General features: G+C 70.7%; 54 protein-coding genes and 1 tRNA gene (2 of these 55 only partly in view). 32 read left to right on the forward strand and 23 right to left on the reverse strand.

Going from position 1 to position 56500, the window contains the following annotated elements:
- Window positions 1–1001, forward strand: partial view of a peptidoglycan-binding protein gene (locus tag ACIGXX_RS12085; protein ID WP_399974996.1) — the 3' portion only. The gene continues 7 nt to the left of window position 1, outside the view; the window shows 1001 of its 1008 coding nt (coding positions 8–1008); its start codon lies beyond the left edge, outside the window; its stop codon occupies window positions 999–1001.
- 312 nt (window positions 1002–1313) lie between these two features.
- On the opposite strand, the gene ACIGXX_RS12090 is transcribed toward ACIGXX_RS12085, so the two are convergent.
- Together ACIGXX_RS12090 and ACIGXX_RS12095 are read right to left on the reverse strand one after the other, a co-directional pair.
- Window positions 1314–1979, reverse strand: a complete 666-nt coding sequence (locus tag ACIGXX_RS12090; protein ID WP_361462675.1) for an HAD-IA family hydrolase — start codon at window positions 1977–1979, stop codon at window positions 1314–1316.
- Between the two features lie 193 nt (window positions 1980–2172).
- Complete coding sequence (locus ACIGXX_RS12095; protein WP_399974998.1) at window positions 2173–2751, reverse strand: TMEM165/GDT1 family protein; 579 nt, start codon at window positions 2749–2751, stop codon at window positions 2173–2175.
- Window positions 2752–3240: 489 nt separating this feature from the next.
- On the opposite strand from ACIGXX_RS12095, the gene ACIGXX_RS12100 reads away from it, so the two are divergent.
- The 4 genes from ACIGXX_RS12100 (at window position 3241) to ACIGXX_RS12115 (ending at window position 8426) form a co-directional block, all read left to right on the forward strand.
- Complete coding sequence (locus tag ACIGXX_RS12100; protein WP_351159963.1) at window positions 3241–3888, forward strand: HNH endonuclease family protein; 648 nt, start codon at window positions 3241–3243, stop codon at window positions 3886–3888.
- Between the two features lie 136 nt (window positions 3889–4024).
- A complete protein-coding gene (locus ACIGXX_RS12105; RefSeq protein ID WP_351159966.1) occupies window positions 4025–5686 on the forward strand; it encodes an alkaline phosphatase D family protein in 1662 nt (553 codons plus the stop codon).
- Between the two features lie 247 nt (window positions 5687–5933).
- Complete coding sequence (locus ACIGXX_RS12110; protein ID WP_399975003.1) at window positions 5934–7904, forward strand: FAD/NAD(P)-binding protein; 1971 nt, start codon at window positions 5934–5936, stop codon at window positions 7902–7904.
- A gap of 60 nt (window positions 7905–7964) precedes the next feature.
- The gene (locus ACIGXX_RS12115; protein WP_361462667.1) at window positions 7965–8426 is read left to right on the forward strand and encodes a DoxX family protein; all 462 of its coding nucleotides are present in this window, start codon (window positions 7965–7967) and stop codon (window positions 8424–8426) included.
- A 113-nt stretch (window positions 8427–8539) separates the two neighbouring features.
- Here the strand turns inward: ACIGXX_RS12115 and ACIGXX_RS12120 are convergent, their stop codons facing one another.
- The gene (locus tag ACIGXX_RS12120) at window positions 8540–9094 is read right to left on the reverse strand and encodes a superoxide dismutase family protein (protein ID WP_361462664.1); all 555 of its coding nucleotides are present in this window, start codon (window positions 9092–9094) and stop codon (window positions 8540–8542) included.
- Window positions 9095–9365: 271 nt separating this feature from the next.
- Here ACIGXX_RS12120 and ACIGXX_RS12125 point away from each other — a divergent pair, with 271 nt between their 5' ends.
- Entirely contained in the window at window positions 9366–10022 is a 657-nt protein-coding gene (locus ACIGXX_RS12125; protein WP_351159977.1) for a VTT domain-containing protein, read from the forward strand.
- Here the strand turns inward: ACIGXX_RS12125 and ACIGXX_RS12130 are convergent.
- A complete protein-coding gene (locus ACIGXX_RS12130; protein WP_351159980.1) occupies window positions 10019–10276 on the reverse strand; it encodes a DUF2277 domain-containing protein in 258 nt (85 codons plus the stop codon). The two genes, ACIGXX_RS12125 and ACIGXX_RS12130, sit on opposite strands and share 4 nt — an antisense overlap.
- Before the next feature lie 225 nt (window positions 10277–10501).
- On the opposite strand from ACIGXX_RS12130, the gene ACIGXX_RS12135 reads away from it, so the two are divergent.
- Together ACIGXX_RS12135 and ACIGXX_RS12140 are read left to right on the forward strand one after the other, a co-directional pair.
- Window positions 10502–10849, forward strand: coding sequence for a hypothetical protein (locus ACIGXX_RS12135; RefSeq protein ID WP_351159983.1), 348 nt, complete (start codon window positions 10502–10504; stop codon window positions 10847–10849).
- 40 nt (window positions 10850–10889) lie between these two features.
- A complete protein-coding gene (locus ACIGXX_RS12140; RefSeq protein ID WP_351159986.1) occupies window positions 10890–11189 on the forward strand; it encodes a hypothetical protein in 300 nt (99 codons plus the stop codon).
- Between the two features lie 320 nt (window positions 11190–11509).
- Here ACIGXX_RS12140 and ACIGXX_RS12145 read toward each other — a convergent pair whose 3' ends face one another.
- A complete protein-coding gene (locus ACIGXX_RS12145) occupies window positions 11510–11803 on the reverse strand; it encodes a hypothetical protein (RefSeq protein WP_351159989.1) in 294 nt (97 codons plus the stop codon).
- A 227-nt stretch (window positions 11804–12030) separates the two neighbouring features.
- Window positions 12031–12102, reverse strand: a tRNA-Val gene (locus ACIGXX_RS12150).
- A gap of 291 nt (window positions 12103–12393) precedes the next feature.
- On the opposite strand from ACIGXX_RS12150, the gene ACIGXX_RS12155 reads away from it, so the two are divergent.
- From ACIGXX_RS12155 to ACIGXX_RS12170, 4 genes are all read left to right on the forward strand, one after another.
- A complete protein-coding gene (locus ACIGXX_RS12155; protein WP_399975011.1) occupies window positions 12394–13884 on the forward strand; it encodes a hypothetical protein in 1491 nt (496 codons plus the stop codon).
- Window positions 13885–14019: 135 nt separating this feature from the next.
- Window positions 14020–14652 (forward strand): DUF4383 domain-containing protein, encoded by a 633-nt coding sequence (locus ACIGXX_RS12160; RefSeq protein WP_361462656.1) that lies wholly within the window; start codon window positions 14020–14022, stop codon window positions 14650–14652.
- Between the two features lie 23 nt (window positions 14653–14675).
- Window positions 14676–15323 (forward strand): bifunctional 4-hydroxy-2-oxoglutarate aldolase/2-dehydro-3-deoxy-phosphogluconate aldolase, encoded by a 648-nt coding sequence (locus ACIGXX_RS12165; RefSeq protein ID WP_399975014.1) that lies wholly within the window; start codon window positions 14676–14678, stop codon window positions 15321–15323.
- On the forward strand, window positions 15320–16303 hold the full coding sequence (locus tag ACIGXX_RS12170) for a sugar kinase (RefSeq protein WP_351160001.1): 984 nt from the start codon (window positions 15320–15322) through the stop codon (window positions 16301–16303). The genes ACIGXX_RS12165 and ACIGXX_RS12170 overlap by 4 nt, the downstream gene beginning before the upstream one ends.
- A 58-nt stretch (window positions 16304–16361) precedes the next feature.
- Here the strand turns inward: ACIGXX_RS12170 and ACIGXX_RS12175 are convergent, their stop codons facing one another.
- The 4 genes from ACIGXX_RS12175 to ACIGXX_RS12190 form a co-directional block, all read right to left on the reverse strand.
- Window positions 16362–16586: a zinc ribbon domain-containing protein gene (locus tag ACIGXX_RS12175; protein WP_351160004.1), complete on the reverse strand. Its 225-nt coding sequence runs from the start codon at window positions 16584–16586 to the stop codon at window positions 16362–16364.
- Window positions 16587–16698: 112 nt separating this feature from the next.
- Entirely contained in the window at window positions 16699–17517 is an 819-nt protein-coding gene (locus ACIGXX_RS12180) for an HAD family hydrolase (protein ID WP_399975017.1), read from the reverse strand.
- A complete protein-coding gene (locus ACIGXX_RS12185; RefSeq protein WP_399975019.1) occupies window positions 17514–20042 on the reverse strand; it encodes a phosphoribosyltransferase in 2529 nt (842 codons plus the stop codon). Before ACIGXX_RS12185 ends, ACIGXX_RS12180 begins: the two co-directional genes overlap by 4 nt.
- An 89-nt stretch (window positions 20043–20131) precedes the next feature.
- Window positions 20132–21307 (reverse strand): HpcH/HpaI aldolase/citrate lyase family protein, encoded by a 1176-nt coding sequence (locus tag ACIGXX_RS12190; protein WP_361462645.1) that lies wholly within the window; start codon window positions 21305–21307, stop codon window positions 20132–20134.
- 181 nt (window positions 21308–21488) lie between these two features.
- Here ACIGXX_RS12190 and ACIGXX_RS12195 point away from each other — a divergent pair, with 181 nt between their 5' ends.
- A complete protein-coding gene (locus ACIGXX_RS12195) occupies window positions 21489–22358 on the forward strand; it encodes a TerD family protein (protein WP_361462643.1) in 870 nt (289 codons plus the stop codon).
- Between the two features lie 77 nt (window positions 22359–22435).
- Here the strand turns inward: ACIGXX_RS12195 and ACIGXX_RS12200 are convergent, their stop codons facing one another.
- The 6 genes from ACIGXX_RS12200 to ACIGXX_RS12225 form a co-directional block, all read right to left on the reverse strand.
- Window positions 22436–23179, reverse strand: a complete 744-nt coding sequence (locus ACIGXX_RS12200) for a Tellurium resistance (protein ID WP_351160016.1) — start codon at window positions 23177–23179, stop codon at window positions 22436–22438.
- A gap of 147 nt (window positions 23180–23326) precedes the next feature.
- Entirely contained in the window at window positions 23327–24475 is a 1149-nt protein-coding gene (locus ACIGXX_RS12205; RefSeq protein ID WP_361462640.1) for a DUF475 domain-containing protein, read from the reverse strand.
- A 63-nt stretch (window positions 24476–24538) separates the two neighbouring features.
- The gene (locus ACIGXX_RS12210; protein ID WP_351160684.1) at window positions 24539–25114 is read right to left on the reverse strand and encodes a TerD family protein; all 576 of its coding nucleotides are present in this window, start codon (window positions 25112–25114) and stop codon (window positions 24539–24541) included.
- Between the two features lie 156 nt (window positions 25115–25270).
- Window positions 25271–25846, reverse strand: coding sequence for a TerD family protein (locus ACIGXX_RS12215; RefSeq protein WP_249593057.1), 576 nt, complete (start codon window positions 25844–25846; stop codon window positions 25271–25273).
- 140 nt (window positions 25847–25986) lie between these two features.
- A complete protein-coding gene (locus ACIGXX_RS12220; RefSeq protein WP_351160022.1) occupies window positions 25987–26454 on the reverse strand; it encodes a peroxiredoxin in 468 nt (155 codons plus the stop codon).
- A gap of 209 nt (window positions 26455–26663) precedes the next feature.
- The gene (locus ACIGXX_RS12225; protein ID WP_249590132.1) at window positions 26664–27101 is read right to left on the reverse strand and encodes a DUF3052 domain-containing protein; all 438 of its coding nucleotides are present in this window, start codon (window positions 27099–27101) and stop codon (window positions 26664–26666) included.
- A gap of 413 nt (window positions 27102–27514) precedes the next feature.
- On the opposite strand from ACIGXX_RS12225, the gene aceE reads away from it, so the two are divergent.
- The gene (aceE, locus tag ACIGXX_RS12230; protein WP_351160027.1) at window positions 27515–30247 is read left to right on the forward strand and encodes a pyruvate dehydrogenase (acetyl-transferring), homodimeric type; all 2733 of its coding nucleotides are present in this window, start codon (window positions 27515–27517) and stop codon (window positions 30245–30247) included.
- Window positions 30248–30380: 133 nt separating this feature from the next.
- The gene (locus ACIGXX_RS12235; RefSeq protein ID WP_351160029.1) at window positions 30381–31181 is read left to right on the forward strand and encodes a potassium channel family protein; all 801 of its coding nucleotides are present in this window, start codon (window positions 30381–30383) and stop codon (window positions 31179–31181) included.
- Here ACIGXX_RS12235 and ACIGXX_RS12240 read toward each other — a convergent pair.
- The gene (locus ACIGXX_RS12240) at window positions 31162–31578 is read right to left on the reverse strand and encodes a peptidase inhibitor family I36 protein (RefSeq protein WP_361462943.1); all 417 of its coding nucleotides are present in this window, start codon (window positions 31576–31578) and stop codon (window positions 31162–31164) included. The two genes, ACIGXX_RS12235 and ACIGXX_RS12240, sit on opposite strands and share 20 nt — an antisense overlap.
- 233 nt (window positions 31579–31811) lie before the next feature.
- Window positions 31812–33422, reverse strand: coding sequence for an MFS transporter (locus ACIGXX_RS12245; protein WP_399975028.1), 1611 nt, complete (start codon window positions 33420–33422; stop codon window positions 31812–31814).
- A gap of 203 nt (window positions 33423–33625) precedes the next feature.
- Between ACIGXX_RS12245 and ACIGXX_RS12250 the strand changes: the two genes are divergently transcribed.
- The 7 genes from ACIGXX_RS12250 (at window position 33626) to ACIGXX_RS12280 (ending at window position 41526) form a co-directional block, all read left to right on the forward strand.
- On the forward strand, window positions 33626–34243 hold the full coding sequence (locus ACIGXX_RS12250) for a TetR family transcriptional regulator (RefSeq protein WP_351160688.1): 618 nt from the start codon (window positions 33626–33628) through the stop codon (window positions 34241–34243).
- Between the two features lie 243 nt (window positions 34244–34486).
- On the forward strand, window positions 34487–35698 hold the full coding sequence (locus ACIGXX_RS12255) for an alpha/beta hydrolase (protein ID WP_351160034.1): 1212 nt from the start codon (window positions 34487–34489) through the stop codon (window positions 35696–35698).
- Window positions 35699–35773: 75 nt separating this feature from the next.
- Entirely contained in the window at window positions 35774–36646 is an 873-nt protein-coding gene (locus tag ACIGXX_RS12260; RefSeq protein WP_399975031.1) for a DUF4429 domain-containing protein, read from the forward strand.
- A gap of 251 nt (window positions 36647–36897) precedes the next feature.
- Window positions 36898–38262: a sensor histidine kinase gene (locus ACIGXX_RS12265; RefSeq protein ID WP_361462629.1), complete on the forward strand. Its 1365-nt coding sequence runs from the start codon at window positions 36898–36900 to the stop codon at window positions 38260–38262.
- Window positions 38259–38930: a response regulator gene (locus ACIGXX_RS12270; protein ID WP_399975036.1), complete on the forward strand. Its 672-nt coding sequence runs from the start codon at window positions 38259–38261 to the stop codon at window positions 38928–38930. Before ACIGXX_RS12265 ends, ACIGXX_RS12270 begins: the two co-directional genes overlap by 4 nt.
- Before the next feature lie 152 nt (window positions 38931–39082).
- Window positions 39083–40300, forward strand: a complete 1218-nt coding sequence (locus ACIGXX_RS12275; RefSeq protein ID WP_399975038.1) for an alpha/beta hydrolase — start codon at window positions 39083–39085, stop codon at window positions 40298–40300.
- Window positions 40297–41526 (forward strand): acyltransferase, encoded by a 1230-nt coding sequence (locus ACIGXX_RS12280; protein ID WP_399975041.1) that lies wholly within the window; start codon window positions 40297–40299, stop codon window positions 41524–41526. The genes ACIGXX_RS12275 and ACIGXX_RS12280 overlap by 4 nt, the downstream gene beginning before the upstream one ends.
- A 170-nt stretch (window positions 41527–41696) precedes the next feature.
- Here the strand turns inward: ACIGXX_RS12280 and ACIGXX_RS12285 are convergent, their stop codons facing one another.
- Both ACIGXX_RS12285 and ACIGXX_RS12290 read right to left on the reverse strand, forming a co-directional pair.
- Window positions 41697–42638 carry an aldo/keto reductase gene (locus tag ACIGXX_RS12285; protein WP_351160694.1) on the reverse strand — a complete coding sequence of 314 codons (942 nt, stop codon included), beginning with the start codon at window positions 42636–42638 and terminating at the stop codon, window positions 41697–41699.
- A gap of 206 nt (window positions 42639–42844) precedes the next feature.
- On the reverse strand, window positions 42845–43402 hold the full coding sequence (locus tag ACIGXX_RS12290; protein ID WP_399975044.1) for a MerR family transcriptional regulator: 558 nt from the start codon (window positions 43400–43402) through the stop codon (window positions 42845–42847).
- A gap of 123 nt (window positions 43403–43525) precedes the next feature.
- Here ACIGXX_RS12290 and ACIGXX_RS12295 point away from each other — a divergent pair, with 123 nt between their 5' ends.
- The gene (locus tag ACIGXX_RS12295; RefSeq protein ID WP_383818689.1) at window positions 43526–44086 is read left to right on the forward strand and encodes a GNAT family N-acetyltransferase; all 561 of its coding nucleotides are present in this window, start codon (window positions 43526–43528) and stop codon (window positions 44084–44086) included.
- Between the two features lie 19 nt (window positions 44087–44105).
- On the forward strand, window positions 44106–44921 hold the full coding sequence (locus tag ACIGXX_RS12300; RefSeq protein WP_351160056.1) for a serine hydrolase domain-containing protein: 816 nt from the start codon (window positions 44106–44108) through the stop codon (window positions 44919–44921).
- Window positions 44922–45103: 182 nt separating this feature from the next.
- Here the strand turns inward: ACIGXX_RS12300 and ACIGXX_RS12305 are convergent, their stop codons facing one another.
- Window positions 45104–45766, reverse strand: coding sequence for a pirin family protein (locus tag ACIGXX_RS12305; RefSeq protein ID WP_399975048.1), 663 nt, complete (start codon window positions 45764–45766; stop codon window positions 45104–45106).
- Between the two features lie 185 nt (window positions 45767–45951).
- On the opposite strand from ACIGXX_RS12305, the gene fasR reads away from it, so the two are divergent.
- The 5 genes from fasR (at window position 45952) to fabF (ending at window position 50830) form a co-directional block, all read left to right on the forward strand.
- Window positions 45952–47091 (forward strand): fatty acid biosynthesis transcriptional regulator FasR, encoded by a 1140-nt coding sequence (fasR, locus tag ACIGXX_RS12310; protein ID WP_351160696.1) that lies wholly within the window; start codon window positions 45952–45954, stop codon window positions 47089–47091.
- An 89-nt stretch (window positions 47092–47180) separates the two neighbouring features.
- Window positions 47181–48128, forward strand: a complete 948-nt coding sequence (locus ACIGXX_RS12315; RefSeq protein WP_383818694.1) for an ACP S-malonyltransferase — start codon at window positions 47181–47183, stop codon at window positions 48126–48128.
- Between the two features lie 17 nt (window positions 48129–48145).
- On the forward strand, window positions 48146–49177 hold the full coding sequence (locus ACIGXX_RS12320; protein ID WP_351160063.1) for a ketoacyl-ACP synthase III: 1032 nt from the start codon (window positions 48146–48148) through the stop codon (window positions 49175–49177).
- A 71-nt stretch (window positions 49178–49248) separates the two neighbouring features.
- Complete coding sequence (locus tag ACIGXX_RS12325; RefSeq protein ID WP_351160066.1) at window positions 49249–49497, forward strand: acyl carrier protein; 249 nt, start codon at window positions 49249–49251, stop codon at window positions 49495–49497.
- A gap of 70 nt (window positions 49498–49567) precedes the next feature.
- Window positions 49568–50830, forward strand: a complete 1263-nt coding sequence (gene fabF, locus ACIGXX_RS12330; protein ID WP_399975052.1) for a beta-ketoacyl-ACP synthase II — start codon at window positions 49568–49570, stop codon at window positions 50828–50830.
- A 105-nt stretch (window positions 50831–50935) separates the two neighbouring features.
- On the opposite strand, the gene ACIGXX_RS12335 is transcribed toward fabF, so the two are convergent.
- Window positions 50936–51430: a DUF3145 domain-containing protein gene (locus tag ACIGXX_RS12335; RefSeq protein WP_344521149.1), complete on the reverse strand. Its 495-nt coding sequence runs from the start codon at window positions 51428–51430 to the stop codon at window positions 50936–50938.
- Between the two features lie 290 nt (window positions 51431–51720).
- Here ACIGXX_RS12335 and ACIGXX_RS12340 point away from each other — a divergent pair, with 290 nt between their 5' ends.
- Both ACIGXX_RS12340 and ACIGXX_RS12345 read left to right on the forward strand, forming a co-directional pair.
- The gene (locus ACIGXX_RS12340; protein WP_351160071.1) at window positions 51721–52653 is read left to right on the forward strand and encodes an SGNH/GDSL hydrolase family protein; all 933 of its coding nucleotides are present in this window, start codon (window positions 51721–51723) and stop codon (window positions 52651–52653) included.
- Window positions 52654–52692: 39 nt separating this feature from the next.
- Window positions 52693–53679, forward strand: a complete 987-nt coding sequence (locus ACIGXX_RS12345; protein ID WP_399975055.1) for an aldose epimerase family protein — start codon at window positions 52693–52695, stop codon at window positions 53677–53679.
- Window positions 53680–53731: 52 nt separating this feature from the next.
- Here the strand turns inward: ACIGXX_RS12345 and ACIGXX_RS12350 are convergent, their stop codons facing one another.
- Entirely contained in the window at window positions 53732–56185 is a 2454-nt protein-coding gene (locus tag ACIGXX_RS12350; protein ID WP_399975058.1) for a beta-glucosidase, read from the reverse strand.
- Between the two features lie 165 nt (window positions 56186–56350).
- On the opposite strand from ACIGXX_RS12350, the gene ACIGXX_RS12355 reads away from it, so the two are divergent.
- Window positions 56351–56500, forward strand: partial view of a TetR/AcrR family transcriptional regulator gene (locus tag ACIGXX_RS12355; protein WP_361462608.1) — the 5' portion only. It continues 450 nt past the right edge of the window; the window shows 150 of its 600 coding nt (coding positions 1–150); its start codon is at window positions 56351–56353; its stop codon lies beyond the right edge, outside the window.

Here is a 56500-nt window from a genome sequence, read left to right on the forward strand (position 1 = left end):
GCACGGAAAGACGTCCGAGCGACGGCGGCGACGGCGGCCGGGACGGTCGGCGATGTCCTGAATGCGGTACGTCGCGGGAGCCGGGCAGCGCGCCCGCCTGTGGCTGTACGGAGCGGGCCGCCGATGCGGCACAGGACGCGAGGTCCGCGGACGCCGCCGCGGCGGAGGACTTCGATCCGCTGCGGATACGTCCGTACGTGACGCTGCCGGAGCCCGGCCCCGCGACGGCTGAGCCCGAGCCGGGACCGGCTCCCGCGCTCGCTCTCCCGCCGGAGACGGTGGCTCCACCGCGGTCGGCGGACGTGGGCCTGTTCGCTGCGGGAAGCGCGTCGGACGGGGCTCCGCCCCCTCGGCCGTACGACGACGCGTTGTACGACGACGTGCCCTACGACGACGGATCGGAGCCGCGGCGCGGTCGTACGGGCCTGTACGCGGGGGTGGGCGCGGCGGTGGCGGTGGTGGCCGTCGCGGTGCTCGCGACGCTCCTGCTGGCGCCTGACAGGCCGCACCGGGACGAGGCGCTGCCGGACGCGCCGACGCGGGCGGTGGACGCCCCGTCCGACTCCGCGACGGGGGCGGAGTCGAAGGCTCCCCCGTCACGCTCTCCGTCCCAGCCCTCGTCCTCGTCGACGCCGGACAAGACGACCCGGCCGCCGACCCCCTCCCCGTCGTCTTCCCCGTCCGGCACGGCGTCGGCCGAGCAGCGGACCACCCCGCCGCCGAGCCGCTCGACGGCACGGGCAACGGGTTCGGTGGAGCCGGCGCCCCCGACGACGGACGGAGTCCTGAGCCGCGGCGACAAGGGCCCGGAGGTCAAGGAACTCCAGCAACGCCTGCAACAGCTGTACCTGTACATGGGCGAACCCAACGGCATGTACAACGCCCCGGTCGCAGACGCGGTGGCCCGCTTCCAGTACGCCCGAGGAACACAGCGGGACGGAGAGGGCGTCTACGGAGCGAGGACGAGGGCAGCCCTGGAAGCGGAAACAACAGAGCCGTAAGGACAGCGACACCCACCCCACGCGCCCCCGTTGTGGGCAGGCGTCCGCACGGCAACCCCCACCCCACCCGCCCCCGCTGTGGGCAGGCGTTCCACAGGACAACCCCCACCCACGCGCCCCCGCTGTAGTCAGGCGTTCCGCACGGCAACCCCCACCCCACCCGCCCCCGTTGTGGGCAGGCGTTCCGCAGGGCGGAACGGGTGGGCACAACGCCGAAGCTGCGGGGGCACGAAAAGACAAGGCGCCCAGCACCGCAAAGGTGCAAGGCGCCACAAGGCAAGTGAGAGCCCTCAGCCAAAAATCAGCCGAAGGTCAACCCAAGGTCAGCCGAAGCGCCCCGTCCCCATCGGGGACAACGCTGACCTGCGTCAGGTCGGCAACATGCACGGTAGGCCCGAACTCCCCGGCCCGAGGGCCGACCCCGACCACCCGCATACCCGCGGCGCGCCCCGCGGCGATCCCGGCCCCGGAGTCCTCGAAGACGACACAGTCGGCGGGATCGAACCCCAGTTCGGCAGCCCCCTTGAGGAACCCCTCGGGATCAGGCTTGCTCGCCCCCACGTTCTCCGCGGTGACCCGCACAGCCGGCAGCGGCAGCCCGGCCGCGGCCATCCGCCCCGTGGACAGCGGCACGTCCGCGGACGTCACGAGCGCATGCGGCAGCCCCTCCAGCGACGCCAGGAAGGCCTCGGCCCCCGGCACGGGAACGACGCCCTCCATGTCCGCGGTCTCCGCGGCCAGCATCTCGCGGTTCTCCGCGTAGTTCTCCTCCATGGCCCGCTCCGGAAGGAGCACCGCCATCGACGCGTACCCCTGCCGCCCGTGGACGACCTTGATGACCTCGTCGAAGTCGAGCCCGTACCGCTCGGACCAGCGTCGCCAGCAGCGCTCGACCACCGCGTCGGAGTTGACGAGGGTTCCGTCCATGTCCAGGAGGAGGGCCCGCGCGGTCAGAACAGAGGCAGTCTCAGCCGTCATCGACGTACTCCAGAGCACAGGGGGATTCCGCAGAGGAAGAATCAAGGCAGCCCCGCCCGCCGGTCAGGGAACACGGGCGGAGCCACTTTGTTCCTCCACGATACAAAAAGGTGTCACCAGACGCCAGCACCGCAGGTCACACCCCCGGCAGGGCCTCCGGCGAAAGCCCGCCCAAGGCCCCCGGTCAGACCCCTCAGGCGATCGCCTCGCACAGGCTCCACACACCGAGCCCCAGCATCAGCAGCGCCGCGATCTTGGTGATGAGCGACAGCGGAACCCGCTTCATCAGCGCCTTTCCGCCGACGATCCCGAGCCCGGCGACCGCCCACAGCGCCAGCACGGCGCCCAGACCCACGGAGAGCGGGTCGTCGTACCGCGCGGCCAGGTTCGCGGTCATGATCTGCGTCAGGTCACCGAACTCGGCGACCAGGATCAGCATGAAGCCCGCGCCGGAGACCTTCCAGAAGCTCTGATCCTTGGGCTCGCGGACCTCTTCCTCGTCGTCGCCGCCCTTCAGGAGCAGCATCGCCGCACCGCCGAGGAAGAGGACGCCGGTGAGGGCGTGCAGCAATTGTTGCGGTAGGAGCGTCAGCACGCTGCCCGCCGCCACGGCGAGCACGACATGGACGACGAAGGCGGCCGCGACCCCGACGAAGACGTACGAGGCGCGGTAGCGCGTCCCGAGGACGAGCCCGGCCAGCGCTGTCTTGTCCGGGAGTTCGGCAAGGAAGACGACGCCGAAGACGAGCGCCATCACGCTGATGCTGATCAAGGTTCCTCAATCGGTCGGGGCTGCCCCACCGAGAGCAATCTGTACATCACGTACGACACCTCGGCACGGCAGCGCACACAGACGTACACGGTCATGTACGTCGGGCACTGCTTGCCGAAGGTCTCGCTGGCCTGCCACGTCGACGACGGGGCCTGCCTCCGGGCGCCGGCTCAGCGAGCTGAGCAGTATGTCGACGGTCCGGCGAAGAGCTACTCCCCTTCTGCGCCATCCATCGTACGGGACGTCCGCACACCCCCGACCAGGGCCTTTCGACCCCCCGGGAAAGTGATCCAGGCCACACGCCGGGGTCCTGTCGGCACCCCGCGGCCAACTCCCGCACAGATGACCGGACATGACACGGCGCCAGAACCCTTGAACTGACCACCTGATTGACGCGACCCTGTCACCTGACGCACATCCGCAGGAAACCCCACCGCGTCAACATGGCCGCCCCAACGGTCAACATCCCCCCACGACAAGGGAGTTCGTATGTCCGCTGTCTACGCGCGTCGACGCCTCGCCACTCTCACCGCCCTGACCGCCCTCGCCTCCGGGGCGGCCCTCCTCACCGGCGCCCCCGCCCAGGCCGCTCCCCCGGCACCCGTCTCCGCCGCCACCGCCCGCACCTACCTGGGCCAGCTCACGGAGAAGGCCGAGGGCTCCTCCGACGGCTACAGCCGGGAGAAGTTCCCGCACTGGAAGACCCAGTCCGGCACCTGCAACACCCGCGAGGTCGTCCTCAAGCGCGACGGCACGAACGTCCAGCAGGACTCCAGCTGCGCGGCCACGTCGGGCACCTGGAAATCCCCGTACGACGGCGGCACCTGGACCGCCGCGTCCGACGTCGACATCGACCACGTCGTGCCGCTCTCCGAGGCCTGGAAGTCCGGCGCGAGCGGCTGGACCACCGCCCAGCGGGAAGGTTTCGCCAACGACCTCAGCCGCCCCCAGCTGATCGCGGTCACCGACAACGTCAACCAGAGCAAGGGCGACCAGGACCCGGCCGAGTGGATGCCGCCCACCGCGTCGTACCACTGCTACTACGCCCGGATGTGGGTGGACGTGAAGCACCACTACAACCTCGCGGTGAACCCGGAGGAGAAGACGAAGCTGTCCGCCGTCCTCAACGGCTGCTGAGACCATCGGCCCCAAGTGCACCGAGAACCCCGGGCGCACTGAGGTCACGGGCCGGTAACCAGCAGGAATCCCCGGAACCTCCCCACTGGCCTCCGTCGTTCCGTACCGTACGGGGCGACGGAGGAGAGTGATCATCGTGGCACGGCTGCGCCTGGGTCCACTGCTGAGGTACGTCGACGGTTCGACGGCGACGGTCTGGGTCGAGGCCGACCGCCCGTGCACCGCCGAAGTGCGGTGCGCCGACGGCGCCAAGGGCACGGCGAACACGTTCCAGATCGCGGGCCACCACTACGCGCTCATCCCGGTCACCGGGCTGCGCCCGGGTACCGAGACCGCGTACGAGGTGCGGCTCGGCGACAGCGGCGGCCCCGTGTGGCCGCTGCCGGACTCGCCCTTCCCGCCGAGCACCATCCGCACGCCGGGCGAGGACGACGGCGAGGCGCTGCGCGTCACCTTCGGGTCCTGCCGCTGGGCGGCTCCGCCGAGCGACGAGCACGACCCCGTGGGTCCCGACGCCCTGGACACCCTCGCCGCCAGGATCGCCACCGGCACGGCCGCCGACCGCCCCGACGTCCTGCTCCTCCTGGGCGACCAGGTGTACGCGGACAACACGTCCGAGGCGACGCGACGCTGGCTCGCGGCCCGCCGGAACCTGAACGACCCGCCGGGCGACCAGGTCGCGGACTATGAGGAGTACACCCACCTCTACTACGAGTCGTGGCTCGACCCCGAGGTGCGGTGGCTGCTCTCCACCGTGCCCAGTTGCATGATCTTCGACGATCACGACGTCATCGATGATTGGAACACCAGTGCGTCCTGGCTGGCCGAGATGCGCGCGACGCCCTGGTGGCGCGAGCGCATCCTGAGCGGCCTGATGTCGTACTGGGTCTACCAGCACCTCGGGAACGTGCCGCCGGCCGACCTCGAACGGGACGAGCTGTACGCCGCGGTGCGCGCGGCCCCGGACGGCACGGACCTGCTGCGCGCCTTCGCCTCCGCGTCGGATGCCGATCCCAGGGCGACCCGGTGGAGCTACCGCAGGGACTTCGGCCGCGTACGCCTGCTCATGGTCGACACCCGGGCCGCGCGCGTCCTGGACGAGCAGAACCGCGCGATGGTCGACCCGGACGAGGCCCGCTGGCTGCGCGAGCAGGCACTCGACGGCGCGGACGGCGGGGGCGGCGGCTACGACCACCTTCTGATCGGCACGTCGCTGCCCTGGCTCCTTCCGCACCTCATCCATGACGCCGAGGGCTGGAACGCCGCGCTGTGCCGCGGCGAGCGCGGCGAGCGCTGGGCCCGCTTCGGCGAGAACCTGCGCAGGCGCTCGGACCTGGAGCACTGGGCGGCGTTCCCCGCGTCCTTCGACGCGCTGACCGACCTGATCGCCGAGGTGGGCACGGGCGAGGGCGCCCCGGCGACGGTGTGCGTGCTCTCCGGGGACGTCCACCACGCGTACATCGCGGAACCCACCTGGCCGCGCGGCGGCGGCCCCGACGCCCGCGTCCTGCAGCTGACGTGCTCCCCCGTCCACAACTCCATTCCTACGTCGATAAAGCTGGGCTTCCACTTCGGCTGGAGCAAGGCGGGCCGGGCCCTGGGCCGCCGCTTCGTGCGGCACGGACGGACAGCGCGGGCCGCCATCAACTGGCGCAAAACGGGTGGGCCTTGGTTCGGCAACCAGCTGATGACGCTGACGCTGCGGGGCCGTTCGGCGGTCGTGCGGCTCGATCAGGCGCAGGTGGTGAAGGGCGTGGGCGTGCGGCTCGCGACGACGCAGGAGTCCCGGCTGTCGTGAGCCGGCCGTCCGCACCGGGAGGAGTCGCGGCCCTCCGCGCCCGCGGCGCCCGACTCGCACTCCCCCTTAATTCCCATAGCCCCGCAAAGGCGACCAGCGCGCCCGCAGGCATCACGTGACACAGGCCACACACGTCTGGTGATCCTCTGCCATGGGGTTCGACTTCGTGGCTTCCGACGGCATGATGAGGCGGACCGTCCGCTTCCATCACCCCCACAGACCCCTCCTATGCCCGGGAGTCACCCTCTTGTCCGCACCATCCGCAGCGACCGCACCGGAACATGACGTTGCAGTCGCCGTCGTCGGCGCGGGGCCCCGCGGCACGAGTGTCCTGGAGCGCCTCTGTGCCTCGGCGGCCGAACTGCTGCCGCCGGAGGCACGGCTGACGGTCCACGTCGTCGACCCCTCCCCACCGGGTCCCGGACGCGTCTGGCGGACCGCCCAGCCGTCCGAGCTGCTCATGAACACGGTCGCCTCGCAGGTGACCCTCTTCACCGACGAGAGCGTCGACTGCGCCGGGCCGATCAGGCCGGGTCCGAGCCTGTACGCATGGGCGGCCACCGGGCACGCGCCGGAGCTCGGCCCGGACGACTACCCGACGCGCGCCTGTTACGGCCGCTATCTGGAGTGGGTCTTCGCCGAGGTCCTGCACCGCGCCCCGGGAACGGTCCGGGTCGAGGTGCACGCGGCGCGCGCCGTGCGCCTCGACGGCCCCGAGGGCGGCGCCCAGTCCCTCGTACTCGACGACGGCCGTGAACTCGCCGGGCTCGGCGCCGTCGTCCTCGCGCAGGGCCACCTCCCCACGCTGAGCGACGCGGGGCAGGAGCACCTCGCCGCGCACGCAGCACGGCACGGCCTGCGCCACATACCGCCGGCCAACCCCGCCGACGTCGACCTGTCGGCCGTCGCCCCCGGCGAACGCGTCCTGCTGCGCGGCCTGGGCCTGAACTTCTTCGACCACATGGCGCTCTTGACGCAGGGCCGCGGCGGACGCTTCACCCCGGCACCGGGAGGCGGTCTGCGCTATCGGCCCTCGGGGCACGAGCCGAAGCTGTACGCGGGATCGCGGCGCGGCGTCCCCTACCAGGCGCGCGGCGACAACGCGAAGGGCGCGTACGGACGGCACGAGCCGCTCGTCCTGACCCCCGACGTCATAGCCCGCTTCCGCAAGCGCGCGGACAGCGGTGACGCGCCGGACTTCCTCGACGAGATATGGCCGCTGGTCGCGAAGGAGGTGGAGACGGTCTACTACACGGCCCTGGTCCAACCCGCCGAGCGGGCCACGGACTTCCGGGACGCCTTCCTCGCCGCGCCGCACCGCGGCCCTCAAGAGGCCCTGATCCTGGACGAGTTCGAGATCCCCGAGGCCGCGCGCTGGTCCTGGGACCGGCTGGCGCGGCCCTACTCCGGCCGTACGTTCCGCTCCCCGGCCGACTTCCGCGCCTGGCTGCTCGCGTATCTGCGCGAGGACACCGCGCAGGCCGCGCTCGGCAACGTGGCGAGCCCGCTGAAGTCCGCCCTGGACGTGCTGCGCGACCTGCGCAACGAACTCCGCCTGATCCTCGACCACGGCGGCCTGGCCGGGATGTCACGCCGCGAGCATCTGGACCGCTGGTACACGCCGCTGAACGCCTTCCTGTCGATCGGGCCGCCCCGGCGCCGCATCGAGGAGATGACGGCGCTGATCGAGGCGGGCGTCGTGGAGGTACTCGGCCCGCGTCTCGACGTACGGCCCACCGCGGACGGCAGGTACCTCGCGCACTCGCCCGACGTACCGGGGTCGGATGTGTCCGTCACCACAGTCGTCGAGGCCCGCCTCCCCGAACCGGACGTGCGGCGCACCGCGGACGAGTTGCTCGGGCAGCTCCTGCGGACGGGCCAGTGCCGCGCCCACGTCGTCGACGGCTACGAAACCGGAGGCCTCGACGTCACCCCACGCCCCTATCACTTGATTGACCGTCAGGGTCGTTTGCACGCACGGAGGTTCGCGTTCGGAGTGCCCACGGAGGGCGTGCACTGGGTGACGGCCGCGGGCGCACGGCCGGGCGTCGACTCGGTGACCTTGTCGGACGCGGACGCGGTGGCGCGTGCCGTGCTGCGGACGGCGGCGGGAACGGCGGGAGCACCGGAGATCCACTCCGCAAGCGGAGCGATCGCGTCAACGAGGGAAGCGGAATCACCCGAACGGCCAGATGTTGAACTTGCAAGTATTGATTAGGTTCCCCTAACCTTGGGCCTCCGCTCGGTTACCGTCCCCAAAAACCGAAGGAGTCCCCCCATGACTGGACGTCTCAACAGCGCCCAGCCCTATGCCCTCGGGCTTTTCCGCATAGTCATCGGCCTGCTCTTCGCCTGCCACGGCGCAGCCTCGCTCTTCGGAGTGCTCGGCGGCGCGGCGGGCGGCGGCACGGTCGAGGCCGGCACCTGGCCGGGCTGGTACGCGGCCGTCATCCAGCTGGTCGGCGGCGGCCTGGTCGCCCTCGGTCTGGGCACCCGGGCCGCGGCGTTCATCTCGTCGGGCTCGATGGCGTACGCCTACTTCAAGGTCCACCAGCCCGAGGCCCTGTGGCCGCTCCAGAACGGCGGAGAGGCCTCCGCGATCTTCTGCTGGGCCATGCTCCTGCTCGTCTTCACCGGCTCGGGCGCCCTCGGCCTCGACCGCCTCTTCGCCTCGCGCGGCGAGCGCGCGGACGGCGGCAAGGACAAGGAGGCGTCGGAGCGGACGCCGGTGGCCGCCTGACGCGCACGCGTTCATGTCACGGTGCCCTCTTCCTCGTAGGCGTACGAGGAAGAGGGCACCGTCACGTTACGAGCGCTTCGGCCGTTCCGAGCGCTTCAGCTGTTCCGAGCGCTTCAGCCGAGGGGAGCGAACGGCACCGTGAAGCACGCCACCCGGTCGCCCGCGCCGCCCTGCTCGCGGTGCAGCACGACCGATCCGGCTCCGCCCGGCCTGAACTCCCAGCCGTGCCGGGCGGTCGCCGTGCCCGAGCCGTCCCGGCCCGCGGTGAAGTCCAGCCAGACCTCGTTCTCCGCGTTGACGTAGGCCGGGTCCTCCGAGGGCCGTACCGGGTCCTCGCGGTGCTGATAGTGCCCGCCGGCCGCGGCGGGGTCGGCGCCGCACGGCTTCTGGTGCACGTGCGCGCCGTACGCGCGCCCCGGGTCCATGCCCTTCACCCGGACCGTGACCGCCATGTCGCCCGGTCCGCCGCGCTGCTCGACCTCGATCGACGAACCGGCGGGCACGAGCTTCGTGTCGTACGTGATCGCCGACGGGGAGACGAAGGCCGTGGGCGGCGCGAACCGCGCCCCGACCCGCATCTCGTAACAAGGCGCCGCGTCCCCGACCGCGCCGCCGCCCGCTGCGAGCACCGCCGTCGCCACGGCCCCGGCGAGCATTCCTGCCACCATCGTCCGCTCCTTCCGTACCGTCCATCGCCCGACCTCGTCGGCGACCTGTCGGTGACTCTGCTGGTGAGTCTTTTGGTACGGGACATCGGCTCCGTACGCCCCATCTGAAGCGGCAGCCGGGTGAACGTGATGTAGCGAACATATGAGCCCCCCGCGGATCTCCGGCGGAGAGCGCGGCGTACGCTGTACAGCTGTCACCAAGCCGCCCCTGCCGCTCCCCCGCGACGTCGCGGCAGTCAAGTCGTCGACCGGGGAGTTACGGGGAATTTCGGTGCTTGAGACTCTGGGCTCACTGACCAGCAGCCCATGGATCTACGCGGTAGTGGCACTTTCGGTGCTGTTCGACATCGTCCTGCCCGTGCTGCCCAGCGGGGTTCTCGTCATCACGGCGGCCACCGCCGCCGCGGCTGCGGGAACGGCAGGCACGGCGGGCGCGGGGAGCGTCGCGCACGAGGTGCCCGACATCCTGATCCTCCTGCTCTGCGCGGCCACCGCGTCGGTACTCGGCGACCTGGCCGTCTACCGCCTCGCCTGGCGCGGCGGCGAACGCCTGGACCGCGCCATCGCCCGCTCGCGCCGCCTCACCACCGCGCAGGAACGACTCGGCACGGCGCTCTCCCGGGGCGGCGGTGTCCTCGTCGTCATCGCGCGCTTCGCCCCGGCGGGCCGCTCGATCGTCTCGCTCGCGGCGGGCGCGGCACACCGCAAGGTGCGCGAGTTCCTGCCCTGGTCGGCCCTCGCGGGCGTGGCCTGGGCCGGATACAGCGTCGCGCTCGGCTACTTCGGCGGGCAGTGGCTCGGCGCGTCGTGGCTGGCCACGGGCGTCTCACTGCTCGCGCTCTTCGCGGCGGGCGCGGGGGCGGCCTTCCTGGTGCGACGACCGCGGGCGGGAACGCCGGGGACGCCGGGAGCGCCGGCGGCGACCTAGGCCGCCGGGGCCTCATCGGCCGCCCGCTCGGCGGCCCGCGGTTTGGCCCCCCGCACCTCGATCCCGGCGAGCAGTTCGGCGGTGGCTTCGGCGACCGCGTCCACGGCACGCTCGAAGACCTCGCGGTTGTGCGCGGCCGGGGCACGGAACCCCGAGACCTTGCGCACGTACTGGAGCGCGGCGGCCCGGATCTCCTCCTCGGTCGCGTCTTCGGGGATGGCGGGCGGACGGAGCGTCTTGATGCTGCGGCACATGCCTACAGCTTGCCGCGAGTGGAGCGCGGGCGGGAAGTCGTAGCGCCGACGAAGGCCCCCGCAGCCACCGGCAGCCCACCACGAGTCCCTCCGTGGGCCCTGCCATGGGTCCTTCTGTTGGTCCTCTGTGGGCCCTTATGTGAGCCCGTCGGCGCCCCGAAGTTCACCCCACATCACGCGTGGTGGCTCTCGCTCCCGAAATTCGAACAGGAGTACCATTACCGCGTGCCTGCAACCCCTGCATACGACTTCCCTGACGACCTCCTCGCGGGCCAGGAGGAACTGCACCAAGTCCGGGCCGAGCTCCTGGCCCTGCTGAAGCGGCTCCCCTGGTCGGTCACGCCCCTGGACGGCTTCAGCGACGACCACGGCTGGCGCAAGGTGGAGCGCCCCGCCTCCCCCGGCTGGACCCCGGACGAGCAGGCGGAGGTGGAGAAACTCCGTGCCCGGGAACGGGAGTTGGCGGTGTTCGTCACCTGTCATCGCTTCTGGGATCAGGTGACGGGCCCGGACGCCGTCACGGCCCGCGCGCGGCTCAAACACATCCACGAGAAATCCATTGACACCGGGTGACAGCGGGCGTTGACTCCAGCTACGCCGAGGAGGTGCTGCCATGAATGTTCTGCTGGTCGTCCTGCTAATCGCACTGGTCGGCCTGGGTTTCAGCCAGCCACTTCTGTGGCTGGCCGCGGCGGCGCTCGTCTTCTTCATGGTCCAGCAGTACGACCGCGGAGGGTCGGGCAAGAGCAGCAGCAGCGGGAGCGGCGCGGGCGGAGGCGCCGGTGCCGGAGGTGGCGGTGGGGGCGGCGGAGGCGGCTTCCCCAAGACCTACCGGGACTACCGCATCCGCAAGGAACGTCAGGAGCGCTGGGACCGCAGGTACCGCCGCACGCATCCGGGTTCGGGCCGCTGAGCGCTTCGGATTCGGACGGCTGAGCGCGTCGGGTTCGGACCGCTGAGCGCTTCGGGACCGGACGGCTGAGCCGAGGGGCCGCAGTCGCCCGTACGGAAGCATCCGCGCCAACGGCGGTGTCTACGCCATCAGTTACGTTCCCGGAGCCGGGCGGCGCCATCAGGTCGGCCCAACAACAGCTGACGGCCGACTACTTCAAGAGGCGGGGCCTCGTCGGTGAAGCCACCCGGCGCACGCGACGCCGCCGGCGGAACGGCCGGCGGCGGCCCCGCCGCGGTGCATCCCTGACATGTGACACGGAGTGCACCGCCCCTGCCGGGTCAGCCGATCGGCACCCCCGCGGGGAGCCCCCCGATCATCGAGGCCGGCCCCTGCACGGCCTTGCCCACCTGGGCCGTGGCGGCCTCGGGGTCTTCCGCCCTCAGCTCACCGGCTGACGCGTCGACGTCGACCTCGCCGAGGGGGCTCTTCAGGTCCTTCGTCGTCTTCCCGGCGGCGTCGAGCATCTGCAGGTCACCACCGGCGGGCGGCTGCGGCGCGGCGAACGCGGGGGAGACGGCCCCCAGAGCGAGCCCGACACCGACGACACCAGCAGCAGCCTTGGCGATCTTCACGAGAAGAATCCCTTCCGGCAGGGCCCAACGGCGGCACGACGGTCGCCCACCGGAAGCATCCACACCGCGGACACCACACGGCCCTCACCGCATTCCCCAACTCCCCCGCGATCCCCGAGGTTCTGGCCGACCACCCGATCGATCCAGCAGACCGCGGCACCCGGGCCCGCCCCGCCCCCACACGCCGAAGACCCCCGGCCATGATCGGCCGGGGGTCTTCGTACCGGTGGGCGCGGACGGTTTCGAACCGCCGACATCTGCCTTGTAAGGGCAGCGCTCTACCACTGAGCTACGCGCCCGGGATGTTTCGACAGCCTACCTTGCCTGTGCCCCTGCCCGACAAACGCGTACGGGGAGGCTGCTGGAGCGTTGGCCGTCGACTCCGACGACCGGCAACGGAACGGTCGACGCCGCGGGGCCGTGGATGTTTCCGTGGCCCGCGACAGTGGTAGTCCGCACCTGGTGTCCGCCCGCAGCGAAGACGGCGAAGTCACGGTGCGCAGCGCGAACTAACCGGCCCGTGTGTTCGTCATTAACCGGTGGGAGAATGTGACACCGGGCAAGGCGGATGACAGCACGGGAGAGGGATAGTGACGGCGACACCTTCGCAGCCGTACACACCGGATACGTCGAGTGAGTCAGTTGTGCCGGATCCGGACGAGCATGTACGTCGCTGCGGGAGCGTGCGGCCGCGTCCCCGCCCGGACAGCCGAGCGAGCCGGGGCAGTCAGGAGCGCCGGCCTCGACCGCGCCGCCGGACGCCTCTCCGCGACGCGGTGGCGCTCGCACTCCTGCCCCTCCCCCTCCTCGCCCTCGTCGTCCCCGCCGCCTTCGCGGGCGGCGGCACCCGGCGGTGGTTCGGCGGGCGCGGGGAGAGCGTGCGGGCCGACGCCCAGGCCGCCAAGGACGCGGCGGCCGCGGCCTTCTACGAGCTGGACACCGCCCAGCGGGATCTGCGGATCTCCATCGAGACCATCGTCGCCGTCGACTCCACGCCCGCCGCGCAGCGTGCGGTCTCGGACTTCGAGGCCATCGGGCGGCGGATCGACGAGGCCAGCCACCAGTACATCAGCGCGGTGGACGCGCACGACCTCGACCGTGACGATCTCGACGCCTCCGTCGCCGCCCGCGCCCGCACCGAGCTCACCGAGGCCAAGGGCGAGCTGGACAAGGCCAAGCAGGACCTGGACCGCTTCCAGCAGGGGCTCGGCCCGCTGCTCGACAAGGCCGAGACGCAGCTCGCCCGCCTCGCCCCGGCCGTCGAGCGCGCCCGGCAGACCCTGCTCGCCGCCAGCAACGCCCTCGATGCCGTGCGGGGCGCCGGGCTCAAGGCCGATGACCTGGCGGCCCGCCTCGCCGCCCTCGGGCCCGAGCTGACCAAGCTCAACCAAGGAGCCGGCCAGCACGGCGTGCCGGAGACGCTGCAGCGCGCCGACCGCGTCCTGCGGGACGCCGAGGCCGTCCGCGCCGAGGCCGAGCGGTTGCCCGAGCGCGCCGCCGAGATAGACCGCCGCCTCGTCACGCTGCGCACGCGCGCGCAGGCGCTCACCACCCGCAGCGGCCAGGTCGACCCGGTCCTCAGCGAGCTGCGGCGGCGCTTCACGGTCGCCTGCTGGCAGGACCTTCAGCGCGTGCCGGACCAGGCCGCGGAGAACGTGCGGCAGGCCGAGGTCAAGCTGAAGGAGGCCCGGCAGGCGCGCGAGGAGCAGCGCTGGCCGGACGCCACCTCCCTGCTCTCGACGGTCCGTGCCCTGCTGAACTCGACGGACGAGGCGGTCTCGGCCGCCGGCGACCGGCTTCAGCGGCTCAACGCGGTGGCGAAGGACCCCCAGCACGAGATCGAGCGCACCCGCTTCGCGATCCGCGACGCCCAGCGCCTGGCCATGGCGGGGCGCCAGACCCCGGAGCAGCGGCACGCGCGCCCGCTCGACGAGTCCGTCGCCCGCCTGGACCGCGCGGTGGCCTCCCTGGAGGGGCGCCACCCGGACTACTGGCACTTCCTGACCGAGACCGAGGCCGTGCGGCAGGCGGTGGCGCGCGTGGTCACGCAGATCCGGGAGGAGCGGGGGCAGGGGGCCTGAGGACGACGGCTCAGAGGCCGGAGGCCAAGGGGCGCCCGGGTTCCGACCGCGCCTGTTGGCGGTCCGCGGCCCGCGGGCGGATCCTGGGACTACGGACGTACAGAAGCGGCCCCCGCACGCACAAGGGAGGCGGACATGGCCACGCATGTACTTCACCCAGGGGCGAAGCGGCCCCGTCGGCGCGTCACGCTGAACGAACACCTGCCCGTCGACCACCGCCTCAGCACGATCTACCGCGTCGGCGCGGGGCTCATGGGCCTGGTCCTGCTCGCGTTCGGCATCCTCGGCCTGATCGACAAGGTCGGCTTCTTCGACACCGGGGGCGACACCGTCGCCGGTCTGAACACGAACGGCGCGCTCAGCGTCCTGTCGATCTGCGTCGGCCTTCTCCTGTTCGTCGGCATGGTGATCGGCGGCAACTTCGCCTCGACGCTCAACATGGTCCTGGGCTGCGCCTTCATCCTCAGCGGCTTCGTGAACCTCGCCCTGCTCGACACCGGCCTCAACTTCCTCGCCTTCCGCATCCAGAACGTCCTGTTCAGCTTTGTGGTGGGCGTCCTGCTGATGATCTTCGGGATGTACGGGAGGGTCGGCTCGGCCCTGCCGCACGACAACCCCTACTGGCAGGCACGCCACCCCGAGCAGGTGCGGCACGCCGGCCGTGGCCGAGGGCGCGGGGTTCAGCGCGCCCAGCAGGCCCAGCGCTCCGAGCGCTCCGAGCAGGCCCACCGCCCTGACCGGGCCCACCACCCTGAGCAGCCACGCTGAACCCCCTGTGCGAGCCTTGGGGCATGTCGGACGACCTCACCACTGCCTTCAGCACAGCCCTGCGGACCCAGCGTCTGGTCGCCATCGTGCGCGGCGCCGACGCGGAGGCCTCCTTCCGGACGGTCATGGCGCTCGTCGAGTCCGGCGTCCCGCTCGTCGAGGTCTCCCTCAGCGGCGCCGACGCACTGGGCGTCCTGCGCCGGGCACGCGCCGAACTGGGTGACGAGGCCTGGCTCGGCGCGGGCACGGTCCTCACCGCGGACGACGCGCGGCGCGCCGCCGACGCGGGGGCCAACCTCCTCGTGACGCCGGGCCTCGGGGCAGGGGTGGACGAGGCACTGCGGCGTGAACTCCCCGTCGCCGCCGGGGTGTTGACCCCCACCGACGTGATCGCGGCGAGCGCCGCGGGAGCGACCGCCCTGAAGATCTTCCCCGCCGCGGCGATGGGCGGCCCCGCGTACCTCAAGGCGCTGCGGGCCCCCTTCCCCGACCTGCCCTTCGTACCGGTGGGCGGCGTGGACGCGCCCGCCGCCGAGGAGTACCTGGCGCTCGGCGCGGTAGCCGTGGGCGTCGGTTCCCCGCTCATCGGGGACGCGGCGGACGGCGGGGACCTGGACGCGCTGCGCAAGCGCGCGGCGGAGTTCGTGGCGGTCACGGAGGCCGGTCGATGAGCGCCATGACCCGAGGGAGCGCCGACGACGTCCTCACCCTGGGCGAGACCATGGTCGCCCTGCGCGGCAGCGGCCCGCTCAAGCTGGGCGGTTCGATGGACGTGTCCATCGCGGGCGCCGAGTCGAACGTGGCCATCGGCCTCTCCCGTCTCGGCCACGCGACGCGGTGGGCGGGCGCGGTCGGCGACGACGAGGCGGGCGAGCTGGTCCTGCGCACGCTGCGCGCCGAGGGCGTCGACGTCAGCGGCGCGACCCGCGACCCGGACGCGCCCACGGGCCTGATCCTCTTCGAGCCGCGGCTGCCCGAGGTGACCCGCGTGCACTACTACCGTGCGGGTTCCGCCGGTTCACGCCTCACGGCGGCCTCGGTCGAGCGTGCCTTCACCGCTCCCGGCGCGCCCCGCGTCCTGCATCTCACCGGCATCACCCCGGCGCTCGGCCCGTCCGCCCTTGCCGCGTGCCGCCGCGCCCTGGAACTGGCCAGGGAGCACCGCACGACGGTCTGCCTCGACGTCAACTTCCGCTCGCGGCTGTGGAGCGACGAGGAGTCGGCCGCGGTCATGCGTTCCTGGATTCCGTACGTCGACGTGGTCATCGCGTCGGACGACGAACTGCCGCTGTGCGTCCCGGAGACGACGGCCGCCGGGGAAGCCCACTCCCTGGCCAAGGCCCTCCTCGCGCAGGGCGTCCGCGAGGTCGTGGTCAAACTCGGCGCCGACGGGGCCACCGCGTACACCGCCGACGGCGAGCTCTACGCTCCCGCTCGCCCGGTGCGGGCCGTGGACGCCGTGGGCGCGGGGGACGCGTTCGTCGCGGGGTACCTGTCGGCGCTGCTCGACGGGGACGACGTGACGGGACGACTCGACCGGGCCGTGACGACCGGGGCGTTCGCCGTCGCGTCGCACGGGGACTGGGAAGGGGCGCCCACGCGGGCCGAGCTCGGACTGCTGGGAGAGGGGCCCGGGACCGTGGTCCGATAGAGCCCTTCCCGGAACAGAGCCCTCCAAGGGTAGTGCCCCTTCCTTAGCTGCTGCCCCGCTACCCGCAGCAGCCTCCGCCGCAGCAGCCGCCTCCCCCGCCGCCACCTGGGGCGGGGGAAGGAGCGGACGCCGAGGAAGACCCGCCGACGGCCACCGTCGACAGCAGCTTCACCGTGTCCTCGTGCCCTTCGGGGCAGGCCGCGGGGGCGGCGGACTCGGCCATCGGGCGGCTCAGCTCAAAGGTGTCGCCACAGGAACGGCAGCGGTACTCGTATCGGGGCATGGGCCAAGGCTAGCGGCAGCGGATCACCCAGGGCGCGCGGCTTCGGCACAACGCCCTGCGGACAGCGCCCTCCAGGGCCGCCAGGGCCGCCGAAAGCAACGCGCCGCCAAGGTCAACGCGCCGCCGCCGCGAGGAACCCCCGCAGAATCTCCTCCCCCGCCGCGACGCCCCGCTCCGGCAGCACCGTCAGGCCCGGCGCCGTCCAGCCCGTGTCGGCGAGCTCGCCGTGGCCAGGCCGCCACGAGCGATCGGCGGCGAGCAGCAGATCCGCGTCGAGGAGCGAGTCACCGGCGGCGAGGATCTCCTCCGCGTCGATACGCCGGGCCACCTCGCGCACCGCCGCGCTCTTGGTCAGCGGCTTCGGCACCGCGTAGATCTTGCGGCCCTGCAGCGAGACGGTCCAGCCGCGGCCCTCCGCCCACACGGCGAGCTCCTTGACCCACTCCTGTGGCAGCAGGGAGCGCTCGACGACCAGATAGGCGAAGAGGTCCTCGGCCACCCGCTCCTTCAGGAGCCAGGCCGGGTCGGCGGTGCGCACCAGGTGGGCGCGGACCTCGGCGAGCGAGACGCACTCGGCGGCGAGCCGCCGGTCGACGTCCGCCCGCCACGCGGGGTCGGACACCCCGTCGACCAGCAGGTGCCCGCCGTTGGCGCAGATGGCGAACTCCGGCGCGGGGCCCGGCAGATGGATGCGCCCGTACTGCTCGCGCGTACGCGTGGTCGTCGGCACGAAGACCGTGCCGCGGCCCACCTCGTCCAGGAGTCCGGCGGCGGTCTCGGTGACGTACGACAGCGGCTTGCTCTCGTACACCTCGACGCAGAGCAGGCGCGGCGCTTCGGCGTCGGGCATGGTCAGGCCGAGGGCGGCGGCGGAGTAGATGAGGGTGCGGTCGAGATCGCTGGCGACGAGCACCGGACGGGAGGTACTCACTTGGACGCCACCGCCTTGCCGTCCGTGCCGGTGGCTCCGCGGGTGAACCGGGGGTGGATCAGACCGACGCAGGTGTAAGGGAGTCCGTCCACTTCCTCGACCGGCACGCCGCGCTGTTCCGCGAGGAGCCGTACGTGGTCGAGGTCGGCCCCCGCCCCCGTGCGCGCCAGGATCTTCCAGGGGACGCGGCGAAGGAGGACGCGTGTCGTCTCACCGACGCCCGGCTTGACGAGGTTCACGTCGTGGATGCCGTACTCCTCGCTGATCCGCTCGACGGCGGCCCAGCCCTCCCAGGTCGGCGCCCTGTCCGCCGAGAGCAGCTCCTTGACCTGGGCGTCCACGGCGTCGGCCACCTCGTCGAAGCGGGCCACGACGGCGTCGAGGAAGTCGAGGGACAGGTCACCGTCGGCGAGTTCGCGGTAGAACTTCGCGCCGTGGAAGTCGTCGGGCCCGACCAGGTCCGCGCGCAGGACGGTACGCGATATCAGGCCGGAGACAGTGGAGTTGAGACAGGCGGAGGGGATGAGGAAGTCCTCGCGGGTGCCGTAGGTGCGGACGCAGGAGCCGGGGTCGGCGAGCACGGCGATCTCCGGGTTGAAGCCGACAGGGCCGCCGGACTCCTCGAACTCCCGCACAGCGTCGGCGAGTTCGCGCGTGATCGCTCCCTTGCCCGTCCAGCCGTCGACGAAGACGATGTCGGCCGTGTCGTGGTGGGCGGCAAGCCACCGCAGCGCGTTGGCGTCGATGCCGCGGCCGCGCACGATCGACACGGCGTAGTGCGGCAGGTCGAGGCCGTGCCGGTGCTGGGCCCAGCGCCGCATCAGGACGCCGACGGGCGTGCCCGCGCGGGCCAGCGAGACGAGGACGGGGCGGGGGGTGGGGGTACCCCCGCGCTTTCGGCTGTGGGGGAGCTCGGCGAGCACGGTCTCGGTGACGGTGCCGACGGCCTGCGCGATGCGGGCGGCGGAGGTGCCGAGCGCGGCGCGGAACAGCTCTTGGTACTGCGGGCTCGGCTGGTACTCGACGGGCAGCGACTCGGCGTAGTGCGCGCCACCGCTCTGTATCGCCTCCTCGCGCTCCTCGGTGGGCGCCTCCAGGCGTACGCCCGAGAGGTCCTGGAGCAGCCAGCCGACGTCTTCGGCCGCGTACGAGGAGAAGGCGGGGCCGCGGAGGGGCTCGGGCAGCATGGGGGGCCTTTCGGGGACGTGCGCGGGGGTCTGCTCGGGGACGTACGAGGGCACGGTGGCGAGCAGCACCTGCGGGGTGTGCGCGGCGAGCTGCGCCAACAGGCCGTCGGGGGCGTGGAGTTCGGGGCGGTCGCCCACGGAGTCGACCACGATGACGATCGCGGCGAAGTCACCGCCCGCGACGTTGTACGCGTACCGCTCGCCGGGTCCGTCGGCGGGAGCGTCGTGCGCGGGGAAGACGAGGCGGCTGCGGATGGCGTAGCCGGGGTCGTCGACGGCGAGGACGGGCGAGCGGGTGGTGGTGGAGTACCGCACGTCCACCCCCGCGTCACCGGCGGACAGCCGCTCCTCCAGGGCCACCCCGAGGGCCAGCGGCGCGTACATCAGCTCCTCGAAGCCGAGGACGAGGACGCGGCGCGGCGCGGCGGTGTCGGAGCCTCCGGAGGCCGTGAGGCCCGGAGCCAGCGCTTCCGCGAGCCGGTCCGCCATCCCCGGGAGCGCCGCGTCGAGCGCCACGCGGTGCTCGGGCGCGAAGCCGTGCCGCCCTCCGTCCGGCACTCCGGCGGGCCAGCCGAGGTCGATCCGGGCGACCGGGCCCGCCTCCCGGCGCGGTGCGGGGAGCGCCGTGGCCTCGTACTCCTCGACCAGCGCCTGCCCCTTCTCCAGGACGCCGTCCGGCAGGCTCACCGTGCCGGACGCCATCGTGATCAGGTCGACCCGCGCGCCGATCTCCCGCGCGAAGTCGGCCAGGCGGCCCTGGTCCCGCGGGGAGCGCATGTCGACGAGCGCCACGATGACGTACCGCTCGCGCGGGTACAGCTCGTGCAGCGCGCGGATGGTGTTGAGGACCGTGTTGCCGGTGGAGAACTCGTCGTCGACGAGGACCAGCGGGCCGTCACCGGCCAGGAGGCGGGGGTCAGCCGGGAGCAGCAGATGCGAGGTGGCGTGGGAGTGGGACTCCTCGAAGCCGCCCGCGCTGCGCACCCCGTCGACCGGGCGGCGCGTGGAGTGGAGGTAGGGCGCGAGGCCGATGCCGTCCGCGACGCAGTGGCCGAGGCCGGTCGCCGTCTCCGCGTACCCGAGGACGACCGCGCGCCGGACCTCCGCGTCGCCCAGGAGCGCGCGTGCCCGGACACCGAGGTCGTGCCCGGCCGCGTACACGACGGACGGCCGCTGCGGCACATGCTTGCCGAGGACGTTCGACACCAGCAGGTGCGCCCGCTTCGGGTTGCGGCGCAGGGCGAGGCCGAGCAGATCGCTCAGCCCCGCGTCCCCGGCCAACTCCACACCGAGCCGCTCGGCGACCCACGTCCCTGACCACACCACGTCGTCGTTCACAGTCCTCGCACAGTCCTTACGTTCCTCGCGTTGGTTGCGGTCACCCGGAGATCCCGGGCGGTCGGCCGGGGAGCCCGGTGAAGCGGTGGTCAGCCGGAGAGCCCGGCGGTGAGCAGCTCCACGAAGCCGACGTCCTCGCGTGCGACGCCGAAGACCTCGGCGCGCTGGAGGGTCCGCTCGGCCCACGCGCGGTGCGGCTTCACCTCGTTCATCTTGTTCGTGTACGCCGAGCGCATGACCCCGCCGCCGTCCCGGTCCGGGCGCAGGATGTCCTCGGCGTCGCTGAACTCCTCGTGGCTGACGACCGAGAGCGCGTGCACGGGCAGGACGTGCGAGGGGTGGATGCAGGTCTTGCCGAGCAGGCCGTTGGCCCGGTCCAGCTCGATCTCGCGGAGCAGCCCGTCGATGTCGTGCTCGATGAGCGCCTGCCGCAGCTCCTCCGCCCGGCCCTCCAGGAAGGGGCTCCGGCGCAGCTGCGGCTTGAACATCCTCTCCTGGACGCGGAAGTACTCCCACACGGGCCCGGTCACGGTGAAGCCCGTGCCGTCGGCCCTGCCGAGGTGATTGACCACGTCGGCGATGACCGAGGCCACGATGTGGACGTCGTACGCGGTCATGTGCGGCGGCCTGCGCAGTCCGTACGCCGAGCAGAAGTCGGTGACGCCGAGCCGCAGCGCGAGCACCCGCTCGCGGTACTTGTCGACGGTGCGGGCGATGCCGGCGAGGGTCTCCGAGCGGCTCTCCAGGTGCAGCAGCTCGGGCGATTCGAGGACGGGCATCGCGAAGAGCCGTCGGCCGCTCGCGGCCTCCGCCACGGCGAGCGCCTCAAGGAAGGCGACGCCGCGCTCTTCGGTGAACTTGGGCAGTACGAATCCGGACAACAGGCGGATGCCGGGTCCGAGACGGGCCGCCAGGTCGGGTATCTGCTCGGGGGCCCTGACCCGGATGAACAGGAGCGGCGGCTCGACGCCGTCGCGCTCGGCCAGCTCGGCCAGGTCGGCGAACTGTCTGACCAGGTTCTCCTCGGCGCCGATGACCTCGGCGTCGTCGATGGAGTCCTCCAGGCAGAGCACCATCGAGATCACGCCACGCCCAGCCTGTTTCAGGATGTCGTCGGCGAGGCGGGGGCGCGTCGCAGGGCTGTAGAGCGTGGCCCCGAGGGCTGCGGCGAGCAGGCGCGGGGAGGAGTCCGCGGTGAAGGCGCACGGCTCCCGATGGAAGAGACGCTGTCGCACCTCTGGGGCTATATGCCCGAAATGACGCATGATTTCCCCTGTACTCGTCGGCGCGGCCCGACGTGATGTGGCCGGTAATAGTACGTAGGGACGGGTGTCAAGGGTTCCCCATGGGCATGAAATTCAGGTAACCCGGCCATGTCAGACACACCGGCCACACACCGTCACCCCCGCGTTGTCCCGTCCGGGGCCGGGAAGGCAGGATGACCGCATGACGCACGCGATGTTGAAGGGGTCGAACGTCCCGCTCGAAGCCACGGCCGTCCGCGCGGTGCTGCGCTGGACCCCTGGCCAGGGCGTTCCGGACGTCGACGCGTCGGCGCTGCTGCTCGGCGCCGACGGCCGCGTGCGGTCCGACGAGGACTTCGTCTTCTACAACCAGCCACGCCATCCGTCCGGCAAGGTCTGGCGGCTCGGCAAGAAGCGCGTCGCCCAGGGCCTGACCGACACGGTCCAGACGGACCTGGCGGGCCTGGATCCGGCCGTGAGCCGCGTCCTGCTCGTCGCCTCCGCCGAGAACACCGCCTTCGAGCACGTACCCGCGCTGCGCATCCTGCTGTACGACGCGGCGGCGGGCGAGGCCGAACCGCTTGCGTACTTCGACATCACCCCGCAGACGGGCGAGGAGACCGCCCTGATCTGCGGCGAGCTCTACCGCCGCGGCGACGTCTGGAAGTTCCGCGCCCTGGGCGAGGGCTATCTGAACGGCCTGGAGGGTCTCGCCGGCGACTTCGGCATCTCCGTGGACGAGTCGGAGGCGGTGCCCGAGCCGACGACCGAGGCCTCGCTCCCGCAGCCCCATCCCCAGCGTCAGCCGCTGCCGGCCACGCAGGCTCCGGCTCCCCAGGCCCCGGCCCCGCAGCCCTTCCCCGCACCGGCCCCGCAGCCTTCGTACGGCTACCCTCCGGCGCCCCCGCGCCACCAGCCGGCCCCGCAGCCCTCCTACGGCTATCCGCAGCACGCGCCGGCCCATGCGGCGCCCGTCCCGCAGCCCTCGTACGGCTATCCGCAGCCCGTGGCCCCGATGCCCGACCCGAACTTCCGGCTGCCGCCCCAGGGCCCGCAGTTCCTCGCACGCTGAGAGCTTCGAGGCCTCTGGGGACCCCTCAGGGGCCGAGCGCGCGCTGAGCCCGGGACGATGGGGCCGCGCGGTGCCGTTCAGGCGCCGCCCACCTTCGACTTGTAGCCACGGCCCCACTGGAGCCCCCAGCCGTACAGCCGGTCGAGCTCGGCCTGGAAGCCGTACACGAACTTCACCTCTCGGCGGACTATCAGCTCGTCCTTGACGTTCTCCAGCGTGAAGATGGCGCAGGAGCGGGCCTGCGGCTGGCGCTCGTCCAGATCGATCTCGATCCGCGGGCCGTTGCTGGGATAGAGCGTCACCTTGGCGTGCGTGCGGTCGAAGGCCGGCGTCTGGTCGTAGATGTACGCGAAGAACAGCAGCCGCTTGATCGACTCGCGGTGGTCGAGGTTCACGTAGATCGTCTCGCCGGACGGCGAACCGAACCGGTCGTCGCCGCTGAGCTTCACGTACGGCGCGACGTTCAGGCTCCCGAAGAAGCTGCCGAGCGGCTGTACGACGCCCTTGGCGCCGTCCGTCGTCTCGTACAGGCAGCCGAGGTCGAGGTCGACGTTGACCACGCCCTGGGTGTGCGCCTGCACCACGTCGGGCTGGAACATCCGCAGGGGGTGCCGCAGCAGGCTGCCGCCCTGGCGCTTGCCGAGGATGTCGGACGTACGCATCTGCCAGGAGAGGTTGACCCGGAGGTTGCCGGTGGCCGCGCCCTGTTTGTTGAGCGAGACCGTCGGGTGCCGCTTGGTGAGTTCGATGGAGTTGGTCGCGGCGCTGCCCGACTCGTAGTCCATCGTGCGCCCACGCCAAAGACCGTCCCAGAAGGACATCGCCGCCCCCAATGAATACCGGAGCCCCATGGGCCCGTTACGAATGCCACGGGGCGGCCAGGAGGACTCGTCCTCGATGGCCGCCCCGTTCAGAAGCGTTCCTCACTCGGCCCCGGGTCACACACCGGGGACGGGTCGGACCCTGCGTCAGACGCCGGAAGGAACCTCGGTCTTCTCGTCCGAGCCCGAGCCCTTGCCCTCCTCGGCCGCGATGCGCTTGTTGCGCATGACGGAGGAGATGAAGGACCAGGCGATCAGAATGACACCGACGAGGCCGGTGATGACCTCGTGGATCTCGTACTGGATCGTGATGAGCAGGATCGCGGCGAGGGCGCCGATCGCGTAGTGCGCGCCGTGCTCCAGGTAGACGTAGTCGTCGAGGGTGCCCTGGCGGACCAGGTAGACGGTGAGCGACCGGACGTACATCGCGCCGATGCCGAGGCCGAGCGCCATCAGGACGATGTCGTTCGTGATGGCGAAGGCGCCGATGACGCCGTCGAAGGAGAACGACGCGTCCAGGACCTCGAGGTAGAGGAACATGAAGAACGCGGCCTTGCCGGCCATGACGACGGCAGGAACCTTCTTGCCGCTCCTCTTGGCCTCTTCCTCCTGCTCGTGCTCGCGCTCCTCCTCTTCCTCGAGTTTGTTCTCGAAGAAGCCGGAGAGGCCGCCCACGACCATGTAGGTGATGAGTCCGGCGACACCGGAGAGCAGCACCGTCTCCGCCTTGTCGACGTGTGTGCCGCCGTGCTGGTGGGCCTGGGTGGCGACGGTCATCGCGGAGATCATGAGCACGATGAGGGCGACGCAGGCCGACAGCATGTCGATCTTGCCGAGCTTGGCGAGGGGGCGCTCGAGCCAGCCGAGCCATTTGATGTCACGGTCCTCGAAAATGAAGTCGAGGAAGATCATCAACAGGAACATGCCACCGAACGCGGCGATCGACGGGTGAGCGTCGGTCACCAGCTGCTGGTACTTGTCCTTGTCGTTGAGCGCGAGACGCACAGCCTCGATCGGGCCGATCTTGGCGCTGATGGCCACGATCGCGACGGGGAACACGAGCCGCATGCCGAAGACGGCGATCAGCACACCGATGGTGAGGAAGATCTTCTGCCAGAAGGCACTCATCTTCTTCAGGATTCCGGCGTTGACCACCGCGTTGTCGAAGGACAGCGAGATCTCGAGGATGGACAAGATCGCTACGATCCCGAAACCTGTCCACCCCCCGTAGAACACCGCCGCGACCAGGCCGAGCGCGGTAACCGCGAACGACCAGCCGAAGGTTTTCAGAAGCACTGGCTACCCAATCGTGTGTGTACGGGCTCCCATTAGCGGTCTCCCCCGCGCCGGTCCCCGGCTTTACGAAACATTGACCCCGAAGTCTAGAGCGATGCCCCGCAGACCTGACGCGTACCCCTGCCCAACGGCACGGAACTTCCACTCGCCGCCGTAACGGTAGACCTCACCGAAGATCATCGCGGTCTCCGTGGAGGCGTCCTCGGAGAGGTCGTAGCGCGCGAGCTCCTGGTGGTCGGCTTGGTTGACCACGCGAATGAAAGCGTTGCTGACCTGGCCGAACGTCTGGCCGCGGTTGTCCGCGTCATGGATCGAGACAGGGAAGACGATCTTGTCGCAGTTGGCGGGAACCTTGGAGAGGTCGATCAGGAGCGACTCGTCGTCCCCGTCACCCTCACCCGTGAGGTTGTCGCCGGTGTGTTCGACAGAGCCGTCCGGACTCTTGAGGTTGTTGTAGAACACGAACCACTCGTCGCCGATGACCCGGCCCGAGTTGCACATCAGCGCGCTGGCGTCGAGGTCGAAGGGTGCTCCGGTGGTGGAGCGCGCGTCCCAGCCGAGGCCGATCAGGACCTGTGTGAGGTTCGGTGCGGCCTTGGAGAGGGAGACATTGCCTCCCTTGGCGAGCGTGACGCCCATGATGTGGTCCTCCCCGTGGTTCGAGAGCAAGAATTCCCTGGGCTCCCACCGGCTCCGACGATCGGGGCCGGGCCTGGGAGCAAGAGTTTTGAGCGCGTCCGGCGCCGCACTCGTGGTGTGCGGCGCCGGACGACAAGGCGGAGGGCGTTACTCGGCTCAGACGTTGACGCCGAAGTCCTGCGCGATGCCGCGCAGGCCCGAGGCGTAACCCTGACCGACAGCGCGGAACTTCCACTCCGCTCCGTTGCGGTACAGCTCGCCGAAGACCATCGCCGTCTCCGTCGATGCGTCCTCGGAGAGGTCGTACCGCGCGATCTCCGCGCCGCCCGCCTGGTTCACGACGCGGATGAACGCGTTGCGGACCTGGCCGAACGACTGCTGGCGGGTCTCGGCGTCGTAGATCGAGACCGGGAAGACGATCTTGTCCACGTCGGCCGGAACCGTCGCCAGGTTGACCTTGATCGCCTCGTCGTCGCCCTCGCCCTCACCGGTGGTGTTGTCACCGGTGTGCTCGACGGATCCGTCCGGGCTCTTCAGGTTGTTGAAGAACACGAAGTTGCCGTCGCTGCTGACCTTGCCCTCGGCGTTGGTCAGGATGGCGCTGGCGTCGAGGTCGAAGTCCGTACCGGTGGTGGTACGGACATCCCAGCCCAGGCCGACCAGAACCGCGGTCAGGCCGGGGGCCTCCTTGCTCAGCGATACGTTGCCGCCCTTGCTGAGGCTGACTCCCACAGGTCCTCCCAAATTGATGTCCAGGGGCGGGGAGCCCCAGTCATGCTTTGCCATCGGATCAACGAGTGGATCCTAGTGACCGGTTCCCGGCCGCCACAGGCTCTGCACCTGAAGAATCACAGGGTGTCACCCCTGAGGAATCACAGGGTGTCGAGCGCCTTGACGTACTCGTCGAGGTCGCGGGCGTCCGGCAGGCCGTTGACGACAGTCCAGCGCACCACGCCCTCCTTGTCGATGATGAACGTGCCGCGCACCGCACAGCCCTTCTCCTCATCGAAGACCCCGTACGCGCGCGACGCCTCGCCGTGCGGCCAGAAATCGGAGAGCAGCGGGTACTCGAGGCCCTCCTGCTCGGCGAAGACGCGCAGGGTGTGGATGGAGTCGTTCGAGACCGCGAGCAGCTGCGTGTCGTCGTTGACGAACTTCGGCAGTTCGTCGCGCAGCGCGCAGAGCTCGCCCGTGCACACACCGGTGAACGCGAACGGGTAGAAGAGCAGCACCACGTTCTTCTCGCCGCGGAAGTCCGAAAGCTTCACGGTCCTGCCGTGGTTGTCCTTCAGCTCGAAGTCCGGGGCCTTGGTGCCGGTCGCGATTCCAGCGAGCGCCATGAGTTCGCATCCCTTCGATGGGGCTGTTCGGGTGATGACCACCCTACGCAACGGGCGTTTCGTCCGATCACCCCGCAGGGCGGGCACTTCCCCCGCGGTCGCGGCCCTCGTCCCGCGCCCCGCGCACACGCATGAGCCCCCACCGGCATACGTCGGTGGGGGCTCACAGCGATTGGCTCAGTCGACTTCCTGCTGCCTGAGCGGCAGCTTCACCGCTTCTTGGCTGCCGCCTTCGGCGTGACCAGACGGCTGCCCGTCCAGTCCTTGCCCGCGCTGATGCTCTTGGTCTGAGCGAGGCCTGCGGTCTGGGCTGCTTCGTTGATGTCGCTCGCCTCGACGTAGCCGTCACGGCCCGTCTTCGGCGTCATCAGCCAGAGGTCGCCGCCCTCTTCGATCAGCTGGGTGGCGTCTACCAGCGCATCCGTCAGGTCGCCGTCGTCCTCGCGGAACCACAGCACTACAGCGTCAGCAGTGTCGTCGTAGTCCTCATCGACGAGCTCGCTGCCGATCACCCCTTCAATGGCCTCGCGGAGCTCCTGATCGACATCGTCGTCGTAGCCGATCTCCTGGACCACCTGCTCGGGCTGGAAACCCAGCCTCGCGGCAGGGTTGGTCCGCTCCTCCGCGTGGTCCGCGGTCGCGCTCACGGCTTGCCTCCTGATCATGTTTTCGGGAATGCCTTCACCCACGCGCGTGCGCGGGACATTGGCGGTAGTCCACACGGGCGGACCGGATCGCGCAAGTACCCGGCCGTCAAGACCGCTGAAACGGTGACGTTCCCGGCCGTGTCGCCGCAACAGAAGGCCCACCTGCCAGATCCTTCTCCGCTCGCACTTCGCTCGCACGAAGCCGATCGGAACTGAGGTCCGAACGGCCTTACGAACCGGCTAGGCAGGATGGGCGTATCGTTGCGATTTGGTCGAGCCTACCCCAGGGCCGCCGGGCGGAGGCCTCGGTTACCTCTCAGTAGAGATGACGATTCCGCCCACGCGGTACACGATGGGGAACGTCTCCCAGCCAGGCAGAACCCAGGCGAAAGCCCCAACAGCGAAGGAACAGCGTGGCTTCCGGATCCGATCGCAACCCGATCATCATTGGCGGCCTGCCGAGTCAGGTCCCGGACTTCGATCCCGAAGAGACCCAGGAGTGGCTCGACTCCCTCGATGCCGCGGTCGACGAACGCGGCCGCGAGCGGGCCCGCTACCTGATGCTCCGACTCATCGAACGCGCGCGCGAAAAGCGCGTCGCCGTGCCCGAGATGCGCAGCACGGACTACGTCAACACGATCGCCACCAAGGACGAGCCCTTCTTCCCCGGCAACGAGGAGATCGAGCGCAAGGTCCTGAACGCCACCCGCTGGAACGCCGCGGTGATGGTCTCGCGCGCCCAGCGCCCTGGCATCGGGGTCGGCGGTCACATCGCCACCTTCGCCTCATCGGCCTCGCTCTACGACGTGGGCTTCAACCACTTCTTCCGCGGCAAGGACGAGGGCGACGGCGGCGACCAGATCTTCTTCCAGGGGCACGCGTCCCCCGGCATCTACGCCCGCGCGTTCCTCCTCGACCGGCTCTCCGAACAGCAGCTCGACGCGTTCCGCCAGGAGAAGTCGAAGGCCCCGAACGGCCTCTCGTCCTACCCGCACCCGCGTCTGATGCCGGACTTCTGGGAGTTCCCGACCGTCTCCATGGGCCTCGGCCCGCTCGGCGCGATCTTCCAGGCGCGGATGAACCGCTACATGGAGGCGCGCGGCATCGCCGACACCTCCAAGTCCCACGTCTGGGCCTACCTCGGCGACGGCGAGATGGACGAGCCCGAGTCGCTCGGCCAGCTCTCCATCGCCGCCCGCGAGGGCCTGGACAACCTGACCTTCGTCGTCAACTGCAACCTCCAGCGCCTCGACGGCCCGGTGCGCGGCAACGGCAAGATCATCCAGGAACTCGAGTCGCAGTTCCGCGGCGCCGGCTGGAACGTCATCAAGCTCGTCTGGGACCGGAGTTGGGACCCGCTGCTCGCCCAGGACCGCGACGGCGTCCTGGTCAACCGGCTCAACACCACGCCCGACGGCCAGTTCCAGACGTACGCCACCGAGACCGGCTCGTACATCCGCGAGCACTTCTTCGGCGACGACCACCGCCTGCGCTCCATGGTCGAGAACATGACCGACGAGCAGATCCTGCACCTGGGCCGCGGCGGCCACGACCACAAGAAGGTCTACGCGGCGTACGCGGCGGCCAAGGCCCACAAGGGCCAGCCGACCGTGATCCTGGCGCAGACGGTCAAGGGCTGGACGCTCGGCCCGAACTTCGAGGGCCGCAACGCCACGCACCAGATGAAGAAGCTGACGGCCGACGACCTCAAGGGCTTCCGCGACCGCCTGCACATCCCGATCACGGACAAGGAGCTGGAGGGCGGCGCCCCGCCGTACTACCACCCGGGCCGTGACTCGGAAGAGATCCAGTACATGCACGACCGCCGCCAGGGCCTCGGCGGTTACGTCCCCACCCGCGTCGTCCGCGCGAAGCCCCTCCAGCTTCCCGAGGACAAGACGTACGCGACCGCGAAGAAGGGTTCGGGCCAGCAGTCGATCGCCACCACCATGGCGTTCGTCCGCATCCTGAAGGACCTCATGCGGGACAAGGAGATCGGCAAGCGCTTCGTGCTGATCGCCCCCGACGAGTACCGCACCTTCGGCATGGACGCCTTCTTCCCGAGCGCGAAGATCTACAACCCGCTCGGCCAGCAGTACGAGGCGGTCGACCGTGAGCTGCTCCTCGCCTACAAGGAGTCCCCGACCGGCCAGATGCTGCACGACGGCATCTCGGAGGCCGGCTGCACGGCCTCACTGATCGCCGCTGGCTCGGCCTACGCCACCCACGGCGAACCGCTGATCCCCGTGTACGTCTTCTACTCGATGTTCGGTTTCCAGCGCACCGGCGACCAGTTCTGGCAGATGGCCGACCAGCTGGCCCGCGGCTTCGTCCTCGGCGCCACCGCGGGCCGCACGACGCTGACCGGCGAGGGCCTCCAGCACGCGGACGGCCACTCGCAGCTGCTCGCCTCGACCAACCCCGGCTGCGTCGCCTACGACCCCGCCTTCGGTTACGAGATCGCGCACATCGTCAAGGACGGCCTGCGCCGGATGTACGGCCCCGACAGTGAGGACGTCTTCTACTACCTCACCGTCTACAACGAGCCGATCCAGCACCCGGCCGAGCCCGCCGATGTGGACGTCGACGGCATCCTGAAGGGCATCTACCGCTTCAAGGCGGGCGAGCAGGGCGCCATCCCGGCGCAGATCCTCGCCTCCGGTGTCGCGGTCCCGTGGGCGGTCGAGGCCCAGCAGATCCTCGCCGCGGAGTGGAACGTCAAGGCGGACGTCTGGTCGGCGACCTCCTGGAACGAACTGCGCCGCGAGGCGGTCGACGTGGAGCGCCACAACCTCCTGCACCCCGAGGAGGAGCAGCGCACCCCGTACGTGACGCAGAAGCTGTCCGGCGCGGAGGGCCCGTTCGTGGCCGTCTCCGACTGGATGCGGAGCGTCCCCGACCAGATCTCCCGCTGGGTCCCCGGGACGTACCAGTCCCTGGGCGCCGACGGCTTCGGCTTCGCGGACACCCGCGGTGCGGCCCGCCGCTTCTTCCACATCGACGCGCAGTCGATCGTGGTCGGCGTGCTGACCGAGCTGGCCCGCGAGGGCAAGCTCGACCGCTCCGTACTGAAGCAGGCCATCGACCGCTACCAGCTGCTCGACGTGACGGCGGCCGACCCGGGCGCTGCCGGCGGCGACGCCTAGGCCGTGGCCGTGGCCGTGCGGTGCTCGCACCTTTAGCACCGTTGGCCCGTGCAGCACCTGTAGCACGTAGGTCGTTCGGAGGGCGGTGGGGCGGTGGCTCCCGCCGCCCTCCGGCGTTTCCTACGATGCGCGCATGGAAGCGCCCATAAAGCACCAACCGGCACAGCTCCGCTGGGAGCGACGTACCCAACGTCCGCTCCTCGTGCTCGCGGTGGCCTTCGCCGTCGCCTACGCCGTGCCCATCGTGGTGCCCGACGCGAGCAAGAGCGTCGCGACCACCTGCACGGTGGTGGAGTGGATCGTCTGGGGTTCGTTCGCCGTCGACTACCTCGTACGCCTCTACCTCACCGACCACCGCAAGCAGTTCGTCCGCTCGCACTGGCTCGACCTCTGCGCCGTCCTCCTCCCGATGCTGCAGCCGCTGCGGTTGCTGCGGCTCGTCTCGACTCTGCTGCTGGTCGGCCGCCGGGCCCGGATGGCTTCCCAGATTCAGCTGACGACCTATGTCGCCGGGGCCGTCGTGGGCCTTCTCATGTTCGGTTCACTGGCTGTCCTCTCGGTGGAGCGGGAGTCGCCGAACGGCAACATCAAGACCCTTGGCGACGCGGTGTGGTGGTCCTTCACCACGATGACCACCGTCGGCTACGGCGATCACGCGCCGACGACCGGGCTCGGCCGCATACTCGCGGTCGGCCTGATGCTGTCGGGCATCGCGCTTCTTGGTGTGGTCACCGCCAATATCGCGGCCTGGTTCATCTCGCGCTTCGACCGGGACGACGTCGAGGAGCGGCGCCAGACGGCGGCGATCGAGGCGCTGACGACGGAGGTGCGAGCGCTGCGGGCTCAGGTGACGGCGCTGTCGGCCGGGGTGCCGCGGCCGGCGTCGGCCGAGGATGGCCCTCCCGTGCCTCCGGTCAGTTCTCCCAGACCTTGAACGCCCTTACCCGATAGGGCGATTCGGGGACCCAGGTGCCACCCCCTGGATAGGTGTCGAACTCGCCGGTCTCCGCGCACTCCGCGGACTGATACGTGGTGACCGGTCGGCCCGTGCGGTTGGCGAGGGCTTGAGCGCTGCCCCCCTCCGGCAGCGCTACACAGCTCTCGATGTCGATCTCGGACAGCTCATACGCCTGTCGGGCGCCTTTGAACTTCGCCTTTCCCCATAGGCAGAGCTCCCCAGGCCCGCAACCGGCGAGCGTGGGCGGCGCGGCGGCCCCGCTGTGCTTCGCGGGCGTCGAGAGGTCGGCCTGTGCGGGCGGTGTCGTGGCACCAGCCTGTGCGGGGGCCAGGATCACCGTGGCGAGCGCGGCCGCGGCGAAGGTCGTGGGCATGGTCGTACGCATCTGCTTCAACTCCCGTGTCGTGTCGATCACTTGTCAGAACTGTGACCGACTCGCTAGCCCCGTCGGAAGGGGTACGGATGTGCGTCACCCAGATAGGCGAAAGCCCCCCAGTTGGACCCTGAGGGGCTTTCCCTGATGCGTGCGCGCCAGGCAGATGCTTGCTCGACGTACGCGTTCAATACGTCCTGAAATGTCTCCGGTGCGCCCCGGAGCGCCTCCGGCTAGATGTGCCCGACTCCGGCGCCCGATTCGGCGTTGGCGCCCCGCTTGGTCAACGTGGCGACCAGCGCCGCGACGACCGCGACGACACCGGCGACGGTGAAGGCCAGGCCCATGCCGGACACGAACGTGTCGTGCGCGACCGAGGTGATCGCCTCGGCGACCGGCTCCGGCGCCTTCGGCGGGACCGGGGCCCCACCCATCTCGATGACGGCGGACGCCTGGTCGGCCTGTTCCGGCGTCATGGGCGGAAGCTTGGCGTCCGCCCAGTTCGCGGGAAGCTCGTTGTCGACCCGGGCCGCCATCACCGCACCGAGCACCGCCGTGCCGAGAGCGCCGCCGACCTGCATGCCGGCCTGCTGGAGACCGCCCGCCACACCGGACAGCTCCAGCGGGGCGTTGCCGACGATGACCTCGGTGGCTCCCACCATCACGGGCGCGAGACCAAGGCCCAGCAGACCGAGCCAGAGCGACATCGGCAGCGTCGCGGTGTCCGTCGTCATCGTGGACATGCCGAACATCGCGATGGCGGTGGCGACCATGCCGCCGACGAGCGGGACACGCGGGCCGAACTTGGTGATGAGCGCACCGGCGATCGGCGAGGCCACGATCATCATGGCCGTCAGCGGCAGGAGGTGCAGCCCGCTGTCGACCGGGCTCATCCCATGCACGTTCTGGAGGTAGAACGTGACGAAGAAGAGCCCGCCCATGAAGGCGAAGGCCATCAGCACCATCAGGACCGTGCCCGCGGACAGCGGGACGGACCTGAACATGCCCAGCGGGATGAGCGGCTCCTTGACCTTCGTCTCCCAGAAGGCGAAGAGCACGAAGAGAACCACCGCGCCCGCGAGGAAGAGCAGCGTCCTGGAACCGCCCCAGCCCCATTCCGAGCCCTTGATGAGGGCCAGGATCAGCGCGAACATGCCGCCCGACAGCAGGACGATGCCGGGGATGTCGAAGGACTTCGGCGCGTTCTCCGCGCGGTGGTCCTTGAGGATCACGAGGCCGAGGACGAGAGCGATGACCCCGACGGGCACGTTGATGAAGAACACCGACTGCCAGCTGACGTGCTCGACGAGCAGACCGCCGACGATGGGGCCACCGGCGGTCGACGCGCCGATGACCATGCCCCAGATTCCGATCGCCATGTTCAGCTTCTCGGCGGGGAAGGTGGCGCGCAGCAGGCCCAGCGCGGCCGGCATCAGGAGGGCTCCGAAGAGGCCCTGGAGCACGCGGAAGGCGACCACCAGGCCGACGCTGCCGGAGAACCCGATGGCACCGGAGGCCACGGCGAAGCCCGCCACGCCTATCAGGAAGGTCTGCCGGTGGCCGAACCGGTCACCGAGCTTGCCCGCGGTGATCAGCGCGACGGCGAGCGCGAGAAGGTAGCCGTTGGTGATCCACTGGACACCGGCCATCGTGGTGCCGAGGTCCTTCGCGATGGCCGGGTTGGCGATCGCCACGATGGTGCCGTCCAGGGCGACCATCATCACGCCGATCGCGACGGAGAAGAGCGTCAGCCAAGGGTGGCCACGGAGCCCCTTGGCCGGGACCGGAGCGGACGACGGCTCCGGCGCCTTGTCCGCCTTGTCGACGGTGATCTGACTAGTCATGCGTTCGAGGCTAGTGTCAGTCGCTGACAGTTGACAAACCATTTCACAAGTCGGTAACTGTCACGTAGCTCACAGGTATGGTGAGCTGGTCAAACCGGTGAAAAGAGGGCCATGACGTGAGGACCGAGCAGCGAGCGGCGGACCCCGCGAAACCGCGGGCAGAGGTCTCCGAAGACACCTCCGACGAGCCCGTCCGGCCCGGACTGCGCGAGCGCAAGAAGCAGCGCACTCGTGACGCCCTCCTGCGCGCGGCGCTCGAGCTCTTCACGACCAAGGGGTTCGAGGAGACGACGGTCGACGAGATTGCCGAAGCCGTCGACGTCTCCCAGCGCACGTTCTTCCGGTACTTCACCAACAAGCAGGAGACCGCCTTCGCCGTGCAGGAGATGGTGGAGCAGCGGTTCGTCGAGGCGCTGCGCGAACGCCCCGCCGACGAAGCGCCGTTCGTGGCCCTGCGCGGGGCCGTCATCGGCGCCTGGGACGCGCTGGGCCGGTCCATCGAGGAAGTCGTCCCGGTCGAACTCCACATGCGGACCTACCAGATGATCGAGTCCACCCCCTCCTTGCTCGCCGCACACCTGCGCCGCTCCATCGAGATGGAGGAGGAGATCGCACGCGTGATCGCTGAGCGTGAGGGACTCGACCTGGAGACGGACCCGCGACCGCGCGTGGTGGTGGCCGCCTTCAGCGGAGTGATGCGCGTGACCGGGCGACTGTGGGGCGCCGGCGAGGACTCGAGCGTGGAGTCGATTCGCGCGATCACCGAGACATATCTCGACCATTTGGGGCCCGCGTTGGCAGAGAACTGGCGCAAACAGTGACAACGCGCGCACTCCACGTCACATACGAGCTGGATCTGCACATCGAACAAATCAACACGTTGAGTGACGGATTGATGCACCGTCAGTAGTGGTGCACCCGGGTGCGCTGCGCATATGCGCCGCCTACGGAGCGTGACGAAAGTGCTCAAAGTGCGCCCGCTATGCCTCAATTACCCCACAGGAAACGTGATCTGCCTCACCCGGTGCACGGTAGGCATCACGATTCTCCTAGGGTGTTCCGTAGTGACTTCCTTCGACTCCTCCCCTCAACTCAGCGCCTGGCGCGCACTGCTTGCGCTCGCCGTCGTGTTCGTCATGCTCGCGACCACGGGCTGGACTGCGGTACGCCACCACAAGGACGCCGCATCGCCGCTCGCCGCATCGCTCTCCGCCTGGGATCGCGGGCACATCAACGGGCGTGACCTGCCCGACGCCAGTGCCCCGGCCGGAAAGCTCGCGCACTTCTTCGCCTCGCTCAACGCCCACCAGCGCACCCGACTCGCCACCCGCTATCCCCTTGCGGTCGGCAACATGAACGGTGCCCCCGTAGAGCTGCGATACAGCGCGAACCGCATCGCCCTGGACCAGGCACGCAAGACCGAGCGACAGCGCATGCACGACAACCGGCTCTCCCCTCTCGGGCAACAGGAGGCGGAGCGCCGGATGAAGCGCTTCGGCGTGATGATGCGCCCGGGTCGGCAGGTCCTGGCCTTCGATCCCATGGGGTCGGGTCGTATAGCCGAGGTCTTCGGAAACCTCGACCGGGCCTCCCGGGTTTCGGTCGTGGTGCCCGGTGTGGACACGAACCTGCTGACCTTCGAGCGGACGAACCGCAAGTACTCGGCGCCCGTCGGCATGGCCAAGGCCCTGTACGGCGCGGAGCACTCGGCGAGCCCACGCGCGCGTACCGCCGTGATCGCCTGGGCCGACTACACCGCGCCCATCGGCCTGGGAGTCGACGCGGCCACGTCGATGCGCGCGGATGACGGCGCGATCCGGCTCAACTCATTGGTGCGCGGACTGCCGGGACATTCACCTGTCGCGCTGTACTGCCACAGCTACGGCTCCGTGGTGTGTGGGGTCGCGGCACGACAGCTGCCCTCCCGCGTCTCCGACATCGCGGTCGCGGGCAGCCCCGGCATGCGCGCCGACACGGCGGCGCAGCTGGGCACAGGTGCCCGGATCTGGGCCACCAGGGACGGCGACGACTGGATCCAGGATGTGCCAAACATGGAGGTCGGCGGGCTCGGCCACGGTGCCGACCCCGTCTCGCGGGACTTCGGTGCACGAGTGCTCTCCGCACGCGGCGCGATCGGCCACACCGGCTATTTCGAGCCGGGCACGGAGAGCCTCAGGAACTTCGCCGACATCGGCATCGGTTCGTACCGCTCGGTGGCGTGTGCGAGCGGGGATGACACCTGCCGGAAGGAATTTTCCGGCACGACAGTGGCCTGACGCGCGTAGAAATCGACGAAACAGCGGCACGCCGCAGGAGGGACGGAGGCGCGCGTGCCGCCTACGATGAGCCGCATGGGTGACGTACTGGCCGGATTTCATGCCGCCTGGGAGTTCGAGTCCGACTCCGTGCTCATCCGCTTCGAACGGGGGATCCGTACGCCGAAGCTCCTTCAGGCGCTCGGCGAACGCCGCATCCCCCACGAGGCGATCGCGGCGGTGACACTTACTCCTGGCAAGCGAGGGACGGTCGTCCTGCACGCCGTGCCGAGACCGGGCGCGGATCCGCTGATGGAGGCGGCCGCGGGCCAGCTCAAGGACGGCTGCGACCCGTATCGGCTCGTGCTGCCCGCCGAGCGGGAGACGCTCGCCGAGTACTACGCGGACGAGCTGCGGGCTCAGCTCACCCAGGACGACTGCGGGCCTCCGGACCGCTACCTGGTCGCCGCGCCTGAGACGCCGCTGCAATTCAAGGCCTACGACGGCAAGGCGTCCTTCGACGGCAAGTCGGTGGCCTTCCGGTGGTTCTGGACGGGCGCTTCGTCCGCGAAGTGGAAAGCCGGCGACCAGAGTTTCCTGGTCACGGATCTGAGCGGTGTCGAGTGGCGCTCTCCTGAGGTCTTCGAGGGCCATCTGCGGCTGCTGCGCCGTGAGACCCCGATCGCCCAGCCCGCGCAGGCGGACCAGGATCCCGCGGCCGTCGTCTTCGGTCTCGGGTACGGCCCGGTGCACGAGTCGCTGCCGTTCGCGGCGTCGGTGCTCGCCGCGGTCCGGGCATCGGGCCCGGCCCTGACGCCCGCCACGGTCCCGGAGAGCAACCCGGTGATCCGCCGCGACCCGGCGGACATCGCGGAACGCATCCGGCACCTCGGTGAGCTGCACCAGGCGGGTCTGCTCACCGACGAGGAATTCACCACGAAGAAGACTGAGCTGCTGGCCGAGCTGTGACCGGGCGGGCGGGAGAGCCGCCGCCCGCGGGGCACGGCGGCCTGCCGGGCCGCCTGCGAAGTCACGGTCATGGGGCGTGGCTCTTGGGGCGCGGCTCCTGGGGCGCGGCTCCTGGCCGCCGCCTATGGCCGTGGCTCACGGGGCATACCTGGGTATCGCGGGGAAGCACGGTTCGTACCCGGGTATGAGGTCAAGGTCAGCTCCGCGGTACGACGGCGCACGGCGTGCTTCATGCCTACGCTGATCAGGCCATGAGCAGCGCATCGACACCACCGGACCAGGATCCCCGCCCACCGGCCGCCGAGCCGGACAGGCGTGGGGTCACCCTTCGGCGTGCGACCGCGGGGGTCCGCGAAGGGCTGGGCAGGGCTGGGGCCTTCCTCTCGACGCCGGCAGGGCGGGCCGAGCCTCTTCTCGCCCGGGCGCCCAAGCGCTGGATGCGGCAGGTGCCCTTGATCGCCGCGCTGGGCTTCGTCGCGGCACTCATTCCGGTCACCACCCAGGTACTGACGAACGACTACGGCGTGAACGGCGGGCTGGCCGGCGCCTTGGGCGTCGCCCAGGCCGCGCCGCTTCTGCTGGCGGTCAGCCGTCCGTTGGCCGCCTGGTGCATCATGATCGTCGCCGACGTCCTCGGGGCGATCGTGACGCTGTCCATGGGCGACGACCGGCCCGCCCCCTGGACGGCCATGATCATCGTGGGTTACGTGGTCGTGTGCCTCCTGCTGTCCCTGCGCGAGAGCCGCCGAACCCTGCTGGGCATCTGGCTGGTCACCGTCGTCGTGAGCCTCGTCCTCGGTGCGTTCCGCGACGCGGGCAGCCAGGACACCAGCGTGCTGCTGATCGTGCTGAGCGGTGGCGCGCTGCTGCTCGGCGCGCTGCTGCGCGAGCGTGGCGACGCACAGCGCAGACTCGTCGAGCAGGAGACCATCAGCGAGACCGAGCGCGCCCAGCGCACCCTCCTCGAGGAACGGGCCCGCATCGCACGAGAGTTGCACGACGTCGTCGCCCACCACATGTCGGTGATCACGGTGCAGGCCGACTCCGCTCCCTACCGCCTCGACGGCCTTCCGGACGCGGCACGCGAGGAGTTCGGGAGCATCGCGGCCAGTGCCCGTGAATCCCTCAACGAGATGCGACGGCTGCTCGCGGTGCTGCGCAGCGAGGACACGCCGGGCGAGCGGTCACCGCAGCCCGGCCTCAGCAGACTGCCGCATCTCGTGGAAGCGACGGTGCGCGCCGGCATACCGATCGATCTGTCACGTCCTGAACTCTCGGTGCTCACACAGCTCGCCGACATCACGCCGGCCGTCGACCTGTCCGCGTACCGCATCGTCCAGGAAGCCCTGTCGAACGTGATGCGGCACGCGCCGGGAGCGCGCACCACCATCACCGTGACCCTGGACGAGGACCACCTGCTGATCCTCGTGGTCAACGGCCCGCCCACCGAAACACCCGACTCGTTGGAGCACAGCGGCACAGGTCACGGACTCGTCGGCATGCGCGAACGCGTACGGTTGGTCGGCGGCACGGTCGACGCCGGGCCGTTGCCCGACGGCGGCTTCCGTGTGGCGGCCCAACTACCCCTCCTGAAAAAGGAATCCGGCACCGCATGACCATCCGCGTGATCATCGTCGATGACCAGAACATGGTGCGGGCCGGCTTCGCCGCACTCCTCGCGGCCCAGAGCGACATCGACGTCGTGGGCGAGGCACCGAACGGCAGGGTCGGTGTCGACGTCAGCCGCAACACCCATCCCGATGTCGTCCTGATGGACGTCCGGATGCCGGAGATGGACGGCCTCGTGGCGGCCCGCGCCCTGTTGGAGCCGCCACCCGGCGTGGTGCACGTGCCGAAGGTTCTGATGCTCACCACCTTCGACGTGGACGACTATGTGTACGAGGCGCTGCGCGCCGGGGCCTCGGGTTTCCTCCTCAAGGACGCCCCGCCCGCAGACCTGATCTCGGCGGTGCGTGTGGTGGCGGCCGGCGACGCTCTGCTCGCCCCGTCGGTGACGCGTCGCCTGATCACGGACTTCGTCAAGCAGCGGCCACGCAATGACCAGGCGCTGCGACTGAACGGTCTGACGCCGCGTGAGACCGAGGTACTGGTGCTGATCGCACGCGGCCTGTCCAATCAGGAGATCGCCGAGCAGCTGGTCCTCGCCGAGCAGACGGTGAAGACCCACATCGGCAAGGTTCTCTCCAAGTTGGACCTGCGGGACCGCGCACAGGCCGTGATCTTCGCCTATGAGTCCGGACTGATCACGCCCGGAGAGCAGTAGAGCCCTCGCCCCCCATACCGCGGTATGAGCTCCACATACCCCGGTATCACCTGCTAGTTGGCTCTCCAGTGTGAGGTGCCGCCGGGCACCGTCTCCCTACTTTTCCCCTCGTCACGCCAGAGCGTGCCACGAGATGGGGAGGGAGACGGGCCATGCGCCTTCGTTCTTGGGAAGCCCGCAGGAGCTGGAAGACCCGCAGCAAGCGGACGTTGATCGCCGCGGCGCTCACGACCACGATCGTGGCGGGTACGGCCGGCTGGGCCGTCGGCAACGAACAACAGCCGCTCACGGGCCCGCCACCGGGCACACAGGCCTGGCGCGCGGACCATACGGTGGGGGTGCGGTTGCCGGATCCGGCAACCTCGACCCCCGCCCGGGTCGCCGCGTTCTTCGGCTCGTTGAGCGAGGCGCAGCAGCATCGGCTGGTCACGCGGCACCCCTCGGTCGTCGGCAATCTGGACGGCGCCCCGGCCGCCCTGCGGTTCGAGGCCAACTCCCGCTTCCTCAGAGCAGAGCGCGCCCGCGAGCAGGCCCGCGCGACCGACCCGGACCTCACCCTCCAGGACCACGAGCGGGCCCGCTCCCTCGTCGCGCGTTACGAAGAGCTCCTCGGTCCCGGTCGGCACATACTCGCCTTCGACCCGCGCGACCGAGGTCAAGTGGCCGAGGTCTACGGTGACTTGGCGCGAGCGAAGCACGTGTCCGTCGTCGTGCCTGGCTCCGACATCGATCTGAGCACCTTCGACCGCTCGAAGGACGAGTACGGCACACCGGCCGGGATGGCACGCTCCCTGCACGCCACGGCGGGCAAGGGCACCGCGGTGATCGCCTGGGTGGGGTACACCACCCCGGTCGGCCTCGGCCCCGACGCGGCCACGGGACGGCTCGCGGAGGCCGGCGCACCCCGGCTCGCGCGGTTCGTGCGGGGCCTGACGGCATCCGGCGCCCCGCGCCCCGCGGTGTTCTGCCACAGCTACGGCTCGGTGGTGTGCGGCCTTGCGGCACCACGGCTGACGGCGTCCGATCTGGTGGTGCTCGGCTCCCCCGGTATGCGTGCGGACAGCGTGGCCGATCTGCACACCTCCGCCCGCGTCTGGGCGGCCAAGGACGACAGCGACTGGATCGGTGACGTGCCGAACGTCGAGCTGTTCGGCCTCGGCCATGGCGAGGACCCGGCCGACCCGGGATTCGGCGCCCGACGCGTTCCCGCGGAGCGAGCCGAGGGCCACACCGGCTACTTCGCCCCGGGCACCGATTCCCTCCATGCCTTCGCCGCCATCGCGAAGACCACTGCCCCCAGCACATCGGACGACGGCAAGGACGGAAGCTCACCTGCCGCCGACGCCCACCCCATCGGAGAGCGGCCATGAGCCTCACCCCACTGACCACCCTGCGCAGGACCGCGTCGGCGATCAACGCCAAGACGCCCGCACATCGGGACCGGGCCATAGACGGGCTGCGTGCGCTCGCCCTGCTCGCCGTGCCGACCGGGCACTGGCTGCTCGGCGGATTCACGCTCGACGCGGGCGGCGCACTGCACAACGCCAGTCCCCTCGCTTCGTTCGGCTTCTTCGCGCCGCTCAGCTGGGTGCTGCAGATGCTCGGCATCTTCTTCCTGGTCGGCGGCTATGCCTCCGTCCTGTCCTACCGCCGGGCGGCGGCACGCGGGGAGTCGACGGGGCGCTGGCTTCGCGGCCGGGTGACACGTCTCGGCCGTCCGGTCCTCGGAGTGACGGCCGTCTGGGCCGTGTTGCTCCCGGTGCTGTACGCGATGGGGGTGCCGGGCACGACGCTGCGCACGGGATCCACGCTGGTGATACAGCCCCTGTGGTTCGTCGGGATCTACGCGGTGATCACGGCACTCACTCCGTGGTGCATCAGGGCGGCCGAGCGGCTCGGCGCCTGGGCCGCGGCGCCGCTGCTCGGCGCGGTCGCCGTCGTCGACTTCCTTCGCTACGGCCCGTTCGGGGACGCGATGCCGTCCTGGCTGAGCCTGCTGAATCTGCTGCCCGGCTGGATGTTCGCCTATCAACTGGGCGTCAGCTGGGGCGAGAAGAAGCTGGGCGGGCGCGGTGCGTGGCTGCTGCTCGTCGGAGGGACGGCCCTCTTCGCCGCTCTGTTGCTCGTCTTCCACTACCCGACATCGATGGTCGGCGTCCCGGGTGAGGCCCGGACCAATTCACATCCGCCGTCGCTGCTGGTCCTGGCGCTGGCGGCCGCGCAGAGCGGTGCGGCGATCCTGTTGCGCGAGCGCATCGGCAAGTTGCTGCGCAGGCCCGCTCTGTGGGCGCCGGTCGTCGTGATCAACCTGTCGGCGATGACGATCCTGTGCTGGCACCAGACGGCGATGCTCGCAGCGGCCGTGCCCGGATCGTTCCTCGGCGGCACGGTGCCAGGATTGACGGCCGGCCCGGACACCTGGGGCTGGATAGCCGCCCGGGTCGCCTGGCTCCCGGTCTTCGGTGCGCTCCTGCTGCTGATAGGCCACTACGCCCGCGGCTTCGAGGCACCGTGGAAGCGGGCCACGCATGCGCGCCGGGCGCTGGCCGGGCTCCTGGCGGCCGGGTTCGCGGTCTTCGCACTGGGGCTGGCGTGAAGGACCGCGCGGGGAGGGGGCCGTTGCGGCACGGCCCCCATCCCCTCCGCGGTCGCCACCCTGTGGAGTCGGCTGCCTGTTACTCGCGACCAGCACTCGCGGCCAGCACGCTCCCGCACTCTGGAGCCAGGGGAGCCAGGGAGCCGGGTGCCGGGGGGGCGGGCTGTCCGCTACTCGCGGCCCGCCGAGGTGAAGGACATGTCGGCGTAGCGGTCGCCCGCGACTTGGGCGGCGACGGGGTTCAGCAGGGCGAGTTCGGAGGAGGTGAGTTCCAGGCGGGTGGCCGCGGTGTTCTCCTCGACGCGGGTGCGCCTGCGGGTGCCGGGGATGGGGACGACGGCCAGACCGTGAATCCGGGCCTGCTGTTGGACCCAGGCGAGGGCGACCTGGCCGAGGCTCGCGCCGTGGGCTTCGGCGACGGTGCGGACGGGTTCGAGGAGGGCCGCGTTGGCGGCGGCGTTGTCGCCGGTGAAGCGGGGCTGCTGGCGGCGGAAGTCCCCCTCGCTGAGGTCCTTGTCGGCGCTGGCGAAGGAGCCGGTGAGGAAGCCGCGGCCGAGCGGGGAGTAGGGGACGAGGGCGACGCCGAGTTCGGCTGCGGCGGGGACCACGCCCTGCTCGATGTCACGGCTGAAGAGCGACCACTCCGACTGGAGGGCGGCGATGGGATGGACGGCATGGGCGGCGCGGAGTTCGGGGCCGGTGACCTCGCTGAGGCCCAGGTGCTTGACCTTGCCCGCGGTGACCAGTTCGGCCATCACGCCGACCGTCTCCTCGATCGGCACCTCCGGGTCGCGGCGGTGCATGTAATAGAGGTCGATGACGTCCACGTCGAGGCGCTGGAGGCTGGCGTCGATGCAGGCGCGGATGTAGGCGGGGTCGTTGTTGATGATCCGCTTGGTCGAGTCGTTCGGGTCGATGGACAGGGCGAACTTGGTGGCGAGGACGACCTCGTCGCGGTGGGCCTTGAGGAAGGGGGAGAGGAACTTCTCGTTCTCACCGGCGGCGTAGGCGTCGGCGGTGTCGTAGAAGGTGACGCCCAGTTCGAGGGCTCGCTCCAGGGTCGCCCGGGCCTCCTCGGCGTCAGTGGGGCCGTAGGCGAAGCTCATGCCCATGCAGCCAAGCCCCTGGACGCCGACTTCCGGGCCGGCCGTCCCGAGCCGCACCTTCGCGATCGGGGCGGGAGTCCGTCCGGTCCAGGCGGTGCCGGTCGTCGTAGCCGTCTCGGAAATCGCAGCCGTCACGGAAGTCTCGGGCAGCTTGGACGTCTCAGGCGTCTCAGGCGTCTTGGGCGTCTTGGGCGTCTCTGCGGTCATCGTTTTCAGTGCCTCTCCGACGCCGGGCGGGCGTCAGCGTAAAAGTTGATCTTGTAGTCAAGCACGGCGAGCGTGTCCTGGAGCTCCGTTATGCGGGTGCGGACGTCGCGGCGGGTCTGCTCCAGGAGTTCGTGGCGCTCGGCGAAGGTGTGGTCGCCCTCGCGCACCAGCTCGGCGTAGCGGACCATGTCCGCCACCGGCATGCCGGTCAGGCGGAGCTTGCCGACGAAGGTGAGCCAGTCCAGATCGCGGTTGCGGTAGCGGCGCTGGCCCGTGTGGGAGCGGTCGATGTGCGGCATCAGGCCGATGCGCTCGTACCAGCGCAGGGTGTGCGCGGTCAGGCCGATGAAGGCGACGACCTCGCTGATCGTGTAGTGGTCCTGTCCGCTCGGGCGGGGGTGCGCGGTGGGTGCCGAGGCGCAGGCGTCCGCCTTGGTGTCGGCGCTGTCGGCGCTGCCGGGGCCGGCGGCGCCCTCGCCCGCGCCGGCGGTGCCGGGGGTCGCTTCGCTCAGGCCCTGCGCGGGGCCCTGTGTGCGGGTGGTCTCGGTCTCCATCACCGTCATGACCGCCACGCTAGAACCTTGGAGTGCGCTCTAAGCAAGCAGAACCGGGAGGAAACATGTGACGGATACAAACCCTCGGTAAATCGGGGGACGCCGGTTCGTGTGGTGACTACGGTGCAGATCATGAGTGTTGTGCGTCGCGCCACGCCAGACGATGCCGAAGAACTGATCAGGTTGCGGCAGGTGATGATCGACTCGGTGTTCGCCACCGGCTCGACGGCAGCCGCCGGTTCAACGGTCGTCTCCGGCTCGACGGTCGTCTCCGGCTCGACGACCACCAGCGGTTCGACGGTCGTCGCCGAGTCCGACACCGGCTGGCATGCCGAGTCCCTTCCTGTCGTGCGGGAGAAACTGGCCGATCCGGAGGGTGATTTCGCCGCCTTCGTCGTCGACCGGCCCGGGGACCCCGGGAAGCTCGCGGCGCTGGTGGTGGGGACGCTGGAGTACCGCATCGGGCGGGCGGGCAATCCGCGGGGCGTGGTGGGGTGTGTGTTCAGCGTCGCCACCGATCCCGGTCAGCGACGGCGCGGGTATGCGCGGGCCTGCATGGAGGTGCTCCTCGACTGGTTCCGGGAGCGGGGTGCGGGGAGCGTCGATCTCAACGCTTCCGCGGAGGCGGAGCCGTTGTACGCCTCGCTCGGCTTCGTGCGCAAGCCCGACCCCTCGATGCGGCTGAGCCTCTAGGGCGCTTACGCTCGTACGTATGCAGAGCCTGGCGTTGATCGAGAACTGGCCGGTCCCCACCGCTGCCGCCGCCGTCGTCCGCGCGGACGGCACGGTCGTCGGGGCGCACGGGCCCACCGGGCACCGTTTCGCACTCGCTTCGGTCACCAAGCCGCTGGCGGCGTACGCGGTGCTCGTGGCGTACGAAGAGGGGGCCATCGAGCTCGACGAGCCCGCCGGGCCCGAGGGATCGACCGTGCGGCACCTGCTGGCGCACACCAGTGGGCTCGCGTTCGACGAGCACCGGGTGACGGCGCCCGCCGGGACGCGGCGGCTGTACTCGAACGCGGGGTTCGAGGTGCTCGGGGATCATGTCGCCAAGGCGACGGACATTCCGTTCGGGGAGTATCTGCGCCAGGCGGTGCTGGAGCCGTTGGGGATGGATGCCACCTCGCTCGACGGAGGTGCCTCGCCCGCCAAGGACGGGGTGTCGACGGTCGATGACCTGGTGAAGTTCGCCGCCGAGGTGCAGGGGCCGCGGTTGCTCGATCCGCGGACGGTGGCCGAGGCGATGTCCGTGGTGCATCCGGGGCTCAAGGGTGTGCTTCCCGGGTACGGGCATCAGAGCCCCAACGACTGGGGGCTCGGGTTCGAGATTCGGGACTCCAAGTCGCCGCACTGGACGGGGAGTTCGTCCTCGCCTCGGACGTTCGGGCACTTCGGGCAGGCCGGGACGTTCCTCTGGGTCGATCCCGACGCGGGGGCGGCCTGTGTCGCCCTGGCGGATCGTGCGTTCGGGCCGTGGGCCGTCGAGGCATGGCCTCCGTTCACCGACGCGGTGCTCGCCGAGCTCTGAGAGCCGTACCGCCAAGCTCTGAGCGCCGTACCGCCGAGCTCCGAGCGCCGTACGGCCAAGCTCTGAGGGCCGTACGCAGGGCCGCGCGCGAGGCCTCGCGGGGTGGTGCTGCCGCCAGGATGGTGCTGCCGCCGGGCCCACCCGTGCCGCCCCAGCGGCACGCCTGCCCACGACAGCAGCACTCACCCAGCCATCTCCCACACCAGCAGCTCCACCGCGCCCCCACCCCCGGCCACCGCCTCCAAGCCCTCCGCGCCCGTGATCCGTGCCGCGTCCCCCGTGGCCAACCGCTCGTCGCCCAGCTGGACTTCGCCGCGCACCACGTGGACGTACGCGAAGGGGGCGTCCGGGATCGCGGTGCGTTCGCCCGCGCCGAGGCGCCGGACGTGGAGGAGTGCGCCCGCCGCGGGGACCGCGTACGGCGTCGAGTCCGCGATGCCGTGGACGAGCTCGTAGGCCGGGTCGCCGCCAGGCGTCAGAGGGGACAGCCACATCTGGACGAAGACCAAGGGGGCATCGCCGTCGTTGCGTTCCACATGGCGGACTCCGCCGGCCGCGCTCAGGTGCTGGACGTCCCCGGGGCGCACGACCGACTCGTGCCCGGTCGAGTCGCGGTGGGTCAGTTCGCCCTCCGCCACCCAGGTCACGATCTCGGTGTGGCTGTGCGGGTGTTCGTCGAAGCCGGCGCCCGGTGCGAGACGCTCTTCGTTGCAGGCCAGGACCGCGCCGAAGCGGAGGTTGTCCGGGTCGTAGTGCGGCCCGAAGGAGAAGGCGTGGAAGGTCTCGATACCGGCACCGGGCTCCCCGCCGCGGTACCGATCGCCGGAGCGCCGTACATCAATCACACACCCCACGGTAGACCCGGCACCGCACGTCCCCGTCCCGATAAGGCAGTCTTGTCCCCGTGCCCGAACCCTCTGCGAACGAAGCCCGCCCGGACGCCCATCAGGCAGCCCACGAGGAAGCCGCGCGCCACGAGGAGGCCGCCCGTCAGGACGCGCACCGGAAGGCTCACGCGCACTCAGCCACGCTGAAGCGCCTCGAGCAGTCGGCCGGCAGCCTCGCGGCGCAGGCCATCGCGCGCATGGACGAGACGCTCTCCTGGTACCGGGCGATGCCCCCGGAGAACCGCTCCTGGATCGGCCTGGTGGCGCAGGCCGGTATCGCCGCCTTCACCGAGTGGTTCCGGCGGCCCGACGCCCCCCAGGCCATCTCCACCGACGTCTTCGGCACCGCCCCGCGCGAGCTGACCAGGGCGATCACCCTGCGCCAGACCGTTGAGATGGTGCGTACGACGATCGAGGTGATGGAGTCCGCGATCGACGAGGTCGCGGCCCCCGGAGACGAATCCATCCTGCGCGAGGCGCTCCTCGTCTACGCCCGGGAGATCGCCTTCGCCACCGCGCAGGTCTACGCACAGGCCGCCGAGGCACGCGGTGCCTGGGACGCCCGCCTCGAGTCGCTCGTCGTGAACGCCGTGCTCTCCGGAGAGGCCGACGAGGGAGCGGTGAGCAGGGCCGCCGCGCTCGGCTGGAACTCCCCCGAGCACGTCTGCGTGGTCCTCGGCACCGCGCCCGACGGCGACAGCGAGCTCACCGTCGAAGCCATCCGCCGCGCCGCCCGGCACGCCAAGCTCCAGGTCCTGACCGGTGTGCTCGGCGACCGTCTTGTCGTCATCGCGGGCGGCAGCGACAATCCTCTGCAGGTCGCGAAGGGTCTGATCGGCCCGTACGCGGCCGGTCCCGTCGTCGCCGGGCCCATCGTCCCCGACCTGCTGGCCGCCACCCGGTCCGCGCAGGCCGCGGCCGCCGGGCTCAAGGCCTGTGCCGCCTGGCAGGACGCCCCGCGCCCCGTCCTGGCGGACGATCTCCTGCCGGAGCGCGCGATCGCGAGCGATCCCGCCGCGCGCGATCAGTTGGTGGAGGAGATCTACAGACCACTGGAGGAAGCGGGCTCCGCGCTCCTGGAGACGCTCAGCGTCTATCTGGAGCAGGCCAGCAGCCTCGAAGGGGCCGCCCGGATGCTCTTCGTGCACCCCAACACCGTGCGCTACCGGCTGCGACGTGTGACTGACGTCACCGGTTGGTCACCCTCCGACGTACGCTCGGCCTTCACGCTGCGGATCGCGCTGATCCTGGGGCGTCTGGCCGACGGAGATCTCCAACCGTAGGATTTTGTAGGGCCTCTACAATTCCCCCAGCCGTTCTTCGTCCCTGTCCCCACGGGCGGCTTGCACCGTCCACAAGAGAGAGTGTGAGAGTGCTCGTACTCGTCGCTCCCGGCCAAGGCGCCCAGACGCCCGGCTTCCTGACTCCCTGGCTCGATCTCCCCGGCGCGGCCGACCGCCTCGGCGCGTGGTCGGACGCCATCGGGCTCGACCTTGCCCACTACGGCACCCAGGCCGACGCGGACGCGATCCGCGACACCGCCGTGGCCCAGCCGCTCCTGGTGGCCGCCGGTCTGCTCTCCGCCGGGGCACTCGGTGACGCCCTCGCAGCGAACAAGCCCGGCGCGGTCGCGGGGCACAGCGTCGGCGAGATCACCGCCGCCGCGTACGCCGGAGTGCTCAGCGACGACGCCGCCCTCCGTCTCGTCCGTACCCGGGGTCTGGCCATGGCCGACGCCGCGGCGGTCACGGAGACCGGCATGGCGGCGCTGCTCGGCGGCGATCCCGAGATCACCGTCCCGCACCTGGAGAAGCTCGGCCTGACGCCGGCGAACGTGAACGGCGCCGGGCAGATCGTCGCCGCGGGCACCGCGGAGCAGATCGCCGCGCTCGCCGACGACAAGCCCGAGGGCGTGCGCCGCGTCGTGCCGCTGAAGGTCGCCGGCGCTTTCCACACGCACCACATGGCTCCCGCGGTCGCCACACTCGAGGAGGCCGCCAAGGCTCTCGCCCCGGCCGACCCGAAGCTGACGTACGTCTCGAACCGCGACGGCCGGACCGTGGCGACCGGCTCGGACATCGTGGCCCGCCTGGTCGGCCAGGTGGCCAACCCGGTGCGCTGGGACCTGTGCATGGAGACGTTCAAGGAGCTGGGGGTCACGGCGATGATCGAGCTGTGCCCCGGTGGCACGCTGACCGGTCTCGCCAAGCGCGCCCTGCCCGGTGTGCGGACGGTGGCCCTCAAGACACCCGACGATCTCGACGCCGCATCTGAGCTCATCGCCGACACCGCATCCGCCGCCGACGCGGCGGGTGCCTGAGAAGGAGCCAGGAGAGCATGTCGAAGATCAAGCCCAGTAAGGGCGCCCCGTACGCGCGCATCATGGGTGTCGGTGGTTACCGCCCGACCCGTGTCGTGCCCAACGAGGTGATCCTCGAGACGATCGACTCCTCCGACGAGTGGATCCGCTCCCGCTCCGGCATCGCGACCCGCCACTGGGCCTCCGACGAGGAGACCGTGGCCGCGATGTCCGTCGAGGCGTCCGGCAAGGCGATCGCCGACGCGGGCATCACCCCGGAGCAGATCGGCGCGGTGGTCGTCTCGACCGTCTCGCACTTCAAGCAGACCCCGGCCATCGCGACCGAGATCGCGGACAAGATCGGCGCGGGCAAGCCCGCCGCGTTCGACATCTCCGCCGGCTGCGCGGGCTTCGGCTACGGCCTGACCCTCGCCAAGGGCATGATCGTCGAGGGCAGCGCGGAGTACGTCCTGGTCATCGGCGTGGAGCGGCTGAGCGACCTCACCGACCTGGAGGACCGCGCGACGGCCTTCCTGTTCGGTGACGGAGCCGGCGCCGTGATCGTCGGCCCGTCGCAGGAGCCGCAGATCGGTCCCACGATCTGGGGCAGCGAGGGCGACAAGTCCGAGACCATCAAGCAGACGGTGGCGTGGAACGAGTTCCACGTCGGCGATGTCTCGAAGCTGCCGCTCGACAGCGAGGGCAACATCAAGTTCCCTGCGATCACGCAGGAGGGCCAGGCGGTCTTCCGCTGGGCCGTGTTCGAGATGGCGAAGGTCGCCCAGCAGGCGCTGGACGCGGCCGGAATCACCGCGGACGACCTGGATGTCTTCATTCCGCACCAGGCCAACGAGCGGATCATCGACTCGATGGTGAAGACTCTCAAACTGCCGGAACACGTCACGGTCGCCCGTGACGTGCGCACCACCGGCAATACGTCGGCAGCCTCGATCCCGCTCGCGATGGAGCGGCTCCTGGCGACCGGCGAGGCGAAGAGCGGCGACACCGCGCTCGTCATCGGCTTCGGGGCGGGTCTCGTGTACGCCGCCACGGTCGTTACCCTCCCCTAGGCAACTCGTCCGGATCATCCGATCCGTGCAGATGCCGCCACACCCTCTGGATACATAGAAGGAGCGCCAACATGGCCGCCACTCAGGAAGAGATCGTCGCCGGTCTCGCGGAGATCGTGAACGAGATCGCCGGCATCCCGGTCGAGGACGTCCAGCTGGACAAGTCCTTCACCGACGACCTGGACGTCGACTCGCTGTCCATGGTCGAGGTCGTCGTCGCCGCCGAAGAGCGCTTCGACGTCAAGATCCCGGACGACGACGTCAAGAACCTCAAGACGGTCGGCGACGCGACCAGCTACATCGTCAAGCACCAGGCCTGATAGGGCTGCTCTGCTGTCGCCACCCGGCGGTGGCGCCGCTGATCCCCTCAACACCGTGGAGAAATTTCCTGTGAACTCGACCAATCGCACCGTGGTCGTCACCGGTATCGGCGCAACCACACCGCTGGGTGGCGACGCAGCCTCGACCTGGGACGGTCTGCTCGCGGGCCGTTCCGGTGTCCGCCTTCTCGAGCAGGACTGGGCGGCCGACCTTCCGGTCCGTATCGCGGGCCAGATCGCGGTCGAGCCGGGCGAGGTCATTCCTCGTCCGCAGGCCCGCAAGCTGGACCGCTCGGCGCAGTTCGCGCTGATCGCGGCGAAGGAGGCGTGGGCCGACGCGGGTTACACCGCGAAGGCGGGCGAGGACACGTCCGTGGACCCGGACCGCCTCGGCGCGGTCATCGCCTCCGGCATCGGCGGCGTGACCACCCTGCTCGACCAGTACGACGTGCTCAAGGAGAAGGGCGTACGCCGCGTCTCCCCGCACACCGTGCCGATGCTGATGCCCAACTCCCCGGCGGCCAACGTCGGCATCGAGCTGGGCGCCCACGCGGGTGTGCACACCCCCGTATCGGCGTGCGCCTCGGGCGCCGAGGCCATCGGCTACGCGATCGAGATGATCCGCACCGGCCGCGCCGACGTCGTCGTCGCGGGTGGCACGGAGGCGGCGATCCACCCGCTGCCGATCGTCGCGTTCGGCAACATGATGGCGATGTCCAAGAACAACGACGACCCGGCGGGCGCCTCGCGCCCCTACGACGTCGCCCGCAACGGCTTCGTGCTCGGCGAGGGCGCCGGCGTGATCGTCCTCGAGTCCGAGGAGCACGCCAAGGCCCGCGGCGCGAAGATCTACGCGGAGGCGGTCGGCCAGGGCATCTCGGCCGACGCCCACCACATCACGCAGCCCGAGCCCTCCGGCAACGGCATCGCGGCCGCGCTGCAGAACCTCATCGACGGCACGGACCTCAAGCCCGCCGAGATCGTGCACGTGAACGCGCACGCGACCTCGACGCCGCAGGGCGATGTCGCCGAGATCAAGGCGCTGCGCAAGGCGTTCGGCCACGACGTGGACCACATGGCGGTCTCCAGCACGAAGTCGATGACCGGTCACCTGCTCGGTGGCGCGGGCGGCGTGGAGACCGTGGCCACGGTCCTCGCGCTGAAGAACCGCGTCGCCCCGCCGACGATCAACATCGAGAACCTCGACCCCGAGGTCGAAGCGGACGTCATCCGTGACGAGCCCCGCACCCTGCCCGAGGGCAGGATCGCGGCGCTGAACGACTCGTTCGGCTTCGGCGGCCACAACGTGGTGCTGGCGTTCAGGAGCGTCTGAGCAGTCGGCTGTACGTGACGAAGGGCCCCCACCGTGCGGTGGGGGCCCTTCGCCGTGTGCGCCAGAAGTACGTCAGGAGTGCGCCGGAAGAACGGCAGGCGTGTGTCAGACCACCTGGTGCAGCCACCGCACCGGGGCGCCCTCGCCCGCGTACCGGAAAGGCTCCAGTTCGTCGTCCCAGGGCTTGCCGAGCAGCTTGGCTAGCTCGGCCTCCAGGTTGCTCTCGCCGCGCTGGGAGCGGGCCAGGGCGGCGCGCAGGCGGTCCTCCGGGATCAGGATGTCGCCGTGGATTCCGGTGACCGCGTGGAAGATGCCGAGTTCGGGTGTGGCGCTGTACCGCTCGCCCTCGGCCGTGGGGCACGGCTCCGATGTGACCTCGAAGCGCAGCAGCTGCCAGCCGCGCAGGGCGGAGGCGAGTTTGGACGCGGTGCCCACCGAGCCGCGCCAGGAGAACTCCGATCTCCAGCTGCCGGGCGCCGCGGGCTGCCTGATCCAGTCGAGGTTGACGCGCGCGCCGAGAACGCCCGCGACTGCCCATTCGACGTGCGGGCACAGCGCGCGCGGTGCGGAGTGCACGTACAGAACTCCACGTGTCGTCACCGGGACCTCCAGTGTGGGTCGAGGTTCGCCTTCCCCAGCGGCCTCGCGCCCGTGCCGAGCGTTGTGGCCCCGAATCCGGAAACTCCGAAAACAGGACAGATGTGACGTGATGTAATTTAGCGGAACCGAAAGCGCAGGGTGCCACTGGGTGGCGAGGCTACCGTGCGGCGGCGCAAGGAGTGTGACGTACCGTCGGTCCAAGGGCCAGGAATCGCCCACCATTCACCCGCAGGGGCGCCGAAACGGCGCGGTCGGCCTACGACGGCCACGACAACAGAGGGGACCTGGGGATGCGGAACCGAAGGAACCGCCCGCGCGCCGCCGTCGCCACCGCGACGGCGGTTCTTCTCGCCGCGACCGTCGCCACCGCCGCGATCGTCGCGTGCGACGCCTCCGGCGGCAACTCCCCCGCACCCAATGGACCATCGGCGCACGACAAGCCGTCCCCCAAGCCCACCCCCATCTGGAACACCAGTCCGAACTCCCTGGCGGCCGTCGGCGACTCCATCACCCGCGGCTTCGACGCCTGCTCGGTGCTGGCCGACTGCCCCGAGGCGTCCTGGGCGACCGGCACGGGCTCCGATGTGCGCAGCCTCGCGACGCGGCTGCTCGGCAAGGAGCGGGCCGCCGGGCACAGCTGGAACTACGCGAAGACCGGCGCCCGGATGGACGATCTCTCCGGGCAGGTCGAGCAGGCCGCGCTCAAGCGCCCCGAGCTGATCACGGTGATGGCGGGCGCGAACGACGCCTGCCGCCCTTCGGCGGACTCCATGACGTCGGTCGCCGAGTTCCGTGCCGACTTCGAGGAGGCGATGCGCACGCTGCGGCGGGAGCTTCCCAAGACGCAGGTGTACGTCGCCTCCGTGCCGGACCTGAAGCGGCTCTGGTCCCAGGGGCGCACCAACGCGCTGGGCAAGCAGATCTGGAAGCTGGGCATCTGCGCCTCGATGCTGGCGGACCCGGACGACCTGGCCGCGTCGGCGACGCAGCGGCGGGCCACCGTCCAGAATCGCGTGATCGCCTACAACGACGTGCTCAAGGACGTGTGCGCGAAGGACCTGCGCTGCCGGTACGACGGCGGGGCGGTCTTCGACTACCGCTTCGACGGCGACCAGTTGAGCCACTGGGACTGGTTCCACCCCAGCAAGAACGGCCAGGAGCGGCTCGCGGAGCTGGCCTACCGGCAGGTGAAGGCCAAGGATCCCAAGGATCCCGGGGCCTGAGGGTCCGGCGGCCCCGCGGCCCGGCGTAGGGTCGCGATCATGCGCAGTGAACTCTTCGGGACGCTCCCCGACGGCACCCCCGTCCATCGCTGGACCCTGGAAAGGGGCGGGGTGCGGGTACGCGTCCTGACGTACGGCGGGATTGTCCAGTCGGCGGAAGTTCCCGACCGGTCCGGGCGGCGCGAGCCGGTGGCCCTCGGCTTCGACGATCTGCGGGGCTATCTCGATCATCCCGGGCCGTACTTCGGGGCGCTTGTGGGCCGGTACGCGAACCGGATCGCGGGCGGTGGGTTCACGCTCGACGGCCGGACGTACCGCCTGGCGCGGAACAACGAGCCCAACGCGCTGCACGGCGGCGCGGCCGGTTTCGACAAGCGGGTGTGGGACGCGGCGGAGGTCGAGCACGGGGTGCGGCTCTCCCGGGTGAGCCCGGACGGCGAGGAGGGCTATCCCGGGCGGCTCGCGGTGTCGGCGACGTACACGCTGGACGAGGCGGGCGCGCTGCGGATCACCTACGAGGCGACGACCGACGCCCCGACGGTCGTGAACCTCACCAACCACACGTACTGGAACCTCGCCGGGGCCGGGAGCGGCAGCGCCGCCGGGCACGAGCTGCGGATCGACGCGGCGCGGCTCACGCCGACGGACGGGGCGCAGATTCCCACCGGGGCGTACGAGGAGGTCGACGGGACGCGCTTCGACTTCCGGACCGCGCGGAAGGTCGGGTCCGGGATCGACCACAACTACGTGCTGGACAAGGGGGCGACCGCGCGGCCGGTCGAGGTGGCGGAGCTGAGCGAGCCCGCCTCCGGGCGCGTGCTGACCGTCGCGACGACGGAGCCGGGCCTCCAGCTGTACACGGCCGACCACTTCGAGGAGCCGCTGCCGTTCGGCCCCGGCGACGGCGTCGCCCTGGAGACGCAGCACTTCCCCGACTCCCCCAACCGGCCGGAGTTCCCTGGGACGGTGCTGCGGCCGGGTGGGGTGTACACGTCGGAGACGGTGTACGGCTTCTCGGTTCGCTGAGCGGGGAGCGGGGAGCGGGGAGCGCTGAGCGGATAACGGGGAGCGCCGAGAGTCAGACGGTGATCGTCTCGCTCAGCCTGCGGTCGGCGATGGAGCGGCCCACCTGGATCTCGTACGAACCGCCCTGATGGGACCAGGAGTTGGCGGAATCGTCCCAGATCCCGAAGGCGCGGCGCGGGAGTTCGATCCGTACCTCCACGCTCTCGCCGGGGGCCGCCTCCGCGCCCGAGAAGCCGGCCAGCCAGCGGGCCGGGCGGTCGCCGTCGTTCGCGGTCGGGGCGAGGTAGACCTGGACGACCTCGCGGCCCGCGCGGGGGCCGGAGTTGCGGACGCGGACCGTGGCCGTCGTGCCCTCCACGACGAGGGACTCGTACGTCCAGTCGGTGTAGCCGAGGCCGTGGCCGAAGGCGTAGGCGGGAGTGGCGCCCGCCTTCTCCCAGGCGCGGTAGCCGATGAACACGCCCTCGGTGTAAGCGAGTTCGCCGTCGGACGGGGTGACGCGGGTGACCGGGGCGTCCGCGAGGGCGCCCCATGTCGTGGGCAGGCGTCCGCCCGGCTCCCGCGCGCCCAGGAGCACGTCGGCGAGCGCGGCGCCGCCCTCCTGTCCCGGGAACCAGCCGAGCAGCACCGCCGCGACGTCCTCGCGCCACGGAAGCTCCACCGGGGAGCCGGAGTTGACGACCACGACCGTGCGGGGATTGGCCTCGGCCACCGCGCGCACCAGTTCGTCCTGGCGGCCCGGGAGCCGCAGGTCCTGCCGGTCGAAGCCCTCGGACTCGACGCGCTCGGTGGTGGCGACGACCACGACCGCCGTGTCGGCGCCGCGCGCCGCCTCGACGGCCTCGGCGATCAGCTCGTCGGGGTCGCGCCGCGGCTCCAGGTGCACGAAGGAGAACACGACGCCGGGGAGCGGGGCCTCGTACTCCTTGTCGAGGGGGTGCAGGAGCGAGACCTCGACCGGCTCGCCCGCCGTCAGGCGCACCTTGGCGCGCTCGACCGGCGAGCCGAAGAACGCCTCGAAGGGGTCGGACTCGGGGCCCATCACCTCGGACCCCTCGAAGACGACCTCGCCGCCGACACAGAGCGTGAAGGCGCCGAGCCCGCGCGTGCCGAAGGAGTGCTCACCGCTCGCGCGCGGCGTGAACGTGCCGACGACCTCGATGGAGGCCATCGTCTCGTGGCTGACTCCCTCGGGCAGGTCGTCGCCGATCCACTGGACCTGGCCGGAGGGGAGGTTGCCCTCGCCCAGGACGTCGCCGTCCGCGTCGCGGCAGATGGCTCGCAGCTCGAACCCCTTGTCGGCGGGGGCGAGTTCGTCGCTCGGGTCGGCGCCGACGGCGTACGTCAGCGCGTCATCGCCGAGTGCCGCCCTCAGGCCGTCGAGCGGGGAGGTGACGCGGGCGGGGAAGACGGTGGCGGAGCCGCCGCCCAGGACGCGCGCGTCGCGCGCGGCGGCGCCGATGAGGGCGACGGAGGCGGTGGGGCGCAGCGGCAGCGCGTCGTTCTCGTTGCGTACGAGGACGAAGGCGCGGCGGGCGATCTCGCGGGCGAGGGACTCGCCGTCGATCTCGGCGGGCACGTCGGTGACCACCGGCTCGGCGCCGTCGAGGATGCCGACGCGGGCCGCGAGCCGCAGGACGTTGCGCACGGCCTCGTCGACCGCCGGCTCCTTTACCCGGCCCGCGCGCACCGCCTCGGCGAGCGCCTCGCCGTAGACGGTCCGCGGCCCCGGCATGGCGACGTCGAGGCCGCCCTCGACGGCGCCGGTGGTGGAGCGGGCGGCCATCCAGTCGGAGACGTTGCAGCCGTCGAAGCCCCACTCGCCGCGCAGCACCTCGTTGACCAGGTAGCGGTGCTCGGTCATCGTCGAGCCGTTGACCTGGTTGTACGCGGTCATGATGCCCCAGGGGTGGGCGTTGGCGACGATCGCCTCGAACGGCGCGAGATAGAGCTCGCGAAGGGCGCGCGGGCCGACCTTGTTGTCCACGGTGAAGCGGTCGGTCTCGGCGTCGTTCGCGACGAAGTGCTTGACGGTCGTGCCGACGCCGCCGGACTGCACGCCCTGGACATAGCCGGTGCCGATGACGCCGGTCAGATACGGGTCCTCGCTGTACGCCTCGAAGTGCCGGCCGCCCAGCGGCGAGCGGTGCAGGTTGACGGTGGGCGCGAGGAGGACGTGGACGCCCTTGCGGCGGGCCTCCTGGGCGAGGAGGGCGCCCGCGCGGCGGGCGAGGTCCTGGTCCCAGGTGGCGGCGAGCGCGGTCGGGGACGGCAGAGCGATGGAGGGGTCGTCGGCGGTCCAGCGGGTGCCGCGCACGCCGATCGGGCCGTCCGACATCACGAGGGGCGCCAGGCCGATCTCGGGCAGCGGGTGCAGCGACCACATGTCGCGCCCGCCGAGCAGCCGGGCCTTGGCGTCCAGGTCGAGCTTGCCGAGCGCGGCCTCCACGACCGCCTCGCGCGCCTGGTCGGCCTGCGTGGCTCCGGGGCCCTGGGTTCCCGCCATGGCGGTACCTCCTCGTTGAAGTCCAAGTCCGTTCCGTACGGTCCCTCCATCCTGCCTCGGTTACCTGTAGCTCGGTAGTTTTCGTGATCTGGACGTTATATTTAAGAGGGGCATGACGTACGGTCGTCCCGCGAGCAGGACCGAGAACGTGAAGGGGCAGACGCGATGGCGCCCAAGGCCAGGACCACGACCAGGACCACGACCAGGGCCAGAAGCGAGGAGCGGCGCGCGGAGATCCTCCGGGCCGCCTTCGAGGTGATCGCCGAGCGCGGCTACCGGGGCGCGAGCCTGGGCGCCGTCGCCGAGCGGGTCGGC

The sequence above is a fragment of the Streptomyces sp. NPDC055243 genome (assembly GCF_044544025.1).
GTDB lineage: Bacteria > Actinomycetota > Actinomycetes > Streptomycetales > Streptomycetaceae > Streptomyces.

Coding starts and splice junctions, on each gene's coding strand:
- ACIGXX_RS12320 (WP_351160063.1), top strand. CDS start 48,146: ATGTCGAAGATCAAGCCCAGTAAGGGCGCCCCGTACGCGCGCATCATG.
- ACIGXX_RS12325 (WP_351160066.1), top strand. CDS start 49,249: ATGGCCGCCACTCAGGAAGAGATCGTCGCCGGTCTCGCGGAGATCGTG.
- ACIGXX_RS12115 (WP_361462667.1), top strand. CDS start 7,965: ATGACTGGACGTCTCAACAGCGCCCAGCCCTATGCCCTCGGGCTTTTC.
- ACIGXX_RS12130 (WP_351159980.1), bottom strand. CDS start 10,276: ATGTGCCGCAGCATCAAGACGCTCCGTCCGCCCGCCATCCCCGAAGAC.
- ACIGXX_RS12190 (WP_361462645.1), bottom strand. CDS start 21,307: ATGCGTCATTTCGGGCATATAGCCCCAGAGGTGCGACAGCGTCTCTTC.
- ACIGXX_RS12300 (WP_351160056.1), top strand. CDS start 44,106: ATGCAGAGCCTGGCGTTGATCGAGAACTGGCCGGTCCCCACCGCTGCC.
- ACIGXX_RS12100 (WP_351159963.1), top strand. CDS start 3,241: ATGTCCGCTGTCTACGCGCGTCGACGCCTCGCCACTCTCACCGCCCTG.
- ACIGXX_RS12160 (WP_361462656.1), top strand. CDS start 14,020: ATGGCCACGCATGTACTTCACCCAGGGGCGAAGCGGCCCCGTCGGCGC.
- ACIGXX_RS12120 (WP_361462664.1), bottom strand. CDS start 9,094: ATGGTGGCAGGAATGCTCGCCGGGGCCGTGGCGACGGCGGTGCTCGCA.
- ACIGXX_RS12175 (WP_351160004.1), bottom strand. CDS start 16,586: ATGCCCCGATACGAGTACCGCTGCCGTTCCTGTGGCGACACCTTTGAG.
- ACIGXX_RS12200 (WP_351160016.1), bottom strand. CDS start 23,179: ATGTCCTTCTGGGACGGTCTTTGGCGTGGGCGCACGATGGACTACGAG.
- ACIGXX_RS12220 (WP_351160022.1), bottom strand. CDS start 26,454: ATGGCGCTCGCTGGAATCGCGACCGGCACCAAGGCCCCGGACTTCGAG.
- ACIGXX_RS12210 (WP_351160684.1), bottom strand. CDS start 25,114: ATGGGCGTCACGCTCGCCAAGGGAGGCAATGTCTCCCTCTCCAAGGCC.
- ACIGXX_RS12265 (WP_361462629.1), top strand. CDS start 36,898: ATGAGCAGCGCATCGACACCACCGGACCAGGATCCCCGCCCACCGGCC.
- ACIGXX_RS12275 (WP_399975038.1), top strand. CDS start 39,083: ATGCGCCTTCGTTCTTGGGAAGCCCGCAGGAGCTGGAAGACCCGCAGC.
- ACIGXX_RS12195 (WP_361462643.1), top strand. CDS start 21,489: ATGACGCACGCGATGTTGAAGGGGTCGAACGTCCCGCTCGAAGCCACG.
- ACIGXX_RS12240 (WP_361462943.1), bottom strand. CDS start 31,578: ATGCCCACGACCTTCGCCGCGGCCGCGCTCGCCACGGTGATCCTGGCC.
- ACIGXX_RS12345 (WP_399975055.1), top strand. CDS start 52,693: ATGCGCAGTGAACTCTTCGGGACGCTCCCCGACGGCACCCCCGTCCAT.
- ACIGXX_RS12285 (WP_351160694.1), bottom strand. CDS start 42,638: ATGGGCATGAGCTTCGCCTACGGCCCCACTGACGCCGAGGAGGCCCGG.
- ACIGXX_RS12350 (WP_399975058.1), bottom strand. CDS start 56,185: ATGGCGGGAACCCAGGGCCCCGGAGCCACGCAGGCCGACCAGGCGCGC.
- ACIGXX_RS12140 (WP_351159986.1), top strand. CDS start 10,890: ATGAATGTTCTGCTGGTCGTCCTGCTAATCGCACTGGTCGGCCTGGGT.
- ACIGXX_RS12295 (WP_383818689.1), top strand. CDS start 43,526: ATGAGTGTTGTGCGTCGCGCCACGCCAGACGATGCCGAAGAACTGATC.
- ACIGXX_RS12260 (WP_399975031.1), top strand. CDS start 35,774: ATGGGTGACGTACTGGCCGGATTTCATGCCGCCTGGGAGTTCGAGTCC.
- ACIGXX_RS12270 (WP_399975036.1), top strand. CDS start 38,259: ATGACCATCCGCGTGATCATCGTCGATGACCAGAACATGGTGCGGGCC.
- ACIGXX_RS12290 (WP_399975044.1), bottom strand. CDS start 43,402: ATGACGGTGATGGAGACCGAGACCACCCGCACACAGGGCCCCGCGCAG.
- ACIGXX_RS12280 (WP_399975041.1), top strand. CDS start 40,297: ATGAGCCTCACCCCACTGACCACCCTGCGCAGGACCGCGTCGGCGATC.
- ACIGXX_RS12170 (WP_351160001.1), top strand. CDS start 15,320: ATGAGCGCCATGACCCGAGGGAGCGCCGACGACGTCCTCACCCTGGGC.
- ACIGXX_RS12340 (WP_351160071.1), top strand. CDS start 51,721: ATGCGGAACCGAAGGAACCGCCCGCGCGCCGCCGTCGCCACCGCGACG.
- ACIGXX_RS12090 (WP_361462675.1), bottom strand. CDS start 1,979: ATGACGGCTGAGACTGCCTCTGTTCTGACCGCGCGGGCCCTCCTCCTG.
- ACIGXX_RS12245 (WP_399975028.1), bottom strand. CDS start 33,422: ATGACTAGTCAGATCACCGTCGACAAGGCGGACAAGGCGCCGGAGCCG.
- ACIGXX_RS12235 (WP_351160029.1), top strand. CDS start 30,381: ATGGAAGCGCCCATAAAGCACCAACCGGCACAGCTCCGCTGGGAGCGA.
- ACIGXX_RS12165 (WP_399975014.1), top strand. CDS start 14,676: ATGTCGGACGACCTCACCACTGCCTTCAGCACAGCCCTGCGGACCCAG.